Raw genomic sequence first — 57276 nt, forward strand, 5'->3', positions numbered from 1 at the left:
CCGGGTGAGAGCGACATACAGCAGGCGCAGCTCCTCACCGGCCTCCTCGGTTTCACTGCGCAGCTTGCGTTCGGCATAGCCGGTGGCGTCCTGGCCGCCGACATCGAGCACGCGCGCGCCCGCGTCATCGTGATAAAGCAGGGTCGCCGGGTAGGGATTCTTCGCGTTGTCCCATGCGAACGGCAGGTAGACGATGGGGAATTCGAGGCCCTTGCTTGCGTGCACCGTGGCGATCTGCACCGCCGCCGCGTCTCGATCGAGCCTGCGGCTGCGGTCGGCAACGGAGCCGGATGCGGGATCGCGCACCCGGTCGGCCAGCCAGCGGGTCAGCGCCGTCAACCCGAGACCTTCGGTCAACGCCACCTGATCCAGCAGCTGCGCGATATGCCGTAAGTCGGTCAGCTGTCGCTCGCCGTTCTCGATCGTCAGCAGTCGCTGCGCCAGATTCGCTTCGGCGGAGATCTTTTCGAACACCGCCGCGAACCCGGTACGTGCGAAGAGCCGAGCCGACTCACGCAGCTGCGAACTGATCCGCCCAACCAGATCGGCTCCGCCACTGTCGATTTCGACAGCGGTAACCCCGAGCAGCGGCGTGCATGCGGCCAACCGCACCCGGTCGGACCGATGCGGCTGCTCGAGCGCGCGCAGCAACCAGAGCCAATCGGTGGCGCTACCGGTGCCGAACACACTGGTGCCACCCGCGAGGACCGAGGCGACACCGACACGGTCCAAAGCCGCTCGCACCACATCGATCTGAGACCTGGTCCGCACCAATACCGCGATGTCGCCCGGCCCGATCGGTCTCCGCACGACTCCCGACATGTCGCCCTTACCATCGGCAGCGTCGGCACGCGGTTCAGCTTTGCCATCGACAAGGACATCGGATTCGAGCAGGCCGACGATGTCGGCGGCCAAATCTTCGGCGACCTTCGCGCGCATGCGGCCGACGGCAGGGAAGCCGGATTTGTTCAGTGGCCCCGCGCCGGTGCGCGGCAGGCAGCGCAGCCGCAGCGGCGTGATGAGGTCGTCGGGTCCCGACAGTCGGGACCATGGGCGGGTAGCGGCCACGGGGTAGACGGCGATTTCCTTGTGGCCCAACGCCGCTCCGCCGTGCAGGTGATCGAGGGCGGCCAGCAGGCCCGCGTCGCTGCGCCAGTTGGTGGTGAGTTCCCTGCGGGTGTCGGCGTGCTCTACGGCGTCGAGATAGCTGAGCACCTCAGCGCCGCGGAAGGCGTAGATGGCCTGTTTGGGGTCACCGACCAGCACCAGGGTCGAATGGCCGTGGAAGGCGAGGCGCAGGATGTCCCATTGCAGTGGATCGGTGTCCTGGAACTCGTCGACGAGGGCGACTCGGTAACGATCGCGAATGCGGCGGCGGGCTCGCGGGCCGTGCTCCGGATCGTCGAGGACGTCGTGCAGCAGCACCAGCAGGTCGTCGAAGTCGCGCAGCCCGGCAAGACGCTTTCGGCGCTCGGTCTCGGCGCGGACCGCGGTCGCGAAGGCGACCCGCTCTCCCGCCGCGCCGTCACCCTTCGGGACGAGCGCCGCGTGCCGGTCACGCACAGCGGCCAGTGCCAGTACGTGCGCCTCCTTCAGGGAGAACGGCGGTCCGGTGCGGGCGTACCGGTTCAGGAAGAGATCGTCGGCGACGGTCCCCACGAGATCGTCGACTGTCTCCACCAGGCGCGAACCGGGATCGTGCTCACCAGCGAGACCGAGCTCGTCCAGCATGCGCTGACAGAAGCTGTGCGTAGTGGCGATGGTGCCCGCATCGAAATCCGAGAGCGCCGTGAGCAACCGACTACGGCGCTTGCGCACCTCATCCGAATCTGCCTGTGCCACAAGACGAATCAGCTCATCGGAGTGTGCGCGCGCGAGCGCCGGATCGGCAAGAGCCGCGGCGACCACGACGAACCGATCCCGGGTGCGTTCCCGAAGTTCCTGTGTCGCAGCCCGACTGAAAGTCACCAGCAGCAGCTGCGATACATCGATCCCGACCTCCGCCACATACCGCACCGCGAGCCCGACGATCGCGTGCGTCTTCCCCGTCCCCGCACTCGCCTCCAACACAGTGGTCCCGGTAGGCAACGCCCCATTCGGATCGAACCGATCCGCCGCGGCCACCTCGGGGATGGCGAACGCCGTGTCCTGAACGGTCACGCCCACCACCCACTTCCGCCATCCGACAACGACCCCGACGGCCGCCCTTCCGCACCCCGAGAACGGCCGACCTCACGCGACCACCCAGGATCCGCCACCATCGTCTCCCGCCTGCCGCCTGTCCACCGGCATGCCACGCCGACAACCCAGAAAACCCGCCTCACACCCGCAGCACCAACGACTGAACCCCCACCGCCGACCCACAACCCGGCACACCGCGAAATCCATCGGTCGTAGCTTTGGGAAGCCGACGCGCCACCCGCGCCCACCACCTCGCGGAGAGCACTGACGTTCACGGCTGGCCCTGGTTTTCGGCGGCGAGCAGCGGCGCCCACATGCGGCGGGCCAGCGCGCCGAATCGGGTGGTTTCGCCTGGCTCGCCGGAGGAGGCGGCGGCTTCGGTGAGGTGTTCGAGACGGGGGGCCGCGCCCCAGACATAGCGGAGGTGGCGGTCGGCGTGGTCACCGAAGGGGCCGGGACCGTTGGGGCCGCCGTTGAATTCGCGTTCGGCGGCGGCGACGGCTTCCTCGACGGTGGAGCCTCGGAAGCGGCGGTCGGCGTAGGCGGCGGTGGCGGTCGGGGCGATCGGCAGTGGTTCGGTGAGCCCGACGTCACGCAGTTTCACCAATTCCCGCAGGATCGTCAGCGCATTGGGAGCGTCGGGAGCGGTGAGTACCGAACGCCATGCGGGGCGACCGAATTGGCCACGGCCGGTGGTCACCGCGCGCCAGGAGCGGTCCTCGGTGACGGCCAGCGCGAGCAAGGACACCCATGCGGCGATCCGGTGTTTCGGTGCGAGCCGGGAGAACGTGGTGCGGACCAGGGTTTCGCCGTGCACCTCCGGCACGGTTCCGGTGAGCCTGCGGCCGCTACCGAGATCGATGGCGATGTCGACGGCGCGCGCGGGCCCTTCGTATTCGGGCAGCGATGCGCGGACCAGCTTGTCGACGGTGCTCTCGACCTCGTCCAGGACCGCCGATCCGAAACCGAACGGCGGCAGAGTCCCTCGCCGCCACTCCGCCGCGCGCAACCCGGCTGGGTCCGCGCCGGTGAGACGGGCGGCCAGCAGGCGTTCGCCCAGTTCCCATTTCGCCAGGCCGTCGAGTTCGATGGGCAGCCGGTCGGCGATGTCCTCGTCGTGCTCGGGCACTCGCAGGCCGAGGCGCTGCCACAGGAATGCGCGGATCGGATGTTCGACGAACGAAATCAGTTCGGCGAGTGCTACATCCGTGAACTCGCCAGCCGGTAGCGGTTCGGCCAGGAACTCCGGGCGCGGCTGTGCTGGACCATCGGCGGCCCGCGCACCTGCCAACGCGACCGTGTCGAAGCTGAAAGGCTTCTCGGCCGAGAAGTTCCGTCGATCGAATGCTTGCAACGGATGGCGGGTCACCACCGCGGACATACCGGCGGCGCCGACATGTGCCCGGATCGCGTCGAGCAGCTCGGCGAGCGGGATCGCGGGCGGGCGATGCGCGCCGGTGACCGGGTCGGCGCCAGTGTGAAATATCAAGAGTTGCTGCTGCGCGGCCATGATCGCGTCGAGCAACAGCTGCCGGTCCTCGCTGCGGGAATCTCGTTCGCCCAGTAGCGGATTACGGGCAAGCACATCGTCACCGTCGATGCCGCTGGTGCGCGGGAACACCTCATCGTCCAGGCCGAGCAACACCACCACCCGATGTGGCACCGACCGCATCGGCACCATCGTGCAGACCGTCAGCTCGCCGGTGCGGAAGTTGGCGCGGGTCGGCCGAGCCGCGAGCCGACCCGCCAGTAGCACGCCGATATCGGCGAGCCGCAACGGTACATCGCCCGCATGCTCGGTGGCGGCGGCCAGTTCTCGGCGGGCCTCGGTACGCACCCACGCCTGACTGCCGGGCACATCGGTGAGCAGGTCGAGTGACCGGGCGAGCACCGTTGCCCACTCGTGTGCGGGTCGGGGCCCACGCAGGTCACGAAGGCAGACCGCGAGCCGATCGATGAATTCCGCGAACCGGCCTGCCAGATCGACGTCGTTGCTGTCCACGTCGTCCAGTGGCAGCGCCAAATCCAGCCAGTCCTCCGATGATTCGTCGGCGGTGACGCCGAGCAGGATCCGGTCGACCGCACTGTTGAGAGTGTTCTGCGCGAAGTCGGCAAGCCCGAACGCCTGCCGCTGCCGCAGCCCGATCCCCCACCGCGCCCCGGATTCGGCCGCCCATTCGCGCAGCCGCTCGATATCGTCGTCGTCGAATCCACAACGCCGCCGGACAGTTTCGGAGGCGGCCAAATCCAGTACCTGGGTCACCGTCACCCGCCCATCGGCCAGCTCGAGCAGCACACCGATCACCGCGAGCAACGGATTGGTAACCCCACGCCCCCGATCGGCGAGCCGCACTCGCAGCCGGTGCGCGGGATGCGCCGAATCCGCAACCGCCTCACCGGAACTCCGCTGTCCGAACGCCGCGCGCACCAACGGCGCGTACGCCTCCACTTCGGGACACATGATCAGCACATCGCGCGGTTCCAAGGTGGGATCGTCCGCGAAAAGTCCGAGCAAACTCTCCCGCAACACCTCCACCTGACGCGCGGGCCCATGACACGCATGCACCTGGATGCTGCGGTCGCCCGCGATGTCGAGACCCGACGTCGGTGGCCACACGTCGTTTCGAATCCCGGCCTGCATCGTCTCCAGCAGTGTCCGCAATTCCGGCTGCCCGGCACCCGCCATGACGCCGGACGCCGCCCTACCCGGCGTATCTCCGCTGGACCCGTCCCCCGTAAACCTTTCCGACGCAACATGATCCCGTGCCACGCCGCCCGCATCAGGTTCGGCCGACATATCGCGCGCCGTAGTGCCGGACCCCGCACTATCCGCACCGGCGGCGGCCAGCACATCGCCTCCTTCGCCATCGGGCACAACACTGCCCGCACCAGCAACCGTCGCATGGTGGATATCAGTGGCGACAACATCGGCCAACCGCTGTTGCAGCTCACGCACATCGCGCGCGAGCCCGGACAGCAGCGGATGCCGGACGACAGTCGCACCGGCGTCGTCGGCTCGCGCGACAGCGATCGGCTGCCCGGCCAGTTCCGACCACATGGCCGGGCTCGGGTGCGCCAGCCACAAATGGATGTCGCGTCCGGCGGCCAGTGCCGACAGGACCGCGAGTTGATCGGTCGGCAGCCGCGTCACTCCGAACAGCGACAGCCGAACCGGCAGATCGACCAGGTCCGGCTGTGCACGCAACCGGTCGCAGGCGGCGGCAAGTCGCTCGGCCGGGCTCGGCGCACCGACTTCGGCCCGCAACCGACGCCACAGCGCGGGCTGCCACAGCAGGTCGTCGGGCACCGGGTCTCCAGCGCCATCGGTGTCGGCGCCCGCGGCCCACTCGGTGATGAGCGTCGGGCGTTGGGCGGCGTAACTATCGAACAGCGCGGCGAGGTGCGCGGCGGTCGCATAGCGGCGGCCGACCCGATGATCGCGTCCCACGGGATCGTGCGCACCGAGGTGCCTGGCAAGCACCGCCGACCACGGCTCGGACAGCGATGCATCGATCACCCGCAGCAATGTCCACACCACACGTTCGGACGCCCATGGGTCGCACTCGGGTCGCACGCCGCTGGCCTCGGCGAGCGCCTGGGCGATCAACGCGGCAGGCGAGGGGAATGCGATATTCGCCGCGACACCATCGGTCGAGTGTGCCGATTCGACGCCGAGCACCGTCGACAACCGCTGCGCCAGCCAGCGCTCCACTCCTTTGGCGGGCACCGCGACGACCTCCGCGGCGAACGGATCCGCCAGCGGCGTGACCAGCATCGCGGCCAGCGAATCCGCCAAGACGTCGGAGCGCTCGGCACGGTGGATGTGCAGCGGCATCTACGCCCTCTCGTCGGGTCCGGATTCTTCGTCGAAACGCCTCGGGCTTCGTGCACGTTTATACGCCCAGCGATCGGTACGCAACTTCAGCACCCCGCCGGTCGGATAGTGAAATGAGCCACACACGAACGATTTACTTCGCCGTGTCACCTCGGATCGGGCTCCCCCGTGTGCAACAGTGCTCAACCGGGGAGGAACGGGAGACTGCACGAAAGGCTGGTTCGCGTTTCATGGTTGCGATGGTGATTCCCCTTGTTCCGAGAGGCGGGTTCACAGTCCGCCGGGTCGGAGACCGATGGGAGCTGGTCAACTCGCGCTCATACGGCCGTACCTGCGTCCTACACTTCTGGCCTCGTGACAGTCACTCCGAGGCATTCGCGCACTGCTACCGGCTCAACGGTCGCACCGTCGAGGAATTGCGCGCGGCCTTCCGCTGAGCTGACCTGCGGCGAAAGACACTGCGAGGCAAGCGCACAACGTTCGCGCTTTAGCACAGTCTCCGGCCCAGCTCAAGACGTGCGTCCTGGACGTCGATGTGCGATCGTGTTCCCTCGTGCGTTACCCCTTGGCCGTCACCCGGTCCGTCCCCCGTGTGGCCGCATCAACCTGTGTCCTTGCCGCCGCGGCGATCTTGATCTCGAGCGCACCCGCGCTATTGCCGATCGCCGCGGCCGCGCCGCCCGCCCACATGCAGGGCTGCCTACCCGGCTTCGATTGCGATATGAGTAACCGGATCGCTTCTGTCGACTCGTATTTGAGCGGCAGGCCCGGCGTCACCGGCTACGTGGTGCGCGATCGGGTCAGCGGCGGCGTGTATGCGAGCGAGAATGCGGAGAACGCGGTCTGGACCGCCTCGACCATCAAACTCGCGATCGCCGCGGACCTGCTCAATCGCGCGCGGGTCGGCGCGATCGACCTCACCCCTGGCGATCGCGGAGTGATGGAGTCGATGCTGGCGACCTCGAACGACGCCGCGGCCGACTTCCTCTGGAACAAATACGCGGGCTTCGACCGCATGGCCTATAACAACGCCTTCCGCGCCAACGGCATGGTCACCCTCGTACCGCTGCCGACCAGTTCCGCGTTGTTCCCGGATTGGTCGTTCCAGAAGTGCACGGCCGCCGACCTGGACCGTCTGATGGACAACATCTTCACCCGTATGCACCCCGACGACCGCGCCTACCTTTTCGACAGGATGCGGTCGGTGGACATGAACCAGCACTGGGGTCTGTGGGGCGCGGGCCCGAAGATGCGCCCGGGGCTGAAGAACGGCTGGTCGGAAGAAGAGGGCGGCTGGGTGGTGAACTCGGTCGGCTTCGCGGGCCCCGGCGAGCGCTACACCCTGGCGATCATGAGTTCTCTCGGTGACCAGGGCGGCTATACCGAGGGCGCGGAGACCGATACCAAGGTCGCCGAGCTTCTCTTCTCAGGACGCTGACCACACGCCTCGCGCGCCACGGGAGCCGAACACCACTCCCGTGGCGCGACATCAGCGACGGCGGAGGTTGACGGGGGCGCCGTCCCTCGGGAACGGAATCGTCGAGAAACCCCACGGTATTCGATAGTCCTCGGGGATCGTCCACTCGTACTCACGCACCAGTGCGGCGATGACCGTCTTCACCTCGAAGGTTCCGAAGTGCATGCCGATGCATTTGTGGGCACCCGCGCCGAACGGCAGCCAGGCGAGCCGATGGGACTTGTCCTCACGACGGTGTTCGGCGAAGCGCTCGGGATCGAATTGCTCGGGCCTTGTCCACAGCTCCGGCAGCATGTGGTTGACGCTGTAGGCGAGGTCGCATGGCGTGCCCGCCGGAATGTAGTGCCCGGCGATCTCGGTGTCGCGCACGGCGCGGCGCACCAGACCGGGCACGGGCGGTATCAATCGCAGGCTTTCCTTGATCACCAGATCGAGGTCGTGCATCCAGTCGAGATCCGCGATCGTCGGTGCGGCACCAGCGGTTTCCGCATCGATGGCCAGCACCTCGGCCCGCACGCGCTGCTGCCAATGCGGATGCTTGCCCAGGTAGTACGCGACCGCGGTGGCGGTTGTCGTGGTGGTGTCGTGGGCGGCCATGATCAGGAAGATCATGTGGTTCACCACGTCCGCGTCGCTGAACTGCGCGCCATCCTCGCTGCGCGCGTGGCACAGGCCGGAGAAGAAGTCCGGTGATTCGATGCGCCTTTTCTGCGGCAGCATCGCGGTGAAATAGTCCTCGAGTACCTTGCGCCCGCGCAAGCCCGCGCGCCAGTTACCGCCGGGGATGGGATGGCGGATGATCGAGAGCCCCGCATGGGTGCAGTCGACAAACGCGTCGAGCAGCATCCGGCGCTGCGCGCCGACCTCGACGGCCATGAACGTCTCCGCCGCGATCTCGAGAGTCAGCTCTTTGATCGTCGGATACAACTCGACCGTCCGGCCGGTCGCGCCACCACGCGGCACCCAGCGCCCGACCGCCGCGCGCGCCACCGGCGTCAGTGCGGCCAGATGGGCCTCCAGCCGGTCCCTGGTGAAGGCCTGCTGCATGATCCTGCGGTGGAACATGTGCTCGTCGAATTCGAGCAGCAGCAGACCACGCCCGAAGAACGGGCCGATGAAGTAGTTCCAGCCTTGCCCGAAATCGCGGCGTCGCTTGCCGAGCACCTCGTCGATCGCCTCCGGACCGCAAACCAGCACCCGATCGATGCCGAGCGACGAGTTCAGCGACACCGGCCCGAATCGGCGGTAGCGGTCCATCATCTCCGCCGGACCCCAGCGCAGATAGTGCAGCCCACGTCCCAAATACGGCAGACCCGCATCGCCGCGCACCGCGATGGTCGTGCTGCCTCGCGGCGGGGTTGCCAGCACCCGAGGGCGCTCCGGGACACGCCGCAGCGCGCGGTCGATGAGGTGCCTGTCGGGGATATCGATCAACGAAATGTTCTCGGATTCATGCTGTGCGCTGGTCTTTCGTCCGACGACACGGTTCGCGGTAACCATGGCAAGCCTCCCTGAACGACAGCATCTATCGTATTCTCTTTCTCACATTCATTCGGTCGGTTCGCCCGTCGCGTGTTTCACCCGGCGGATCGGCGACGGCGTGTTATCGCTTCGCAGCACAGCAGGAACCGGGATCTCGCCGTGACGGCCAAGTCGGCGCCGACTACCGTAAGGCGGGTCAACAACGTTCGTGGGGCCAAGCCCAGGTCTGTCGAGGAGCAGGACGATGAGCACTGAGTCTGTCGAGAACCGTCGTCATCGGGTGGTGGTTATCGGCTCGGGCTTCGGCGGCTTGTTCGGAACCAAGCATCTCAAGCACGCCGATGTCGACGTGATACTGATCGCCAAGACTTCCACCCACCTCTTCCAGCCGCTGCTCTACCAGGTGGCCACCGGCATCCTGTCGGTCGGCGAGATCGCCCCTGCCACGCGCCTGGTGCTGCGCAAGCAGAAGAACGCCCAAGTGCTGCTCGGCGATGTCACCGATATCGACCTGCAAACCAAGACGGTGACCTCGCGGCTGCTCAACCAGAACACCGTCACCGAGTTCGACAGCCTGATCGTGGCGACCGGCGCTCAACAGTCGTACTTCGGCAACGACAAGTTCGCCACCTACGCCCCCGGCATGAAGACCATCGATGACGCGCTGGAGCTACGCGCGCGCATCCTGGGCGCGTTCGAAGGGGCCGAACTGGCCACCACGCAGGAAATGCGGGACCGGCTGCTCACCTTCGTGGTGGTCGGCGCCGGACCCACCGGCGTCGAATTGGCAGGCCAGATCGCCGAACTCGCCGATCGCACCCTCGAAGGCACCTTCCACAACATCGATCCACGCGACGCGCGCGTTGTGCTGCTCGAAGGCGCGGGCGCTGTGCTCGGCCCGATGGGCCCGAAGCTGGGCGGCAAGGCGCAGCGGCGGCTGGAGAAGATGGGCGTCGAGATCCAGCTCAACGCCATGGTGACCAATATCGACGCGCAGGGCGTCACGGTGAAGGACTCCGACGGCACCATCCGTCGTATCGAGTCCTCCTGCAAGGTGTGGTCGGCCGGTGTGCAGGGCAGCCCGCTCGGCAAGATACTCGCCGATCAGTCCGAAGGCACCCAGGTCGATCGGGCCGGGCGCGTCATCGTCGAACCCGATCTCACCATCAAGGGCTACCCGAACGTATTCGTCGTCGGCGACCTGATGTCGGTGCCGGACGTTCCCGGTATGGCGCAGGGGGCGATCCAGGGCTCGACCTACGCAGCCAAGCAGATCAAGGCCGGTCTGAAGGGCCAAGCGCCGCAGGAGCGCAAGCCGTTCAAGTACTTCAACAAGGGCAGCATGGCGACGGTGTCGCGGTTCAGCGCCGTGTGCCAGATCGGCAAGCTGGAGTTCGGCGGGTTCATCGCCTGGCTGGCCTGGCTCGCGCTGCACCTCTATTACCTGGTCGGCTACCGCAGTCGGATCATCACCGTCATCCAGTGGTTCGTGACCTTCCTCGGGCGCAGTCGCGGTCAGATGGCGGCGACCGAGCAGTGGGTGTTCGCGCGGCTCGCACTCGAAACCGTGAATGCCGACGAGGAAGATGCCGACGAGCTCGCGGCCGCACTCGGCGCCCCACCCGCGGAGAACGGCAAGTCCGTGGAGAAGGCCAAGGCCCTCGACAAGGCGGCGAAGGCAGCCGCCGATCGTAAGGCGGGCTAACCGCATTCTGTCCCGAATGTCGGGTACACACCCGCACATTCGGGACACAGGGTCACCTGGCTAGTATTTGGCCACATTCAAACCTTTGCGTTTCCTGAGAATCGACCAATCCGAGCGGGTCCACGAATCCGAATGTGGAACGTCGAACAAGGCATTTTCCGGAACGAGAAAGGTGATATATGGCCACGGGCAAGCACAGAGCTCCCAACCCGCAGCGACAGAAGGTCGGCTCGATGGTCGCGGCGGGTGCGGTACCGCTAGTCCTTGCGCTGGTGGGAACCGGCACTGCGAATGCCGAACCCGCACAGTCGAACACAGTGACCCTCCCCGAGCAGAAGGCGCAGTGGCCCGCGGCCGACGCACCCAATGCGACGCCGTACGAGGGGCTCGAGATCCCCGACGACATCCGCAGCTCGCTGCAGTGGTCACGGTCGGCACCGGAAAAGCGCTACCTCGCGCCGGTCGGCGTGCTCCACCCGCCCGTCGCGGTGGCGCCGGTGCCGCCGATCGCGCCGCCTGCCGGTCAGCTCCGCTTCGGTGACGTCACGGTGCCGGCGCCGGACTGGATCGACCAGGAACTGGCGATCCGGATCAACGATGCCTCCGCGACGACCGAGGCCGATCTGGCGACGTTCCTCGATTCGGTGGGGATGGAGCGAAGCAGGTCCGACCGGATCGCCGGACAGACCATCGGCACCGCTGCGATGGGTGCGGTGGCGGGTGCAGCCGCGTCGACCCCCATCGCACTGACCTCGGCGGCCGTAGGTGGCGTGGCCGGCTTGGTGGCCGGCCTTCCACTGCTGCCGATCGGCCTCGTGGCCGGTCCGATGCTGGGTGCCACCGTCGGGGCTGCGGTGATCGCGGTCCCCGCAGCCGTCGTCGGTGCGGCAGCGGGTGCGGCAGTCGGTGCGGTGAGCGCCTACAACGCCCCCTCGCGGGTCGTCAGCAACTGACCGAGCTCGAACGAGAAGGGTGAGAGCTCGACAACGCTGTCGAACTCCCACCCTTTTCTTATGTCCGTACCGAGCTCGAGCTAGCCGTACCGGCCGGACCTTTCTCGCACAGCTACCGGAGATTCGCGCTCGGGTTCAACAGTGCACTTGCCCGCACACCCACCCCTGAGCAGGTCGGCCCGCGCCGGGACACAATCCACCGCACTGAATCCAGTTCCGCGAGTGATCAACTGCCCAGGAGTAGCCCGGTGCGGGTGAACAACGTCCCGCCGCCCGCCAACGGCAGTCGGCTCGCGGACAGGCCGGTCGTTTCAACCGGCCGATCGTCGGGATAGACGAGCTCGCTGTCGAGTGCGCGGGGTCCGGCGAGTCGGTCATCAGCAGCGCCGCCCTTGCCCAGTTCCAGGCGGTGCCGAAGCAGCGGCAGGTCGCCGATGTCTGCGATCAGGTCACCACGCCAGCCGCCGTCGGCCTCGTCGACGCGGCCGATCTGTACTCGTTCCCGCAACCGCAACCGGGCATCGGCCGCCAAGAGAACCGAGGTGACGGCGTGATGGTGTGCGCCGCCAGCGACGATCGTCGGTTCGGGGTCGAAATCCAGCTCGCCTCCTGCCGCGACCTCGAAGCGCCAGTTGGCGCTCGACTGTGGTGTCGCGGCCCCTGGCAGCGCGATAGTCGCCGCCACCGAACGCACCACCAATCGCGCGCCGGGGCCGACGGTGATCGCGATATCGAGCTCGTCTCCGCCGAGTGGAGTGGCGGCGGTTCCGATCATGTGGACCATGTCGGGGCCGGTGCGGCGCGCCGAAAGCCCGCCGCTCGCATGGATCTCCGGCAACGTGCCGACGGCAGCGATGATGCGTAACTCAGTGCGCAACGGCCGATTCGGCGCCACGATCACGCTCGGCGATCGCGAGCAACTGTTCGCGAACCCACGCGAGCACCGCCGTCGCTGCCGGGTCCTCGGTCAGCGAGATCATCGCGGTCCTGCGACCCGCACGGACCTTCGCCGCGTCGCGCTCCATCACACCGAGGTCCGCGCCGACCAGCGGGGCGAGGTCGGTCTTGTTGATCACCAACAGGTCCGAGAAGGTGACGCCGGGACCACCCTTGCGCGGCACCTTGTCACCGCCTGCGACATCGACGACGAAGATCTGCACGTCGATCAGGCCGGAGGAAAAGGTCGCGGTGAGGTTGTCGCCGCCGGATTCCACCAGGATCAGATCCAGCGGCGGGTTGGCGGCGATCAGATCGTCGATGGCGTCCAGGTTCGCGGTGATGTCGTCGCGGATGGCGGTGTGCGGGCAGCCGCCGGTCTGCACGGCGGTGATCCGCTCGTCGGGCAGCACCGCGTGCCTGCGCAGGAAGTCCGCGTCCTCGGTGGTGTAGATGTCGTTGGTCAACACCGCGAGCGACAGCTCGTCACGCAGTTGCCTGCACAACGCGGCAACCAGTGCGGTTTTGCCGGAGCCGACCGGCCCGCCGATGCCGATGCGCAGCGCCTCCCCCGGTGTGCGTACACGCTTGGGCCGATCGTGGGTGTGATCGTGCGGTTCACCGTCGATCAGATGCGGGGGCATGAGTATCGATCTCCTTCTCTGGGTCTGTACAGCTCGGTCAGCTCGCGAACAGCGGTATCTCCCGTTGCATGTGGCGTTGCGCAAGCACGTCCTGCAGCGGATCCGAGAGCGCAGCGAGTCCGGTCGCGGCCTCGGCGGCGGTGCGATCACACAGCTCGGCGAGCCGAACCGTGCACGCGGCGATGGCGGCGGGGTCCAACGCGAGCAGTCGTTGAGCGGCCGTCGCCGCGCCGGTCAGCGTCGTATAGATGACAACACCCGCCGTCTGCACCGGCGTCACCTCACAGGCCGCACCGACCATGCCGAACACGGTGGACAGATACGGGCGCGGCCCGAGTACATCCCAATCATGCTGTGGCCATACCTGTTTGGCGAGACGCAAGAGCCCACGCCCCTGCGCCCGCGACGCCGCACGCGCACCAGGCGCGGGTGTCCTGGCATCGGCCTCCGCCTCGGCGCGCGTCGGCTCGATGGCACCGGAACACACCGCCGCCGCCAACGAGGCCGCAACAAGACCGGAAGTACGTATCCGACGACGCAGATACAACTCCACCGTTGCGACATCGTGCACAAGCCCGGAAGCAACAGCCTCCTCGACGCCACCGGAGTGCACATGCCCACCGATGGGCAGCCGCGAGTCGGCCAGCGTGAAGAGCATCGCCAGGCTCGTAGCTCGCTCGGCGGATCGTTGCATCCGTCGATCCTATGCCCCGGTGTGTCGCACCCAACCCCGGGCACTTTCAACACTGCATCGAACTCTGCAAACAGATATCACCGTTGTCATCTATGTGTTCTACTCCAGATAGCTGGTTGTATGCCGAATTGTTTGGCTACTAGAGGAGTAATCGTGCCGGTATGGGACGTATTCTGGCTCGTCATAATGAGCTTCGCGCTTCTCGCATATTTGATTCTGCTCTTCACTATCATCGGCGACCTCTTCCAGGATCCACACACCTCTGGCATAGCCAAGGCGGCCTGGGTGATTTTCCTGTTCATCCTGCCCTTGATCACCTCACTGGTGTACCTGATAACGCGCGGTAGCGACATGGCCGAGCGCAGAGCCGCCGAGGCCGACTTCGTTCGCGGGCGGCGGGAAGCGCGGGCCGAACGGGACGGCGGTTCCGGCGCGGCCGCCGAGATAGCGGAAGCGAAGAAGTTGCTGGATGCCGGAACCATCTCGGCCGAGGAATTCGAACGCTTGAAGTCCAAGGCGCTGGCCTGATTTCGTCCGCGGACATCGGTCAGTTATTATGCGGCGGTGAGGAATTCGATGATCACACGGTTGACTTCCTCGGGCCGTTCGAGATAGCCGTAGTGCCCGCACCGTTCGATCTCGACGTAGCGGGCACCGGGGATCGCGGCAGCGACCTCTTTGCCGAACATGGGTGGCGTCATCTGGTCATCGGCGAATCCGACGACCAAACTGGGTGCGGTAATTCGCCCGTAGTCGGGCAGACGGTTTCGGGAGCGGTCCATTCCGATCTGGGCCCGAACGCCCGGTGCTGTTTTACCCGTGGTGAACTCGAAGATATCCAGCCATTCCTGAGCCTTGGCTTCATCTTTCAGGGTGTACGGCGAAAGGTTCAGCATCGCCTTGATGGCCGCCGCGTACTGCGCGGGCAACTGAATTCCTTGGTCGTGCAGGGCTTGTTCGCCGGAATTGAGAGTGCGCGCCATCGGATGAGGCCGCCCGGCGGCACCGAGCATTATGGCCTTGCCGACCAGTTCGGGGCGGGCCAGCGCCAATTCCTGCACGACTCTTGCGCCCATCGAATGACCGACCACGTGAACACGGCCACCTCCGAGGTGCTCGATCAGCGCGGCGGTGTCGGCGGCCAGATCCTCGACACTGAAGCCCCCGGCGCATTCATCCGAAGGTGCGATTCCTCGGTTGTCCATGGTTGCCACCCGGAATCCGGCCTTGACCAGGGCAGGTACCTGATATGTTCGCCACACCCGACCCGGACTGCCGGTTCCCATGACCAGCACGACGAGCGGACCTGTTCCGGTGACGTCGTAGTTGATTCGGATCCCGTTGAGGGTGGCGATGGGCATGGGCCTTCTTCCGTGGAGGAGCGCGGTATGTGACGAATAGTGTTGTGGAGCCGGGTAGTCGCTGCACGATATGTCATCAGCCGCACAAGGTTGCCGCAGTCGAGGCTCGATGTCGGCGTGTGTCCGCGGTCAACGGCGGAAGCTGCGCTCCATGAAACGCTGTGCTCGACCGCGCGTGAGGTCCGACCACGCCTGAACTCCGGGCGACCACCACGGTGCGATTTCGCGGGGCTTGGCGGCAATGGCGTGGCAGACGAGGTCGGAAGCTTCGTCGACGGTGAGGCCGGGGACGCGGCTGAAGTCGGTGGGCGCGCTCATTCTGGTGTGGACGAGTGGCATATAGATCGAGGTGGTGGTGACCTTGTCGGCGGAGATTTCGGCGGCGACGCTGCGTAGCCAGACATCGAAAGCGGTTTTCGAGGCGCCGTAGGCGGCCCAGCGTGGTGCGGGCGGCATCATCACGCCCCAGGTGGAGATATTGACGATGTGCCCCTGTCGGCGTTCGCGCATGCTCGGCAACAACGTGAGCAGCAGCTTCACCGGGCCGAGGTAGTTCACGTCGATGGTGCGGGTGAAATCGTGGAAGCGGTCGTAGGATTCGTCGATCGAGCGGCGAATCGACTTGCCCGCGTTGTTCACCAGAATGTCGACGTGGCCGTGCTCGTCCAATAGTCCGCGACCCAGCCGCTCGACGGCGTCCATATCGGTCATGTCCGTCGGGTACACATGTGCGATACCACCCTCGGCGGCGATCCCAGCGGCAACCTGCTCGAGGTCCTCGCGCGAACGAGCCACCAGCACCACGATCCCGCCCGCGGCCGCCAGCTTGCGGGCACTGGCCTTCCCGATACCGTGCGACGCGCCGGTCACCAGCACTATCCGACCGGAGACCTCCGAACGCAAGGACTTCTCCCGCGGCCGCGAGGTGGGATAGAGCAGCCGGCTCGCGATCCGCTCGATGATCGGCCGCCCACTGCCATTGGCCGGTGTCTCATTCACACCTTCGACTGTATGGGCCGACCGGTCCTCGCGCATCGGTGATCCAGTCGGAGACCTGCTCGATCGGTGTCGCGATCGCGCGCCGCACGGGCAGGTCAGTGACTCTGCCTCGGAGCGAAATACGCCACGGCCGCCATCACGACCAGGACCACCGCCCCGACAGATGTCGCCACGTGCATGCCCGAGACGAACGACTCGCGAGCCGAGTCGATCAAGGCGGTATTTCCGCCGGAACGCTGAATGGTCTCACCGAGGGTTTCGGAGTAGTCGCCCCCCGACCGGAAGACCAGCGCCGCCACCGAACCCAGCAGCGCGAGCCCGAGCGCATTGCCCAGTTCGAAGCTGGTTTCGGAGATCCCGACGGCCGAGCCTGCCCGCTCCGGCGGTACCGAGGAGACCGCGACCTCCGAAACCATGGTGAAGGCGAGGCCGTAGCCGATGCCCGCGATCGTGGAGCCGACGAGGTACCACGCGAGGCCGCCGTCGACGCCGACCCCGAGCAGCAGCAGATTGCCGACCGCAGAGGCAAGCAGCGCGAACACGAAGGAACTGCGGACGCCGAAGCGCCGCGCGACCCTGGCGCCACCCATCGAGAACACGAACACCGCGACCGCCATCGGAATACCGAACATGGCCGCGGCCAAGGGGTCTCGCCCGGTGACCGATTGCAGGTAGACGCTGGTGAGGTAGCTCATCGCCGCCAGCGACATCATCCCGGTCAGACTGGAGCCGATGGCGACCGAGAACTGGACCCGACGGAACAGCCGCAGATCGAGCAGCGGCTCGGCGAGCTGCCGTTGCCGCCGCACGAAGATCGTCAGCAACGCCACACCCACCGCCCCGATGACGAGCGCCTCCACATCAAAGCCTTCGGCCGCGAGGTGTTTGACCGCGTACACCAATGGCAGGATGCCGCCGATCGACAGCACCACACTCGGTATGTCGAGCGGACCGAGCACGCTGGAGCGGTGCTCCGGCAGCACGAACGGGCCGAAGGCGAGCAGGATCAACAGCACCGGAATGTTGATGAGAAAGACCGAGCCCCACCAGAAATGGTGCAGCAGTAGCCCGCCGAGAATCGGGCCGACCGCCGAGCCGCCCGCGAAGAAAGCGGTCCACACTCCGATGGCGGCGGCACGTTCGCGGACGTTCGGGAAGAGACTGGAAATCAGGGCGAGGCTCGACGGCAGCAGCGTCGCGCCGCCGACGCCCATCAGTGCGCGCGCGGCAATCAGCACGCCAGCGCTCGGCGCGAACGCCGCGATGATCGACGCCACACCGAAGACGGCGGCCCCGACGAGCAAGATATTGCGCCGACCGATCCGGTCACCCAGATTGCCCATGGTGATCAGGAAGCCCGCGATCAGGAAGCCGTAGATGTCGAGAATCCACAGCTGCTGGGTCGCCGACGGGTCGAGATCGAGCGTGAGGGTCGGCATGGCGAGGAAGAGCACCGAAATGTCCATCGACACCAGCAGCACCGGCAGCACCAGCACCGCGAGACCAAGCCAGGCCCGGCGCGAACCGGCCTGTGACGGCGCCTCCGCAGGCTGCACAGCCTCCACCTCTGTCATTCCGATACCCTCTGTCCTTCGAATTCTCGCGTCGCGTACGCCGTACCATGGACCCGGGTACAGCGTACGCAACCCGGCCCGGAACTGGAAGCGAGTCGTAGGATGACTGAGCCGAAGCTCACCAAACCCGCCATTGTCGACACCGCCATCACCCTGGCCGACGCAGGCGGACTGGACGCACTGTCCATGCGGCATATCGCCGAACGACTGGGCGTCGGAGCGATGTCGCTGTATCGGCACGTCGCCAGTAAGGACGAACTGCTCGCCGCGATGACCGAGGAGATCTCACGCCGCAACCCGTACCCGTCAGCGGAAGGGCAGGACTGGACGTGGCGCGACCGGGTCCGCATCGCCGCCGAGATCGATTGGGCGCTCTACCAACAACATCCGTGGGTGCTGCTCACATTCGCCACGCCCCGCTACAGCTTCGGCCCGCAGAGCCTTGCCTGTCTGGCCTGGCTGGTCGAGGGGCTGCGCGAGCTGAATGTCTCGGCCAGAGAAGCGACGGCCATGGCGTTCACGGTGTGGAACCACATCTCCGGCGCGACCCTGCCGCAGATCAGCGGCGCCTTGTTCGCACCGGACGGGGTCGACCCCGAGGGGGACAACGGCCTGCGCGATTTACTGCAAGGAAAATCACAGCAGCCGGTTCCGCCCGCACTCGCCGAACTCGACGGCACCGGAGTCACCGATCTGACCTCGGAAGACCTGCTCTACCTCGGGTTGTCCGCACTGTGCGACGGGTTCGAGGCCCGCGCGAAGCGGTAGCCCCTCGATGGCTCGACAGGAGGTCGCGACCACCTGACGGCCGCACACCCTGACACCCATTTGACCTGAACCATGGTTGATATTGAAGAGTGGTCGGCGACCGCCCCACGAACAGGAGTCTCCGTGCACGCCATTCGACTTCACGCCTTCGGCCCGGCCGACAACCTGCGCTACGAGATCGTCCCGGACCCGGAACCCGGGCCCGGCCAAGTGCGCATTGCGGTGGCGGCGGCCGGGGTACACCTCATCGACACCGCGATCAGGAGCGGCGCGCCCGGTCCGGTCCCCCCGCCGGAGCTACCCACCATTGCCGGGCGTGAGGTCGCAGGCACCATCGACCAGATCGGCCCCGAGGTCGATGCCGCATGGCTCGGCAAAAAGGTCGTGGCGCATCTCGGAAACATGCCCGGCGGATACGCCGAGCTTGCCGTGACGGAAACCACTCGGTTGCAAGAGATTCCGGAGAATATCGACCCGGCCGAGGCGGTCGCCGTCATCGGCACCGGCCGCACCACTATGGGCATTCTGCAATTCACCGAACTCGGCCCGGACAGCGTCGCGGTGGTGACGGCCGCAGCGGGCGGCATCGGGACACTACTGGTCCAATACGCGAAGAACGCCGGAGCCACCGTGGTGGGACTCGCGGGCGGAACCACGAAAGTCGAACTGGTGCAACGCAATGGCGCGGATATCGCCGTCGATTATACCCAGCCGGACTTTGCCGACCAGGTCCGCACGCAACTCGGCGACCGCCGGGCCACTGTCCTGTTCGACTCGGTGGGCGGCGAAATCACCCGCGCGGCCATCGATCTGCTCGACAAGGGCGGTCAACACCTCGTCTACGGCTGGTCCAGTAGGAAGGCAGGCGACAAGCCGCAAACCTTCACCGAGGAGGAGCTGACCGAGCGCGGCATCACCTCACAGGTGGTCATCGGACCGCCGATGCTGCAACGGGTCGGCGGCAACATACGAATCCTCGAGGATCGCGCACTCGCCGAGGCTGCCGCGGGCCGCTTGCGCCCGGCCGTCCATCGTTTCGCCCTCGCCGATGCGGCGGACGCCCACCGCGCGCTCGAAACTCGCGCCACTGTCGGCAAAGTAGTCCTGATCCCCTGACCCTCGGACCGGTTGGGCGCAGCCCGGACCTGCTCCGCCCAACCGGGAGTTCAGCGGGTCAGTCAGCCGGTTGGGCGTTCACAACGGCGTAGACGAATCCGTCCCAGCCCTTCGAGCCCACAGTTTGCAGGACTGTCGAGTCCAGCTGCGGGTTGCTCGACAGTAGGTCGATAAGAGCGCGGCTGGCCTGCACTGCCTGGTCGGTGGATGCCGCGTCGGCCACCGCACCGTCGCGAACAACGTTGTCGACGATGATCACCGAGTCGGGGCGGGTCAGGCGCAGCGCCCACTGCACGTAGTTCGAATTGTTGACCTTGTCGGCGTCGATGAACACCAGATCGAACGGCTCCGTGCCCTCGGCTTCCAGCACCGGCAGGCTGTCGAGTGCCGCACCGACACGGATGTCGACCCGCTCGCCGACTCCAGCCCGATTCAGGTTTCCACGCGCCACCTCGGCGTGCCGTGGTTCGAATTCGAGGGTGACCACCGCCCCCTTCTCCCCCACCGCACGCGCCAACCAAATCGTGCTGTATCCACCGAGCGTGCCGATCTCGAGTACCCGCCGCGCCCCGATCGATCGCGCGATCAAGTGCAGAAATTTTCCTTGCGAGGGTGACACATCGATCGCGGGCAGATTCGCCGCCGCGTTGGCCGCCAACGCCGACGCCGTCGGGTCCATCTCGCCCACCAGTTTGTCCGTGAGGTAGCTGTCAACATCGGCCCAGTCGAATGTCGTCATCATCGCAGTCTGCCATCGCTACCCGGGCAGCACCGGTTCGATGGTCCCGGCCTGCGGCTTTCCCGGCGCAGCGTCTTGCGAGAGCCGTCGCGCTGCGAGTAATCTGCGTCACAACCGCGACCAGCGCGTCTCACTTTCTTGCCCCGTGGCCGGGATCGACAGAACGGGAGACGACCATGACAACCCGCCGGAACCGTTGGCGCGGCGCGGCAATCACCACCGGACTGCTCGCGCTCACCTCGGGATTACTCGCCCCTGCCGCCGCTGCACGCGCCGATGGTGGCGCGGAGTACGTGGCGCTCGGCGACTCCGGTGCGGCGACGACCGGCGTACAGAATTTCGACACCAGCGCCCCACTGCGGTGCGCCCGCTCCACCACCAATACCCCGAAACTCGTCGCCGAGGACCTCGGACTCCGGCTCGACGACCGGACCTGCAGCTCGGCCAAGATCACCGACCTCACCAGCTCCCAGGGCCCCGGCATCACACCACAATTCGAGGCCCTCGGCCCAGAAACCACACTGGTGACCGTCCACATCGGCGCCAACGACGCCAAGATGACCGAGCACGTCGTCGCCTGCCATCTGGCCGGCATCTCCGGCGGCGCCTGCGTCGATCCCCGGTGGGACGCGGACATCGACGCCATCGCCGCCTCCTATACCGTTGCCCTGCAACAGATCTCGACCCTCGCCCCGAAAGCCGCGATCTTCATAGATGGCTGGCCGCTCTACGTCCGCGATGGCGGCTGCCCCGAACTCCCCGGCCTGCGCCCCACCGACGCCTCCTACGTCCAAGCCGAATTCGACCGCCTCAACACCGTCGTCTCCCGCGCGGCCACCGTCCGATCCGCCACCTACATCGACACCAAGTCCCAATCCATCGGCCACGACATGTGCGCCCCTCCCGGCATCCGCTGGTTCGACCCCGTCCTGGCCACCGAAACCCTTATCCCCTACCACCCCACGGTCCAGGGCATGCGCGGCGTCGCCGACATCATCGTCGCTGCCATCCGCTCGTCGCGGTAACCCCGGCCGTACCGCCTGCGGAGCCCTACCTTCATCCGGTCGAAGTCGTTGTCGGGTCTGCGATTTCAGCCGGACCAGTCTCACTCCAGCCAGGATTTGCGCTGGTAGTACAGATCCTCTTCGCTCGGCTCGTCGGGGACGACGATGTCGTCGCGGTTGGGCTTGCGCGTGCCTGCGGGCGGTCGGCCGGGCACTGACCCGAACGACGGTGATGGCGGGGCAGCGTCATAGGTGGGCGATGGCGGCGCGGGCGGTGGGCTGTACAAGGGTGGAGCGTCGGCGGAGTCGGGGTCGGGAAACTGCTGGGCGTACTGGCCGATGATGGTCTGACCTGGGCCGTCATCGCCGACAGTGTTCTGGACGAGGTCGGTGACCTGGGCGCGCAGTTTCGCCTGGGCGCGGCGGGTGCAGGCCATGAGTTCCGTGGCGAGGGTGGCGGGGTCCATGCCCCGCGCATTCGCGGCGAGGTAGATGCCGGTGGTGACACCATTGGAGTCCACGGTGACGCTGATGCGCTTGTCCGTGGAGGTTTCCGTCACGCTGACCGCGGCGATCCTGCCCTGCAGGTCCTGATATTGCTGGGATTTGCGTTCTAGATTCTGGGCCCAGCGGGCCAGTTCGCCGGCCGCTCCGTTGAGATCACTGCTCGCCAATGTCGTCCCCCTTCACCATGCGCCGACAGCGCCGCTGGACGGGAACGAACCCGGAATGCCGCCCCCGATCTGGTCCGAGGAGACCTTACCGACGGGCGCGGGAGCTGCGCAACCGACCGGTTACCCCGCCCGGCTCAGAACAGGAAGTAGCGCTGGGCCATCGGCAGTTCGGTGGCGGGCTGTTCGGTCCATACCTCGCCATCGATCCGGACGGTGAAGGTGTCCGGATCGACCTCGATGCGTGGCATCGCGTCGTTATGCGGCATGTCGGTCTTGGTGCGCTTGCGAACGTTCTTGACGGGCACCAGCTTTCGGCGCACGTCCAGGCGGTCTGCGAGCCCGTCCTCGATGGCCTGTTCGGAGACGAAGTGCACGGAGGTCGCCGCCGCGACGGCGGGCGCGGCTCCGAACATCGGGCGCGGCAGAACTGGTTGCGGCGTGGGAATGGAGGCATTGGCGTCGCCCATCGCCGCCCAGGCGATCATGCCGCCCTTGAGTACCGCGTGCGGGCGGACGCCGAAGAAGGCCGGGTCCCACAGCACGAGGTCGGCGAGCTTGCCGACCTCCACGGAGCCGATCTCGTGCTCGAGGCCGTGGGCGATCGCGGGACAGATGGTGTACTTCGCGATGTAGCGCTGGACGCGGGCATTGTCGGCCGCGCCGTCGCCCGGCAGTGCGCCACGGCGGCGCTTCATCACATGTGCGGTCTGCCAGGTGCGCATGACCACTTCGCCGATGCGGCCCATGGCTTGCGAGTCGCTGCCGATCATGGAGATCGCGCCGAGGTCGTGCAGGAGGTCCTCCGCGGCGATGGTGGACGGGCGAATCCGGCTCTCCGCGAACGCGAGATCCTCCGGAATGGACGCGCTGAGGTGGTGGCACACCATCAGCATGTCCAGATGCTCGTCCAGAGTGTTGATCGTGTGCGGACGGGTCGGATTGGTCGAGCTCGGCAGCACGTTGAGATGCGAAGCGACAGTGATGATGTCGGGCGCATGGCCACCGCCCGCACCCTCGGTGTGATAGGCGTGAATGCCGCGGCCCGCGATGGCGGCGACGGTGTCCTCGACGAAGCCCGCCTCGTTCAACGTGTCCGAGTGCAAGGCGACCTGTACACCCGCCGCCTCGGCGACAGTGAGGCAGGCATCGATCGCTGCGGGGGTGGAGCCCCAGTCCTCGTGCAGCTTGAAACCCGATGCGCCGCCGCGCAATTGCTCCCACATCGACTCGGCGCTGACGGTATTGCCCTTACCGAGCAGCACGATGTTCATCGGCCAGCCGTCGGTGGCCTCCAGCATGCGCGCCAGATGCCAGGAGCCCGGCGTCACGGTGGTCGCCTTGCTGCCTTCGGCAGGGCCGGTGCCGCCGCCGATCAGGGTGGTGATGCCGCCGCCGAGCGCCTCGTCCATGAGCTGCGGGCAGATGAAGTGGACGTGGCAGTCGATAGCGCCCGCGGTGACGATCTTGCCGTTGCCCGCGATGATCTCGGTCGACGGGCCGACCACCAGGTCGGGATGCACCCCGGACATGGTATCCGGGTTGCCCGCCTTGCCGATGGCGCAGATCCGACCGTCGCGAATACCGATGTCGGCCTTGATGATTCCCCAGTGGTCGATGATGACCGCGCCGGTGACGACGGTGTCCGGCGCGCCCTCGGCGCGCGTCGCACGGGCCTGCCCCATGGATTCACGCAGTACCTTGCCACCGCCGAATACCGCCTCGTCGCCTGCCCGTCCCGGGCCGCCGCTGCGGTCGTCGGTGATCTCGATCAGCAGATCGGTGTCCGCGAGGCGAATTCGGTCGCCGGTGGTCGGTCCGAACAGCTCGGCATACCGCGCCCGGCTCAGTTCACTCATCGCGTTCTACCTCCCGGAATGCGGTGTCGCGCACAGCATTGCCCGCGCGCCCAATCGTCTGCGAATGCCCGCGGTGGCGAACCTTGTGCGGTGTCGGGCTAGTCATCGAGGCGGCCCGGCGGAGTCAGGCTGATGCCGTAGACCTCGCGCGCCCCGCCCAGCGGCACCAACCAGACACGCTGTCCGAGACCGGGTTCGAAGCGGACGGCGGTTCCGGCCGGTATATCCAGCCGACGTCCGTGCGCGGCGGTCCTGTCGAAACGCAGCGCGGCATTGGCCTGGGGGAAATGCACATGGCTGCCGATCTGGACCGGGCGGTCGCCGGTGTTGACGACATCGAGCTCGATCCGATCCGCGCCCGCGTTCAGCTCGATAGTGCCCTCGACGCAGAGGTATTCACCGGGAATCATGGCGTGTTCAGCCGATCGGGTGGTGGACGGTGACGAGCTTGGTGCCGTCCGGGAAGGTGGCCTCGACCTGCACATCGTGGATCATCTCCGGCACACCTTCCATGACGTCGGCGCGCGCGAGAACCGTCCGTCCCGAGGACATCAGCTCCGCGACCGAACGCCCGTCCCGCGCGCCCTCGAGCACATGGTCGGTGATCAACGCGATCGCCTCGGGATGGTTGAGCTTCAGCCCGCGCGCCTGCCGACGCCGGGCCAGCTCGGCCGCGTAGCTCAACAGCAGCCGTTCCTGCTCATGCGGCGAGAGACGCATGGGTGCTCCTCAGCTGGTCGGGTAGGTGACGGCCATTCTGGCACGGCCTTTACCGCCGTGCCCGTCCAGCGCCCCGTCAGTCCCGCGCGGGCAGATTCTGCAGCCGGACCTGTCCACGTGCCACCGTGCGACCCGAATCGTCGGTGAGCACCACCTGCCACAGCTGCTGCAACCGGCCGCGGTGCAGCGGTGTCGCCTCGCCGAAGACCTTGCCCTCGCGGACCGCGCGCAGGAAGTCGGTGTTGTTGTTCACCCCGACAACGGTCCCCTTGTTGCCCTGCGTGGCAAACCAGACACCGCCGCCGACGCTCGCGAGAGTTTCGACGATGGTGCAGTACACGCCACCGTTGATGATTCCCGCCAGCTGGAGCAGCTTGGGTCCCGCGGTCAGTTCGCCACGCACCACGTCCGGGCCGACCTCGGTGAACTCGAGGCCGATCAGGTCGGTGAAAGTGTTCTTGCTGAGCTCGGTCATGAGCTCGGGCGTGACATCGGCCAACGATTGCATCTCGGTCACATCTTGCTGCGTCATGGGTTCACCTTTACACCACACAAACGCGCCGTCCCGGCCGGGGCGTACGACGCCACTTCCAGCGCGGGCAGTCGAACGCCCGTACGGCGGCCGATTGCGCTCGGGAACGGCGTTCGACACCTGCCCAGTGCGGCGGATGTCCCGGTGATCATCCTCCGCCACAAGAGCCTCAGCCATCAAGCGCCGGTCATCCATACCAACAGGGTTGCCAAGTTAGGTAAGCCTGACCTATACTGACCTCGGCGTTCGGATCGAGTGAGCCCCGAGGGCTGCGGCGGCCCCGATCCTTTGCCGGCGGCGGGTTTCAGATGATTGACCACCTGAAACCCGCCGCCCTCTCTTCGGCCCCGGAGCCGTCCGAAACCGTTCAAGTCGCGAAGGACACTTCCGGCGTTCGAGCGATGAGCAGGCGCCGCACCTTGCCTTCCGCATCGAGCTTCGCGGTGGCATTGAAGGAGGCCTCGAACGCGCCGCCGCGCGTTGTCCGGCCGAGCACCAACTCGAAATCATCCACTACCGCACCGGTGTCGATGTGATGAACCAGCACGCTCTTCTCGCGCTGCGACAGGTATCCGACCAAACCCTCGCGGTCTCCCACGAATTCGGCGGACAGCCCCGCACCTTTGGAGAACTGCACCGACATCACGAAGTCGTCGGAGATCATGTCCAGTACGCGGTCGGGGTCGTCGGAATCCATGCATTCGAACCACCTGGCCAGCACGGGGGGTACCGCACTCGTCATCCTACTGCTCCCTCGACGCGGAAATCTATTGGTATCAGCGCGAATTCGGCGCTGAACGACACTTGGTAGCGGTCGATCAGCCCGTCGGCATCGATATGCATCGCGCCGACGAAGTAACCGGTTGTCGTCACGTCGTTCTCGATGACGGCGCCGTGCGCGAACTCCACGCCGTCGGCGGCGGCCGCGCGCAACAGCCGATGCTTGCGGTTCACCTTCGGCCGGCCCCGCAGGTATTCGAGCATGGCCGCGCGGCCGTGTCCGAGGTTCACTCCGGTGGGCAGGATCATCGCGAACTGGACGTCTTCGGCGAGTAACGCCACCGCGTCGTCCAGTCGCCCGCTGTCCAAGGTCGCGTAATAGCCCTCGATGGCCAAATTCATGAAATGAACTTAGTTCAGTATCACCCTTCTTGTCCAGGCTTCGGCACGATACTCTCAACCCACCAAACTGAACTCAATTTAGGTAGGTTAGATGTCCGCATCCGCGATAGAAGTGCCATGGCCCCACGCAGATCCACCTGCGCTGACACCCGGACCGGAGCAAACGGAGCTGCGCGCGGCCATCCGCGGCCTACTCGCCAAACACAGCGGTATCGAGCAGGTACGAACGGTCATTTCCACCGACCTCGGCTATTCACCGCAGCTATGGAGAACGCTGGTCGGTGATATGTCGGTGACCACGCTGGCGGTCCCCGAAGACCGCGGCGGCCTCGGCTACGGCATGGTCGAACTGGGGATCGCACTCGAGGAATGCGGCCGCGCGCTCGCATGCGAGCCGGTCTACACATCGGCAGTCCTCGGCGTCCACGCACTGCTGTCGGCGGATCCCGGCCAGGACGCGGACCTACTCGCCGGAGTTCTCGACGGAAGCCTGCTGGCCACGGTCAGCGCCTTGTCCGCCACCACTGATCACGTGCATGCGGAGTCGACGCCGACCGGGTGGCTATTGCATGGCACAGCGACCCACCTGGTGAGCGGCGGAAATGCCGATGTGGCCGTCGTTTCGGCACAATGCCCGGACGGCCGCCGCCTGTTCGCCACCCAGCCGGACGCGCAGCTCGCCCGAACCGAGCGTCGAGTACTCGACCCCACGCGCCGCCGAGCCGATCTCACCTTCGATCGGTGTCCAGCGATCGCGCTCACCGACGTCGATGCCACCGAGGCGACCGCCGCGCGGCTGGGCGAGCTGGCAACGCTGGCGCTGGCGTGTGAGAACACCGGCATCGTCGACCGCCTGCTCGAGATGACCGTGGACTACGCGCGAACGCGGCACCAGTTCGGTCGCCCCATCGGCTCGTTCCAGGCCGTCAAACATCGACTGGCCGACCTGCTGGTCACTCTCGAACGTGCCCGATCGGCCTCCCGCTATGCGGCGGCGATTTATGCACAGGACCCCGGATCGGCCTCGTTGGCCGTGGCGGTCGCCGGAGCCGTATGTACCGATGCGGCGGTGCACGCGGCAGCAGAAGCGATCCAGTTGCACGGTGGCGTCGGTTTCACCTGGGAACACCCCGCCCACTCGTACTTCCGCAGGGCAATGGGAAACGAAGCGCTACAGGGCGATTCACGTGCGCACAGAGCCCGAATCGCCACCCTGATCGGCATCTGAATCATCCAATGGCGCCAGCGCTCCAGTTGACGTGGAGCGGTTGCGTAGGTAAAACTGAATTGAATCCAGTTCAAGTTCGAGAAAGAGGTTCGAGATGGTGGACACCGACCACATCGTGTTGGAGAAGGACGGCGACGTCGCCCGTGTGTGGCTCAATCGCCCGCACAAGAAGAACGCCGTCACCACTGAGCTTCTGCACCGACTCGACGAAATCATCGTCGAGGTCGATAAAGACCCAGATCTCAAGGTCCTCGTGCTCCGCGGCCGCGGCAATACGTTCTGCTCGGGCTTCGACCTGGACGAACTGCTTGCCGACTACGTCGGCAGCACCAATGCGATGGATGTCGCGGTGCTCTCGGCCAAGGTGTGCGACCGCCTCTATTCGATGAACACGCCGTCCGTGGCGGTTCTCGAGGGTCATGTGACGGCGGGCGGATTCGAGCTGATGATCTCGTGTGACTTCGCTGTCGCTTCCGAGGACGCGCTGATCGGCGACTTCCACATTCGCCGTGCGCTTTTCGGTGGTGCGGGTCCGATCTACCGGTTGCCCCGAATGATCGGTATCCGTAAGACCAAGGAGCTGATGTTGACCGGAAAGTTGCTGTCCGGCAAGCAAGCCGTGGACTTCGATCTGATCAACGCTTCGGCGCCCGCGGCCGAACTCGACGACCTGGTCGCCGAATTCATCGCACCGATCGTCGACAAGAGCCCGTTTGCCATGAAACTCACGAAGATGACCATCGACCGCGGTCTGGATGCGGATATCCAATCACTGATGGTGATGGAGCATCTCGCGGTGGGCAACGCCCTGCAGTCCGAGGACGCGCGCGAGGGCGTGAACGCATTCCTCGAGAAGCGCGAACCGAAGTGGGTCGGTCGCTGAACAACGCCGCTGGCATACGACTCGAAGAGGAGATCGACATGGGCGAGCACGCGACATCGGTACTGGAAGGTAGCCGGTGCACGGTTTGTAACACCGTCGCATATCCGGCCACCACCATGTGCGCACGATGCGTCCAGCCGACGGCCACCGCGATGGAATTGAGCACGCGGGGAGTGGTGTGGGCCTATACCGTGCAACGGATCGCACCGAAGTCACCACCGTATATCCCTCCTGCCGAAGGCTTTTCCCCATTCGCGGTGGGCTATGTCGAGCTTCCGGAAGGTATTCGCATTCAAGCAATCCTCGAATGCGAGGACTTCACCGAGTTGAACCGGGCACCGGTGCAGCTCGTCGGCACCGCACCGGTGCCCCGGTTCGCGGTCATCCCGCAGCAAAGAGAAGCGCAGTGACACAAACAGTTTCGATCATCGGAGCCGGGCTGTCGAAGTTCGGCAGGCAGCCCGGCATCACCGGCCGTCAGATGGCCGTCAGCGCCATCGCCGCCGCGCTCGACGATGCCGGGCTGGCATGGCCCGACATCGAGATCGCCTTCGGCGGCAGCGACGGTTCGGGGCTCGCCGACACACTCGTCGCCGAACTCGGTTTCACCGGAATACCTTTCAGCAATGTGAAGAATGGTTGCGCCACCGGTGGCAGCGCATTGTTCTCGGCGGTCAATGCGGTCCGTTCCGGAACCGCCGAAGTCGCGCTTGCGGTCGGATTCGACAAACACCCACGCGGAGCCTTCGATCCGACCCCCGCCGAATGGGGGCTGGCCGAGGGTTACGGCGCGGCCGGGCTCATGGTCACCACGCAGTTCTTCGGAGCCAAGATCGGCCGATACATGCGCGAATACGGAATTTCCGGCACGACCTTGGCGAAGGTTGCCGAAAAGGCATACCGAAACGGCAGCCTGAACCCGAATGCCTGGCGACGTCAAGCGATCACGGCCGGCGAGATCGCCGCCGCCGATATGGTGAACGACCCGTTGACGCGATATATGTTCTGCTCCCCGGGCGAGGGCGGGGCCGCCGTCATCGTCGCCACCGAGGCCGCCGTCCGGCGACTCGGCGGTCGCCCGGTCCGGTTGCGCGCGATCAGCCACCGCACCCGCCGATTCGGCTCTTTCGAAGTATTCAGCCCGGCCGTCCAAGGCGGGGGCGAACCGACCAGCGTGAGCGCCGACGCGGCCGCGGCGGCCTTCGAACAGGCGGGCATCTCCCCCGCCGATGTCGACGTCGCGCAATTACAGGACACCGAGAGCGGTGCCGAGATCATGCATATGGCCGAATGCGGCTTTTGCGAGCACGGCGAGCAAGAATCGATGATCACGGCGGGCGACACCGAAATCGGAGGCCGACTGCCGGTCAATACCGACGGTGGGTGCATCGCCAACGGCGAACCCATCGGCGCATCCGGTCTACGCCAGGTACACGAGATCGTCACCCAGTTGCGCGGCGAGGCCGGGGATCGACAGGTACCCGGAACGCCGAGAGTCGGCTTCACGCACGTGTACGGGGCGCCCGGAATCAGTGCCTGCACCGTGCTTTCGGTGTGACGTGACAACACTTCGAGGTAAATCAGTGACCACACAGACACTTCCCGACCTCGTCCACTTCACCGATGAGGCCCGCGCCTGGTTGAGCGGTGTGGCAGCCCCCCGAGCGGAATCGGTCTGGGGTTCGGGTTCGGATTCGGTAGCCGTTTTCGAAAGCTGGAACGCCGAGGAGGAACGCGCGCACACCGACCGGATCCGCGAGTACGAATGCGCCAAATTCGACGCGGGCTGGGGAGCACTGAACTGGCCCGAGACCTACGGCGGCCGCGGTCTGCCGCTGTCGTACGTCCTGGCTTTCCGGCGCACCGAAGCGGACTTCGATGTGCCACGGCGCACCGAGATGTTCTCGGTGACACAACAACTGGTCGCTCCCACTATCGAGCAATGGGGCACCGACGAGCAGCGGTCACGCTATGTCCGGGCCATGCTGCGCACCGATATCATTGCCTGCCAGTTGTTCTCGGAGACCGAAGCCGGTTCCGATCTGGCGGCCGTGCGGACGCGTGCCGTCCGATCCGCCGATGGCACGTGGACCCTCGACGGCCACAAGGTGTGGACCTCGGGCGCGCGGGTGTCCGATATCGGCGTCGCGGTGTGCCGAACAGATACCGCCGCGGCGAAACACGCCGGCCTCACCGTCTTCCTGGTGCCGATGACCACACCCGGGGTGACCATTCGCCCAATCCGGCAGATGACCGGTGGCAGCTCGTTCAACGAGGTCTTCCTCGACGGTGTACGACTCGACGATAGCTACCGGCTCGGCCCCGTGGGACAGGGCTGGCCGGTAGCGCTCACCGTATTGGCCGCCGAACGCCTCGACGGCGGCAACCTCGGTCTGGCGAACGCGGATCAGGCGGTGGCGCTGGCCCGGCATCTCGGACGGGAGCTGACCGAGATCGAACGCGATAGGGTCGCCGACCTGGTGATACGCAGCTATCTACAGCGAATCGGCACGATGCGGGTGGCGGGCGCGGTCGTCGCGGGCCAAGACCCGGGACCTGAGGCCTCGATCGGGAAACTGCTGGCGACCGACACGATGGCTCGCACCTCCGAGGTGGCGCGCCTGCTACTCGAGCGTGACCTCACCGTTGACTCCGGTCGCTGGGGAACCTTCGCATGGGCCGAGCACATTCTCGGTGCGCCCGGCTATCGGATCGCCGGGGGCACCGACGAAATTCAGCACAACATCATCGCCGAGCGAGTTCTCGGACTACCGAGGGAGCCACGCCCATGAGTTCAGGTAGCGATTCCGTGGAGGGTGGCGGTCCGGCGACGGGTGGACCCACCGTGGAACAACGCGTCCGTACCCGGTTGCAGGCGGACCACGACGTGACGGTCACCGCGTTCGAGCCGCTGCTCGGCGGACATTCCGGCTTGACGTACCTGGTGCGAACGACCGGCGGTGACTTCGTGGTCAAGGCCGTACCCGAAGGACAGCAGGCCATCGGCCGACACGACATGCTGCGCCAGGCCCGGATCATGCAGGCATTGGCCCACACAGCTGTTCCCGTACCGCGCATCGTCGCGGTAGACGACGTCGAACCCGCCTGGTTCGCCATGGAATTCGTAGCCGGGGCGGCATTGGAACCGGTGCTGGACGATCCGGCCGTCGAAACCGGCCTGGCCGCGGCCCGGATGCGACGTGCCGCGGAAATTCTGCCGCGCCTGCACGCGATAGATCCGAGCACCGTGCCCGGCGTACAAGCGCCGCTCACGCCGGATGCCGAGCTCGCCCGTTGGGCACGTACCCTCGGCGCGGTCCCGCCCGACCTCGTCGCCGGTGGCGACCGGCTGCTCGAGCTGCTCGGCCGGACCACACCCGAACCGACGACACCGACGCTGGTGCACGGTGATTACCGCCTCGGAAACATCATTTCCGATGGCGTCGAACCCGTCGCATTGATCGATTGGGAGATCTGGAGCGCGGGCGACCCTCGCGTCGAATTGGGCTGGTTCCTCGTCTTTGCCGACGGCAGCAACTTTCCCGGCGTCGGCCGGGAGGTGCCCGGGCTGCCTTCGGCCCAAGAGCTGGTCGACCGGTACGTCGGCGACGGGCCTGCGCTCACCGATATGACCTGGTTCGACACGCTGGGCCGCCTCAAGATGGCCGCCATCATGGGCCACAACCTGCGCCGACACCGCGAGGGTCGGCACTACGACCCAGACCAGGAAAAACTGCCCGCCACCATCAACCGCCTGATCGAGACCGGGACCGCGCTACTCGCCGGTTGATATCGACCGCACCAGTTCAGGAGCCGCACAGTGGACTTCTCCTACTCCCCCCGCACGCAGGATCTGCTCGGCAAACTCGAATCCTTCATGGACGAGTACGTCTATCCCGCGGAGCGGGTGTTCGACGCCCAGATCGCGGCGAACGACAACCCGCACGAGCAGCCGCAGGTCATGCGAGATATGCAGGTCAAGGCCCGCGAATCAGGTCTGTGGAATCTGTTCATGACCCACGACGGCCTCGGCGCCGGACTCACCAACCTGGAGTACGCGCCACTGGCCGAGGTAGTCGGTCGGTCCATCATCGGTAACGAAGCCATCAACTGCTCGGCCCCCGACACCGGCAATATGGAAATTCTGGCCATGTACGGGACCGAGAAACAGCGCCAGCTTTGGCTGGAACCATTGTTGGACTGCACGATTCGCTCCGCATTCGCGATGACCGAACCGGCGGTTGCCAGCTCCGACGCCACCAACATCACCTCCACCATCGTTCGTGACGGCGACGAGTACGTCCTCAACGGCCGCAAGTGGTACACCTCCGGCATTCTCGACCCGGACTGCAAGCTCATCATCTTCATGGGCAAATCGGATCCGCAGGCACCGACATATCGCCAGCAGAGCATGATTCTGGTTCCCCGTGACACCCCGGGAATCGAAGTGCTGCGCGATCTTCCGATGTTCGGCTTCCGTGACCGGCTCGGCCACGGCGAGGTCCAGTTCACCGATGTCCGCGTCCCGGCCGAGAACATGCTCGGCGCCGAAGGTGATGGTTTCGCCATCGCCCAGGGCCGGTTGGGACCGGGCCGGATGCACTACGCGATGCGCGCCATCGGCATGGCCGAGCGCGCGCTGGACATGATGTGCCAACGCTCCTTGCAGCGCATCGCATTCGGCGGTCCGTTGGCCGATCGCGGGGTCGTACGCGAGTGGATTGCCCGCAGCCGCATCGAGATCGACCAGATCCGCCTGCTCGTCCTGAAGTCGGCCTGGCTCATCGACAACTACGGCAACGCGGCCGCTCGATCCGAAGTCGCCGCCATCAAGGTCGCGGCGATGGAAGTAGCGCACACCGTCGTCGACCGCGCGGTCCAGACCCACGGCGCCGCCGGCGTCAGCGACGACACCGTCCTGGCCCGCCTGTACGCCATCACCCGGGCACTGCAGATCGCCGACGGTCCCAACGAAGTACACCTGCGTACCATCGCCCGCCTCGAATTGAAGAAGCACAAATGAGCACAACGGAATTGACCGGAAAGGTCGCCTTGGTCACCGGTGCCAGCCGCGGCCTCGGACTGGCGATCGCGCGCGGACTGCGTGACGCGGGCTGCACGGTTATCGTGTCCAGCCGCAAACGCGACGCGTGCGAGCAGGCCGTCGCCGCACTCGGCGATGGCGATGGGCCCGGCAGCGCGCACCCGTTCGAACTGCATGTGGGCAAGTGGGACTCGATCGAGCCGGCCGTCGATCGGATCATTACCGATTTCGGCAGTCTCGATATTGTCGTGAACAACGCGGGTATCGCACCGCTGGCCGATAACCTGCTGTCGGTCTCGGAAGCACTGTGGGACAAGACCATCGAGGTCAATCTGAAGGGCCCGTTTCGCCTGATGGCGGTGGCCGGTGACCGGATGGCCGCCGCCGGTGGCGGGTCGATCATCAATATCTCGAGCATCGGGGCCGTCCGGCCGAGTCCGCCCGAGGCGATGTACGCGGCGGCCAAGAACGGGCTCAACGCATTGACCATGGCGTTCGCTCAGGAGTACGCGCCCACCGTGCGTGTCAACTGCGTGATGCCGGGCGGATTCGCGACGGATATGGCCGAGAACTGGGATGAGGAGTTCGTCGAGAAGATCATCGATCGCCTGCCCGCGGGCCGGCTGGGGCGGCCCGAGGAAATCGCCGGACTGGTCACCCATCTGGCGAGCGCCGCCGCCGGTTACACCACCGGTGCGATCATCCCGGTCGACGGCGGCCGGACCGCGGTGTACTGACATGCGAAACGATATGAGTGCCATTGGATCCGACACCGGAACGACGCTGGACAACCTATTCGGGTTGTCCGGCCGGGTCGCCGTCGTCACCGGCGCGTCGTCCGGTCTCGGGATGGGCTTCGCGAACGCTCTCGCCGATGCCGGAGCCACCGTGTACGCGGCGGCTCGCAGGCTCGACCGATTGGCGGCGCTGGCCGCGGATAACCCCCGGCTCGTTCCGGTTCGTTGTGATGTGACATCCGACGAGGACCGCCGAATGTTGGTCGACCGCTGCTATGAGCAGTCCGGACGGCTCGATGTACTGGTCAACAACGCGGGCAAGCCCGGTCCCCCGCACGCCGAAGACGAAACGGTAGCCGGGTTCGCATCGATCCTCGAGGTCAACCTGGCGGCGGGATTTCACCTCGCCACCTATGCCGCGACGCGACTGCCCGAGGGGGAACGCGCCTCGTATATCAATATTTCGTCGGTGATCGGGCTGGTCTCGACCGCACCGATCGGCGGCGCGAGCTACGCCGCATCCAAGGCCGGGACACTCGGACTCACCAGGGAACTCGCCGGGCAGTGGGGGCGCAAAGGGATCCGGGTGAACGCCGTGGTGCCGGGCTGGTTCGACACCGAGATGACCGATGGTCTGTTCGGCAACGAGAAGTCGGCGGGGTGGGTGCGCCGCAACACCATGCTCGGCCGTGGTGGCAATGCCGGTGAAATCGACGGCGCGGTCCTGTTTCTCGCCTCCGACGCGTCGACCTATATGACCGGCCAGACGCTCATTGTCGACGGTGGCTGGACGGCTCGCTGATGCTGGCCGTTCAACTGACCGAGTGGGGTTCCGAACCACAGCTGCGTGAGATCGCCGTTCCGGAGCCGCGTGGCGCGGAGCTCTTGTTGCAGGTCACCGCGGCCGGACTGTGTCGCTCCGATCTGCACGTCATGGATGCCACCGAATCGAGCTTCGACTACCCGCTACCGCTCACCCTCGGCCATGAAGTCGCGGGCACGGTGATCGATGCCGGTCCCGATGCGGATCATTCCTGGCTCGGCGAAGCCGTTGTGGTCCATGGCATCTGGGGCTGTGGCCGCTGCCGTAATTGTGCGCGTGGACGAGAGAACTACTGTCTGGCGCTGCGGCCTCGGGCCGACGGGAGACTGGCTCCGATCGGCAACGGCCTCGGCTTTCACGGTGGTCTGGCACAGGCCATGGTTGTTCCCTCGGCCCGATTCCTTGTTCGCACAGGCGATCTCGAACCCGCCATCGCCGCTCCCCTCGCGGACGCCGGGTCGACCGCCTACCACGCGGTACGCCAGCACGCCGATGTCATCGACGAATCCGCGATCTGTGTCGTGATCGGTGTCGGCGGCCTCGGTCACCTGGCAATTCAGATCCTGCGCCACTTCGGTGCTGGACGTGTTCTCGCCATCGACAACCGGCCGGAAAAACTCCCTGTCGCATTGCGGCTGGGCAGCGATGCGGCGTTTGCCGATCTCGCCTCGGCGATCCCGGCACTCGACGGCGGTGCCGACCTGATCCTCGATTTCGTCGGCGCCTCCGACACGATGGAGTCGGCCGCGCACGCGCTCGCACCAGGTGGCCGACTCGCGGTCGTCGGCAGTGCGGGTGGCCGACTGGCCGTTGGCAAACGTATCGGCCTCGCCGCCGGGTGGCAGGTGGACGCGCCGTTCTGGGGCGCCCGCTCGGATCTGGAGGCCGTGGTCGCGCTGACAATCGGCGGGGCACTGCAGGTCGAGGCCGTGACGCATCCTCTGACAGACGCGGTCGACATCTACCGACGCCTGCGCGCCGGGACGGTGACCGGGCGCGCGGTACTCGTGCCGCCGCCGTTGACGAGCCACGCGCCGCGGCACGCGGAAGCGAGTAGACAGATATCGAGCGTTGCGAGAGAGGTGAGGCGATGAAGACACTTGCGCAGGAAATGATCGAGCGGGCACAGCGCACGCCGGAGCAGATCGCGGTTGTGGACGAATTCGGTCGCCACACCCTCGGAAAGATCGTCGCGGCGGCCCGCGCGCTGGCCGAGCGGATCGAGTCCATCGATCCGGCCCCGCCCACCGCCCTCATCCAGGCCGACAACACCTGGCACACCGTTGCGGCCGCCGTGGCGGTCGGTCTGCGCGGTGGTGTCGTCGCGGTATTCGGCGCGCATGCCACCGAATCCGAGTTCGCGCTGGCTGTCGAGGATATCGCCCCGGATCTGGTGGTCGCGGCACCGGACGCGCTGCTGCGCTGGGGTGTGCGGGAGGATCGCTTCCCGATTCGGACGACCGCCTTCGACGCACGCGTGTTGCGCTCGCGAACGGGCCCGTTCGATTCGGTGGATCGATGGCACGCAGGCACGGCCATTGCGATGACCTCCGGTTCTACCGGACGTCCCAAATGTGTTGTGCAATCCGAAGAAGCCATCCGCTATGCCTGCCAGTGCACCATCGACACCGTTCGACTGGAGCCGGGTGAGGCAGTGGGAGCCTTCGTGCCACTGTCTTCGGTGGCCGCCTTCTGTTTCGGCATGTACCTACCCGCCTATCTCGGCGGCACGATGGTGTCGATCGGCAAATGGGAACCCGCCGCCGCCCTGACGGCCATGGCGCAGCACCGCGTCGCCTGGACGATGCTGGTTCCGACCATGGCGCTGCAACTGTCGGTGGCCGACGGCTCCGAAGGCATGTTGTCTGCCCTGCGGGCGATGACCGTCGGTGGCGGTCCGATGAACGAACGCGCGCTGCATGCGGCCGAGGAAAAGCTCGATACCACGTTCCTGCGGGTTTTCGGTATGTCCGAATGCCTCGGACACACCACGCCACAACTCGACGATCCGCCCGCCATCAGGCTCGGCCGGGACGGGCGGCCATTCCGTGGCACCGTCGTGCGGGCGGTCGACACAGCCGGGAACGTCGTGGCCGCCGGTGAGATCGGCGATGCGCAGGTACGGGGCCCTTCCTTGTTCGTCGGTTACGCCCGGGGCGGAGTCGCGATTCCCCCTGCGCTCACCGCGGACGGTTTCCTCCCGACCGGCGATCTGGTCGAGGTGGCAATCGACGGCTCGATCCGGGTGACCGGGCGCCAGAAGCAGATCATTATCCGCGGCGGGCGCAATATCGATATCAATGAACTCGAATCGGCCATCGCGAACGTGCCGGGCATCGTGCAGGTGTGTGTGGTCCCGGTGCCCGATGCCATGCTCGGCGAACGAGCGGCAGCACTGATTGTCACCGACAACGAACCGCTGACATTGGCCACTGTCACCGAGCAACTCGCCGCTGCGGACTTTCCCAAGTCGAAGTGGCCCGAGTACCTGTTCACGGTGCAAGACTTGCCGCAGAACACGGTTGGCAAGTTGTCCCGGCCCGACGCGGTGCGGTTGGCAACACAGCTGGTCACAACAGTTGACCCGAGTTCACCTCAGTTCCGGTAGAGTCATGTCGAATCCACACCATCGAATTCGGGGGTATAAGAGCTGATGACCGTTGACTCGGAGGTTCGCCGCGAAAGCGCACGCTCGAAGCGCAGCGGAATCCTCACCGCCGCCATCGAACAGTTCGGCAAAGTCGGTTACGAGCACACCAAATGGGCGTCGATCGCCGACGAGGTTGGTATCGGTCAGACCGCGCTGTACCACTATTTCGAGTCGAAGGCCCACTGCCTGCTGACGATCATGCGACTCGAACTGGCCGACTCGGCCGAAAGGTTCAACGCCGCGGTCGCCGATCAGGCCGACCCGGAGCAAGCGCTGCGCGCCGCGATCGCCGCGGCGCTGACTGCCTCGCCGACCGATGCCCTGCAGCGCCGCATCCTGCAGAACCATATGGATTTGCTTGCCGCCCCGCGTCAGTCGGCCAAGGAAGAGGCCGAACGTCTGCGGTCGCGCGAGCTCGTGCGACAGATCGAGCAGAATTGGACCGGGCTGATTTCGGACGGAATCGAGGCCGGCGTCTTCACTCCGGGCGATCCCCGCATGCTCGGTCGAATGGTCCTCGGCCTGCTCATCAGCGTCTGGCGCTGGTACCGGCCGAAGGGCAGCGCCACCCTCGAGCAGATCACCGAGTCCGTCACCGAAGCAGCAGTACGGATCGTGCGTAACTGAGATCCCACTTCCCACACGGTGGGATCTCTACGCCCGCCAGAACTGAACAGAATTCAGTTAGGAGTCGCATGTACAATCTGATCGTCCTCGCATCGCGTCCCAACGATTGGACCCACGAGCAGTTCATCGAATGGTGGCGGGGTGAACACGCGGAGGTGACCTACCCGCTGCCGGGCCTGCTGCGCTGGCAGCACACCGAACTCCTCGAATCCATCGACGAACGGTCCTCCGGCTGGGACGGTCTGTCGATTCTGAGTTTCGAATCCCGCGAGACGCTCGACGCGGCACTCGCGAGCCCGGAATGGCAGGCCGCCGTCGAAAACGTGGGCACCATGCGTGGACGTCGCATGATCTGGTACGGCGCGGAGCAGACGATGGTGCCGCTCGCCCCGGCCGTCGAATGAGCGCCGAATGGGCCGAACCCGGGTGTTATCCGATAGCCGAAGGGATTCACCGCATTCCGCTGCAGATGCCGCAGGACGGCCTGCGCGCGGTCAACGTCTACGTGCTGGAAACCGACGCCGGCCTCGTACTCATCGACGGCGGATGGCATCGACCCGACACCTACCGTGAGCTCTCCGACGCGCTGGCCCGAATCGGCCGGTCGGCAGCCGAAATTCACGATGTCTTCGTCACCCATATCCACCGCGACCACTACACCTTCGCCATCGAACTGCGTCGGCGGCACGGCTGTCGAGTTCATCTCGGCGCCGATGAAGCGGGCGGACTCAACGCCATCCATCAGCTCAACAGCAACATCCCCGACAGTTCGCTGCGGGAACTGCGACGGGCCGGCGCGGACGATATCGCGCAACGAGCTCACACGGCGGGCACCGCCGAACCGTTCGACCGCGACGACTGGGAACAGCCCGACCACTGGCTGCGCCCCGGTGCGCTGGCCATCACCGGGCTCGATCTGCACGCGGTGGCCACACCCGGACATACCAAGGGCCACATGATCTTTCAGGATCGCGACCGAGGCCTGATCTTCACCGGCGACCATGTGCTGCCAACGATCACCCCATCGATCGGTTTCGAGTTGGGCCCGTGGGAACTGCCATTGGACAACTTCCTACGGTCATTGGACTTGCTACAGCACGATGACGGGCAGAAGATGCTGCCCGCGCACGGTCCCACCGGAGGCGATGTCGGGCAACGCGCTCGTGAACTTCTCGCCCATCATGACCGCCGGTTCGAGCAAATCCGCACTGTCGTAGGCGATCTGGGACCGTGCACCGGCGTGGCGGTGGCCCGAGCGTTGACGTGGACGCGGCGCGACCGCGCGTTCAGCGCGCTCGATGACTTCAATCAGATGGTTGCCACGTGCGAGACGATGGCGCATCTGGATGTCCTGGTAGCCCGAAATGTGTTGTCCGCGAAGGACGCGGACGGCGTGGAGCACTTCGAGCAAGGCCATGGACGTGTCTGGGAACACTCGATATAGCCGTCGTCATCGGCTCGGCCCGCGACGCCCGTGGCGTCGCGGGCCGGGCGCGGATCAGGCGCAGGTCCAGCCGCCGTCGACATAGAGTTCGGTGCCGGTAATGAAGGTCGAATCGTCGCCCGCCAGGAATGCGACGGCGGCCGCGACCTCTTCGGCACGGCCCAATCTGCCCATCGGCGTATTCGCGACCATCGCCCGGTGTCGCTCGGTGCCATCGTATCGTTCGAGCAGTTGCGGCGTTTCGATGAAACCCGGGTGAATCGAGTTGACGCGCACTCCCCTTGTCGCCCAATGCAATGCGGCATTCTTCGTCATGCTGCGCACGGCGCCCTTCGCCGCCGCGTAAGCCAGACTGTTCCCCATGCCGCCGACAGTGCCGAGGATCGAGCAGATGTTGACTATCGATCCGCCGCCGGTCCGCTCGATCAACGCGCCCGCATGCTTCATACCCAGCCAGGTACCGGTCTGACTCACCTCGATCACCCGGTTGTATCGATCCAGATCCTCGTCGACCACCGACGCCAGACTGCCGATGGCGCCGTTGTTGACCATGGCATCCAGACCCGGGAAGCGTTCGGAGACCGCGGACACCACCTGCTGCCACTGAGACTCCCGCGCGATGTCCAACCCTAGAATCTGATGCCGCTCACCATGTTCGATGCCTGCGATCAGCTTCGCGCATGCCTCGACGTCGACGTCGGTCACCACAACCGACGCCCCCTCCTCGGCCAAGCGGCGCACGATTTCGACGCCGATTCCCCCGGTCGAACCGGTCACCAATACGACCTTGCCAGCTAGCCTTGCAACACCGAGAGTCATTGCTGTGCAGTCCTTTCGAGGTCGGAGCCGCGCTCCGGCGGTTAGAGCTTGCCGAGTACGTTGCGGCCGCCGACCAGCATGGCGAGTGCGACGCCGATCGTGGTGACCGCTGTCATGAGCAACGCCATTGCCGCGACCAATGGGTAGGAACCGTTCTGCCACATATCGAATAGCAGGGTCCCCATCACCTGGGTGGTCGACGCACGCACCAACAGCGAGGCCGCGAATTCGTGTGTCAGCAGGATGAACATCAGGGCGACCGCGCTGAGGATGGTGGGTCGCATCAACGGCAGCATGATCCTCATATTCGTCACAAAGGGTGATGCTCCGCTGGTCGCCGATGCCTCGGTATAGGTGTTACCGAGCGATAGCATCGCGGTCATCTGCATGCGCGTCGCGAAGGGCAACATCAGGACTATGTAGACGAGGATGATCACTGTTCGCGTGCCGTACAGAATCAGTGGCGGCTCGGTATAGGTGAGCAAGAAGCCGACGCCGAAGATCACCGCCGGGATGCCGAGCGGCAATGCCGTGATGAAATCCCCGATGAGGGACAGTATTTTGTAGCGCCGGCCCCGCACCAACAGGTTGGCCATCACGTAGCCGATGGGTACGCAGATCGCCACCGCACCAAGCGATGTCAGCACACTGGTGACCACCGATTCGACGATCGCGTCGGTCGCGGCCAACTCTCGGAAATTGTCGAGCGTGAACAGGCTCCACGACAGTGATCCTGACCAGTACCGCGTCGACGACACGATGATCAACCCGATCAATGGGATAACGAGTGCCAACAACGCGTAGCAAATGATCGTCACGGTGGCCCAGGTGGCGCGGCCGGTGGACGGCGCGAACGCTTTGCCGCCGTGCGTGACGAACCGAGTCTGGTTGCCCAGTACGGCCTTCTGGATCAGCACGAGCACGAGCCCGAAAATCACCAGCGGCGAACCCGCCGCAGCGGAGGCGGCGAAGTCGGATGGTGATTCCGACACTCGCCGATACATCTCGGTGGTGAGCACCTTGACACCACTGTTCTGGCCGAGCAGCAGTGGCCCGGTGAACTGGCCGAGACCGAGCAGCAACGCGATTCCGCCGCCGTAGATCAACGACGGGCGCAGTAGTGGGAGAACAACCCGGAAGAACACTCCGAGCGTGGACGACCCGCTGACCTGTGCGGCCTCGAGATGCTCCGAGCTGATGTTCTGCATGCCCGCACTGACGAACAGGTAGACGAACGACGTCAGCCCGAAGGCGGTGAGAATGATGATCCACGGAACGGTGTAGACATCGATCGGTCCGGTGTCGGATCCACTCCACCACGGCAACTTCCGGAGCACCAGGTTCAAGTAGCCGGGCCCAGGCGACAGCAGAAAGGCCCAACCGACGACGTTGGCGACCGCGGGCATCACAATCGGCAGAATCGGGATTATCCGCAGGAAGCCGAGTCGGTCCGGAAGTCGGCTTGCCGCGAATGCCAGCACCGTGCCGAGCACCATCGCGATCACCAGCGATCCGAGAGCAAGCGCGATGGTCGTGCCGATCGTCTCCGCGATATCGAAGCGCCCGTACTGGTTTCGATAACCCTGCGCGCCGTTCTCGAACGCCAGCGATTGCAGCCGGATCATCGGCAATACGACCAGATAGGCGAGAACCGCCAGCAACGCCAGGTATCCGATTCTGGCCCGCCAGTGCGCGGGTATCGCAAGGGACCTGGCACTCGCGGCAGTCAGCGTGGTCATCATGACTGTCCTCCCGCACCCGCCGTCGCCAACACCGGCATGTCGGCGTCGACGCCGCCCGCATGTGCGAACACGCGCAGGCTGGCGGGAGAGAAGCTGACGATCATGGGATCGCCTGGTCGGCTTCGGCGCAATGTCGCGCCATGGGTGGCCGCGTCGACCCGCACCGCGAGCTGTTCGCCACCGGTTCGGACGGTCACGTCGTAGTGGCGGCCGCCGTATTCGTATGTCACCAACTCGGCATGCAATGCCATATCGCCCTGTGGCACTTCGTCGATCGACGAATGCACTACGATATCGTCGGGGCGTAGCCGCGCGACCGCGGACGTACCTTCGTCGGCTCGTCCGCGCACCACCGCACGTGTCAGGTCGATATCGTCGCCGGCCGAGGTCATCCAGCCACCGGGACCGCGGCGCAACTCCAGCCGGTTGGCCATACCGATGAACGCGGCCACGTACTCCGACACCGGATGCTCGAATACCTGCTCGGGCGCATCGTACTGTTCGATTTTGCCTGCCTTCATGATGGCGACGCGGTCGCCAAGGGCGAATGCCTCGGCCTGATCATGGGTGACGAAAACCGCCGTGAATCCGAGACTTCGATGCAGTTGATGGATTTGTGTACGAACCTGATCCCGCAATCTGGCATCCAGGTTGCTCAATGGTTCATCGAAGAGCACCAGATCGGGCCGGGCCACCAAGCCACGGGCCACCGCGACGCGCTGCTGCTGCCCACCGCTGAGCTGCGCAGGGTACCGATCGAGCAACTCCGCGCAATCGACCATGGCAGCGGCACTTTCGACGGCTCCGCCGGAGATCTCCTTGCGCAATTTGCGTACCTGCAGGGGATACTGAATGTTCTTGCGCACGGTCATATGTGGCCACAGCGCGTACGACTGGAAAACCATTCCGATATTCCGTTTGTGGACAGGCACATTCAGCCTCGCCTCGGCGTCGAAGACGCGCCGCTCCTTGAAGGTGATCGAACCATCCTGGGGCGTCTCCAATCCGGCGAGGCAGCGCAACGTGGTTGTCTTGCCGCAGCCGCTCGGGCCCAGCAGTACGAGGAGTTCGCCATCCTCGATCGCAAGGTCGAGCTGGTCGACGACAACGTTCGAACCGTAGGTCTTGGTGAGACCGGAAACTGTGAACTGCGAGCTCATTTCATGCCTTCTAGGTCTGCTTCTCGGGTGTGCGGACTCCGGCAGCGGTGCCCCCGTCGACCAGCAGGTCGATCCCGGTGACATAGCTGCTGTCGTCACCGGCAAGGAACAAGATCGCCTTCGCGACTTCCATGGGGCTGCCACGTCGCTTCATCGGGATGCTCTGCACATAGGCTTCGACATCGTCCGCGGCGAAGTCGGAACTCGCAGTGATCTCGGTGTCGATGCTTCCCGGACATACCGTGTTGACTCGGATGCCACGATCGGCCAGTTCCAGTGCCGCGACCTTACTCAGGGCGCGGACACCGAACTTCGACGCGCCGTAGGCACCGAGTCCGGCGGTCGCGAGCACGCCCCGCAACGACGAAATGTTGATCACGGCCCCGCCGTTGACCATCGCCGCGGCGGCCGCCCGCAGTCCGAGGAACGTCCCGACCAGATTGAGGTCGATCATCCCGCGGAACTGCTGCAGCGTGGTCTGCGTCAGTGGCGCTTTCATCGCCGCTCCGGCGCTGTTCACCAGCACCCGGACGGGGTGTCCCGCACGATCCATATCGGAAGTTACTGCCTGCCAATCGGATTCGGCAGTCACATCGAGCCGACGGTAATGCACGGTCGGCCCCAGTTCGTGTGCGCGGCGCTCCCCCGCCGCGTCGTCGATATCGGTGATGTACACCGTCGCGCCCTTACTCGCGAACAGCTCGGCGGTCGCGCCACCGATCCCCCCGGACGCTCCGGTGACCAACACGTTGACTTCGCGCATCAATGCAGTACTCCCGTCCACTGTCAGCTCTGGAAAAGTTGTGACCACTGCTGGGAGTACTTCTCGATGTTCTCAGGAGTCAGATCACTGATGTCGGGTGACGCGACGTCCTCAACTCGGGCTACCGCGCCGGGGATGTCGGGTAACGCCGCCGCGTATCCCCTGTTGAGCGCTGCCTGTCCTTCGCGGGTAACCATGAAATCCGCCAGTACCTGAGCGGCGTTGGGATGCGGCGCCACACTAGTCACCTGGCTGTACCAAGGAGTCCCCCACGGCGACGGCGGCAGGGTCCAATCGACCGGCGCACCCGCGGCCACCTCGGTCACCAGCGGCTGAACTGCCGGCGTCACGACTATTTCACCGGAAGTCAGGGCCTGGGCAACGCCGAGAGCGCTCGGATAGATCCGCGGCTTCAGGGCGGCAAGTTGCTTCCAGTAGTCCTCGCCGTAGGTGCGCGCGTAATACCGGTACAGATCGACGTAGGAGGCGATACCGGCTGGATTGACGATTCCGATCTTGCCTCGATAGGCAGGATTCACCACGTCCTGGGGAGATTTCAGGCCGTTCGGGACCGCACCGGTGTTCCAGCCCAGCGCGAAAACGGCCGCGCTCGTCAGGAAGAACCGGTTGTTTTGCACGCTCTTGTCCGGGTGATACTCGGGAGCCTTCAGATCCGGCCCGACCAGCTCGGTGGAATACGCCCCCGTTTTCGCGGCATTGGTAATCCACGCCGCATCGGTCAGCATGTGCACATCGGCTGTGCCCTTCCCGGTCTTCTTCTCGGTCTCCACCCGCGGGTTGATATCGGCGTCGGTGCCGCGCACGAAGTCCAGCTTGATCCGCGGATACTTGGCCTGGAATGCGGTCTTCAGTGCTTCGAGGTTGGCCGGCTTCTGGCTCGAGTAGAGCATCACCGCGCCCTCCCCGTTGGCCGCGGCGACAACGTCCTCCCAGCTCCCATCGACGGGCTTCGAGGCCGACGGATTCCCACCGCAGGCGGCCAGGCCGAATGTGGAGGTGACAATCGCGAGTGCCGCGACCGCCCTGGTCAGCGATTTGATCACGGAATCTGTTTCCTTACCTGTTCGAGAAAGCGGCCGACTCGGCGGAACCATCGGCATCGTAAGAAGCCATCGAAACTTTCAAACTGAACTGACCTCAGTTTGAGAATCTATCCGTAGGCCCTTGTGGTGTCAATCACACGGAGGCAAACTTGTGAAGTGAATCCAGTTCAAGACAACCCTATGCCCACCCGCCGGGCATCCCGGCAGCTACGGATCGGCACGGTACAGCTGCGGAATCGTCTGGTCGCCACCGCACACGGATCCGGGGTGGTCGGCGGCGGCCTGGCACAGCCCGGTGACGCGGAATACTGGCGACGCTGCGCCGCCGGGGGCGCGGCGATGGTGATCGCGGGCGGCACCGTCGTGAGTCCGGAATCGGCGAATCGAATCGGCAATATCACCGAGGCATGGCGGCCAGAAGCGATCAGCGGGCTGCGGGCGCGCGCGACCGCGATCAGTAGCGAGGGCGCGATTCCGGTATGCCAGCTCGTGCACCTCGGACGCGAAACACTCGGTGCCGAGATCTGGGAGCATCCGATCGCGCCGTCGAGCATCAGATCGCCGCGAGAGCCGGTACTCGCCAGGACAATGACCGAAGGCGACGTCGATCGAATGATCGCGAGCTTTGTCGTCAGTTCTCGCCACGCTGTCGAAGCGGGGTTCCCCGCGATCGAACTACATGCGGCCCACGGCTATTTACTGGCTCAGTTCCTTTCGCCCCGCTCCAACGTCCGAGCGGAGTCGGTCACGGTCGCGGGGCGAGTGCGGGTTCTGCACCGGCTGCACGCCGAAATCACCGCGTCTTGTCCGGACGTGGTACTCGGGGTGCGCGTTTCGATCGATGGCGTGCAAGAGGCCGGTCTAGACCTCGACGGGCTGTGCGAGCTGATGCCGTCGCTCGACATGTTCGACTATGTGAATGTGACCGCCGGAGTGCGGACGACATATGTGCGCGATATGGCGACGTCGGAGCCGCCGCTGCTCGCGCATGTGCGGCGGCTGCGCGCGGCAACGGCACGGCCGTTGCTGGTGTCGCAGGCGTTTCGCTCCGGCCAGGACATCGAATCCGCATTGGCGGCCGGCGCCGATCTGATCGGGATGGCTCGGCCGCTCATCGCCGATCCACAGCTGCCGCAAAAGTTACTGAGGGGTAATGACTCTCAGATCCGTCCGTGCGTGTCGTGCAATGAGGACTGCCGCACATTCACTCCGGTCCTACTCTGCTCGGTGAATCCAACCCTCGCCCCGCCCGGCCACGATGCCCGCCCGGCGTCGCCGCTCCAGTTCGGACTGCCACCGGCAGCGTCGCGGCGAGTGGCGGTGGTGGGTGCCGGACCGGCAGGCCTGGAGGCCACGCTCCAACTCACCGCCACGCACGATGTGACGCTATTCGAGGCGCACGAGCGGATCGGTGGGCAGTTGACCGTGGCGGCACAGGCGCCGAACCGGGCGGGCTGGTCGAAGTTGCTGCGGTTCTACACAGACAATCTCGGGAATGCCGATGTGCGACTCGGCCACCGCGTAACACCGCGTGAACTAGGCGATTTCGACGAGGTCATCGTCGCGACCGGCGCTACCGAGCTACTCACGCCCGGTGCGATGTCCTCGACAGGTCTTATCGCCGATCGGCATGCGATATCGCCGGGAGATCGGGTGGTCATCGCCTGCGACGGCTTCGGCTCATGGCTTACCGTCAGCGCGATCGAAACCGCCTCGGCGGCAGGAGCCGCTCAGGTGACCGTCGTGGTCCCGGGACCCACATTCGCGGCCACCATCCCACCGGAGAGCCGAGTCCAACTGATGCAACGGCTCGCCGGGAACCCGGTGGAGTTCGTCGTCGGCGCGGCCGTGACGGAAATACGAACCGACAGCGCAGGCTCTGTAGTGTGCTGCCGCCATCTCCTGTCGGGCAGGACATTCGAGCTCGCGTGCGAACACGCTGTCGGCGTCGGAGAAAGGGTCGCCGCCGACTGGCAGGATTTCGCGCAGCTTCCATTGGCCCGAGTACAGGTGATCGGAGATGCGGTGGTGCCACGCCGCGTTTCGCACTCGGTGGCGGAGGGATACGCTGCGGCACAGGCGATCACGGACATGACTGTCCGATCGGGTTAGTTCGCGGCGCTCATCGCGCGGGTGACCGCACACGGTGGCCGTAAACCAACTCACGCCCCGCTCGGATGGAGATCCGAGCGGGGCGTGAACTCGACGTTGCTTGCCGTCGCACTCGGCGAGTTACTTCGGGGCGGGCATCGGCTGATTGATGGTGGTGAAGTACTGGATCGCCGCACCGATCGCGACCGGCGCGGTCACGAAGATCTGACCGGCCAGGGTCCCGAGCGCGCCGATCGCGATGATGCCGCCAATACAGCCGACGGCGGCGGCCGGAATGAACGGACCGAACAAACCGATGATGGTGGCCGCGGCGACGGTGGCTCCGGCGATGCCGCCGAGCACGCAACCGGCCGCACCGCCGACCAGACCGCCGACCAGCGTGCCGATCGTGACACCCGCACTGATGGTGCTGGTCATGCGGGTCCAGGCGGCCTGCTCACGGTCATACTGGGTCTTCCAGGGGGCCTGATCCTCGTACGGCAACGCGACCGGCTTGTAGGTCGCGTGTGCCATGTCGAACTGCGGGGTCAGCGTCGCGGTGCGGGCGTTGATCTCCGTCGCGATCGGGAACTCGAAATCATCGACACGGAACCGCAATTCGGTACCGGCCAGGGTGATCCCATCGCCTGCCTTGATCTTGAATACACCATCCTCGACAACCAACGATCCGGCGCTGGTAGTGATGATCGTGGACCGGTCGGTCGCCGACGTGGTGAAATCGACGTCACCGTGGCTGGGAGTTGGCGCGGCTTGGACGGTCCCCGCGGTGATACCGAGTCCGGTGGTCACCACTGCGGCCGTTACCGCGAACTTCTTGAATTTCATTGTTAGAATCCTCATCGGTTCTTCATTTGTAGAAACAAGTTGGCATTACTGCTGATTCTGGAATCAGGCGGTAATGCCCGGACCGCGTCCGGCCGATACGCCGGACACGACTTCTTCGGGGAGTTCGAGGCCGGGGTCGATGGAGATCGTCTTCTGCAACAGGTATTCCTGCACCGCGCCGACGCCGTGCTCGCGCCCGAGTCCGGACTCTTTGTAACCACCGAAAGGAGAGCCGAGATCTGCGGCGAATGTGTTCACCGAGAACGTTCCCGTTCGAATTCTCCGTGCGACGTCGAAACCATGTGCCGAGTCGGCCGTGAAGACTGATCCGGCAAGACCATAGCGACTCTGATTGGCGATCCGGACGGCATCCTCTTCACCGTTGTGCGCGATCAAAACCGCCACCGGCCCGAATATCTCGTTCTGCGCGATATCCATATCATTCGTGACGCCGGTGACCAATGTCGGTTCGATGTACCAGCCTTCCGAGAGATGCGCAGGTCGTCGACCACCGGTGCGTATCGTCGCTCCTTGTTCGGTGGCCCGGGCCAGGTGCGTTTCGATGCGCTCGAGATGCGACCGACTGATCACCGGTCCCACTACTGTGTCGGCGTCGCGTGGATCGCCCACCTTCAGCGCCTCGAACGCCTGCGTAAACGCATCGGCGTAGAACTCGTACTGCTCCTCGGGTACCAGGAATCGGGTCTGCGCGACGCAACTCTGACCGGAATTGGTTGCGACACTTGCTCCGACGAGAGTGGGAACGACCTTCTCCGGATCGGCATCCGACAGGACAATCGCCGCTGACTTTCCGCCGAGTTCCAGGACCACCGGTCGAATCAGTTCGCCACACGTCGCACCGATCTTCTTGCCGACCTCGGTGGATCCGGTGAAACTCACCATGTCGACACCGGGATGCCCGACGAGATACTCGGACACACCTGCTCGCGCAGCCACGATATTGATGACTCCAGGAGGAAAACCTATCTCTTGCAACAGATTTCCCAGGTTGAAGATCGCCAGCGGGTTCGGCTCCGTCGCCTTCACAACGACCGTGCATCCGGCGACCAAGGCTGGCCCGATCTTTTGTGCCACGGCGGGAAGAGCGAAGTTATAGGCAGGAAATACCGCGACAACGCCCACCGGCTCCTTGACGATCAGGCTCTTGCCTGCCATCGGAATGACGCCGACCGCATCCCCCGATCTCGCGAACGGGGTCAGGTCGCTGACGCGGAGCTCACTGGTCTGCAGCGACTTCGCCACTTCGGCGACGTAATTTAGGCTCATCACCGGCGCGACGGCCTGGTACACCTTGGAGAGCAGATGACTGCAACCCAGTTCGTCGGTGATGAGCTCGGCGAATTCCGCCTCGTATGTAGCGATCGCCGTTGCCAGGCGGACCAGATGCGCACCGCGCTGCACTAGCGTGAGTTTCGGCCAATCGGACCCGTCGAAAGCCTCTCGGGCGGCGGCAACGGCTGCGTCGATATCCGCTTCGGTAGCCGCGGGCACCGAACCGATCGACTTGCCGTTCGCCGGCGAAATCACCTCGAATCGGCCATCGGAGGACGTCTTTCGCCAAGATCCTCCGATAAAGAATCCAGTGAATTCGCGATCGATCACGCGAAGCTCCTCTCGAAGGCACAGTTTCTGTCGTCGGCACGCTCTCGCCGAACCAAACTGAGTTGAACTCGATTCAGGTAATACGGTACATGCGTCATGATCCAAATCACAAGCAAATCCACACTTAAATTCACTTCAGTTTCAGAGTTCGGGCTGATCTACACGCCCTGATCGTCCCGGTTCACCCCTGACGTAATGCCCGCAGGCCGGCGGCCATGAACTCCGGTGTCGCCTCGGCCGCGGCGGCCGCACCGTTGCCTGCGTCGGCACCTTGCCGAGCTCGGTGGGTGATTCCCTCACCGATGACCGCGAGCTTGAAGTTGGCGAGGGCGAGATAGAAGTTCCACTCGCCCAAGTCTGTGCCGGATGCATCGACATACCGCTGCGCCAGCGCATCCGCACCAGGAAACCGCGGGCTCGTCCACGCTGCTTCGGCTCCGAGGATGTGATCGAATGCCGGGGACCGATAGACGCACATGAGCGCGACGTCGGTGAGCGGATCGCCGATCGTCGAGAGCTCCCAGTCCACCACTGCACGGACGATCTCCGGTCCGTCCAGATCGAGAATGGTGTTGTCGATCCTGAAGTCCCCGTGCACAATTGCGGCACCCGACGCCTTCGGGACACGTTCCACGAGGGCTCGAGACAGCGTCGTCGCGTCGCTGAGTTCGCGCGTTCGCACCCTTTCCCATTGGCTTGCCCACAACGTCACTTGACGGGTGAGGAAACCTTCGGGCCGACCGAATGATTCGAGCCCGACGGCACGGTAATCGACAGCGTGGAGTTCGACCAGCGCCGCTATCAACGCCGAGGTACTCATTTCCACCTGTGTGTCGGTCAAAACGGCGAGATCGTGCCGATCCCGCACCACTTGGCCCGCAACGAATTCCACGACGGTCATGGGTACGCCGAGTGCGGTGCCCGCCGCATCGAACGCCACGGTCGCGGCGATCGGCACCCGAGTGCCCTGCAACGCTTGCGCAACGGTGTACTCGCGGGCCATATCGTGTGCCGATGGTGTCAACCCACTGACCGGCGGGCGACGGACCACCCAGGTCGACTCGTCGTCACAAACCTTGTAGGTCAGATTCGAACGGCCGCCGCTGATCGGTTCGACCACCAGCTCACCATGCACCTCGACCCCGCTGGCCATCAGGAACCGGTGTAGCGCGTCGGAATCCATGTCCGGCAGCGTCATGCGGACTCCTCACGAATCGCGCGTTTGGCGGCACCGACGCTGCGTTTGGCGATAGCCCAGCGATGGACCTCGGAGGGACCGTCGTACACCCGAAACGGTCGCACCTCACGAGCCAGCCGCGCCAGCGGCAGATCCTCGGCCACGCCGAGGCCACCGCACATCTGCGCCGAGCGGTCGACGATTCGGAATATCGCCTCTGCGGCAAAGGTTTTCGCAATCGATGTGGAATTGGACGCAATATCACCGCGATCGAGTTCCCAGCATGCCCGGACGAGTAGCGATCGGGTAGCGGCGATATCTATCTCGTTGTCGGCGACCATTTGCTGAATCATGCCGAGATCACCGAGCTTGGCGCCGAATGCCTCGCGTCGCGCGACATGGCGCACGGCCAGATCGTGACCGCGCCGCGCCGCGCCGAGCCAGCGCATGACGTGCGTCATCCGGGCCGGTCCGAGCCGAACTTGCGCATACTCGAAGCCTCGATCGACCGCACCGAGCACCGCGGAATCGGACACAACCAGATCCTCGAAGGTGACCTCACAGTGACCACCGAGCATCGAGCGGTCCGCTGTCGGGATGTGCCGCCCGACCCGCAGTCCTGGTGTGCCGGCCGGAGCCAGGAACATCGTTGCGCCGCCGCGCTGTCCCGGCGTACCCGACGTGCGCGCCATGATGATGAAGAACCCGGCGCCGTCGGCTCCGGTGATGAACCACTTGCGTCCGTTGATGCGCCACCCCGCCGGTGTCCGCTCGGCTCGGGTCGTCAGCGCCGACGGATCCGAGCCCGCGCCCGGAGCGGGCTCGGTCATCGCGAACGCCGACCTGACCTCACCGGTCGCCAACGGCGCAAGGTACCGCGACTTCTGCTCCGGGCTCGCGACATGCGCGAGCAGGTGGACGTTTCCTTCATCCGGCGCCGCGATGTTCAACGCCATCGGACCGAAGAGTGAATACCCGGCCTCCTCGAAGACCGGCGCCCTATCCGACATCGACAATCCCAGCCCGCCGTACTCGACCGGCGCATGCGGGGCAAATATGCCCGCGTTCCGGGCGGCGGCCTGTAGATCCTTGCGCACGATATCGCCACCGGCGGCGGTGATATCGCCACCATGCCGGTCCTCGATCGGAAGGACGACCTCGCGGGTGAACACCCGGGTCTGTTCGACCAATGCCGCGATCTCGGCCGAATACTCCAAGTCGATCACCATCTACCTACCCGCCTGATCAGTAATGCCTTGATCTATTCGAGCGAAGTCGCTGTGCATCACCGGACATCCGCCCAGGTCTCGATCGGGCGTCTCGGAAGGGCTTGTGGTCTGCGTCATGGCGACGTCTCCTCGGTCGGTTCGAGCCAATATACTGAACTGATTTCAGTTTGACTAGGAACCCGACAACTCCGCGACGTTTGTGGCCGACACTCGCCACATCTGGCGCACCCCTGAAGCGATGCCCGTTCAGCTGTCGATCAACGCTCGCCGACGTCCGCCGGCAGCGCAGGCGCGCGAACTTCCGAACATCTCATCTCTGTCGCACCGAGCGGTCGGACGCTCGAGGTGCGACGGCAGCGCCACGATCGATTCGGTACCTGGCGACGAATCGACGCAATATCTCGACAGGTACGGTGACGTCTTCTCGGTGACCTGATGCGGCAAGGTATTCCGCCTCTTCCGGGTCGAAATAACCTGCGTGCCGATAGATTTCGATACGCAGTGCGAGTCCGTTGCCGTCGAGTTCGGGGTGGAACTGGGTCGCGTAAACATGGTGCCCGACTCGAATCATCTGCACAGGGCAGTCGACCGACCCGGCCAGCAGCACCGCGTTCGGCGGAACTTCCTGGCATGCCTCCTTGTGCCCGACGAATGCCCGGAAAGACTGAGGAATTCCTCGGAGGAGGGGATCTTCGGGTGCGCAGTCGGCCAATTCGATGGTCTGGGCGCCGACAACCTCGCCATATCGTTCGTCGCTCACCTTGCCGCCCAACACATCCGCCAGGATGCTCAACCCGTAGCAGGCGCCCAGATACGGGAAGTCGCGACTGACGACCTCGGAGAGCAGTGTCTTCAATCCGGGTTCGAAACGCCGCTGATAGTCGTACTTCTCCTCCTCGGGACTGCCGACATTACTCGGCCCACCACCTACGATGACCGCCGAAAAATGATCGAGCTCGACCTCAGGAAGGCCGCTGTCCATCTGCACTCGCACCATGTCGGCGGCGTCGAGCTGCGCGGCCCGCAGGATGGCGTGGTACTCGTCATCCGCGGCGGAGCGCTCGGGCCGCAGCTGGAGCAGAAGGCAAGGCTTGGGCATTCACCGATTCTGCAAGATCGACACCATTAGCGAGGGAGGCACACCAATCAATGGCGTGTTCAGGACGCGGGCGTCGGCAGACAGGGCGCGAGTTGTGAACTCGACGGGCTCTCCACCGCCGTGGTCGCGGCGGTGGTCCGCACGGCACCGGCGCTACTGACCAGCCTGCAAGATCGCACACACGCCCGAGGCAACTCGGTTAGCACCGGTCAGTCCAACACCGCCTTGGGTCGCACCACGCGGCGCTCTTCACTACTGTCCAGCATCCGCATGCTCTCCATCATTGCCGCGCCGATGCCGAATTCGTCGGACCACCATTTGGCCGACCGGATCGGCAGGCCGCGTGGCCGGTACTTCTTCATGATCTCGACGTGGTAGGGCAAGCCCATGAATTTGGCCAATCCCCTGTCGTCCGCCCAGATCGACAGTGACCCCACCTGGCGGCGGGCCGGGCGAATGTATGTCAGCACGCCGACCGCGCCGTCAATCTGTGCCAACTGATCGCCCAGACGCTCCGACGCACGCCAGATGGCCGGGATGTCGGTCACCTGGCTGGTCGTGTACTGGGTCATGCTGATCATGAACGGGCCGTTGGCCTGTGCCGCAGGTCCGGGTTTCCACGCGCTGTTGACTACCAGGTCGGCCAGTGGCGAACCGGGCGCGCGGTGCCGACGCCAGGTCTGCCATGGCAGCCGACGGGAGTCGAGTAGGTCTCTCCACGCAGATCGTGTCAGTTCCATACATAGTCGGGGCCCGACATCCGCGGTGCGGACCCGTTGCCCCATCCTCCTTCTGCGCTCGGGCCGGAATCTCCTGTTGGAGCGCGCAGAAATAATCTGCGCATGCTTACGATATGTATGCGCTTATCATCTGTCAACGAGGCGGGGCAGCGACCTACACCGCTTGCGGACATAATTACCCAGACATGGCGGCGACATGAGGAGGCTGGTATGCGACTGAGTCCGGACGAGGCGCGGAAGCGGTTCGCGGCCAGCCCCGTCGCACGGCTGGCGACCGCCTCGGCGTCCGGTCAGCCGCACATCGTCCCGATCGTCTTCATTCTGGTCGGCGATACCCTCTATACCAGCGTCGATGCGAAGCCCAAAACAACCATGGCGCTGCGACGGCTGGCCAACATCGCCGCCAACCCTGCGGTCACCGTGCTCGCCGACCACTACAGCGACGACTGGACGCGGCTCTGGTGGGCGCGCGCCGATGGCAAAGCCCGTATCGCCGGCTCCGAGGAAGATCGAATGGCCAAGCGCGAGTTGACCGCACGCTATTGCGACTACACGAAACAGCCGCCGCCCGGACCAGTGATTGCCGTCGATATCACGCGCTGGTCGGGATGGAGCTCGAGCTGACCGAACGTCAGCACAATCCGATCGGATTCCCGGGCTCGACGGATCGACGATGCGGGTGGCCGCAGAGTTCGTCGAGGGCGGCGGGCAGAGCTGCCGTGACCTATCGGACCGAGCACCCTGCTGTCCGGCGCACCGGCAGACCGCGCTCTTCCAACGCGATGAGCAGTCCCTGCCCACGCCGCGCGCCGAGCAGCGCGTCGGTGCGGGCGAGCTCGGGAACGTAGGTTGCCGCACCGACGATGGATTCGCCGACCAGCAACCAGAAGCGGCGGGCGCTCAGGCCAGAGCAGCGGGCGAGGCTGTAGTGGATCATCGTGAGCGAGGGCTCGCAGCGGTGTGCGAGCCAGACGTACATCGCCCGCTCGCACGGCAGCGTCGCCACGCCGGGCTCACCCTCCAACCGGTCGCCCTCCAGGACCCGAATGGTGGTGTCCACCAAGCCCGCCCAGTCGATTCCGCCGTCGTTGTCCGCATGTATCCAGAGGTTCTCCAAGCCCGGATCCCATGCCATACCCTCGGCAACCAGCAAGGCGACTACTCGACCGATCACCGCGTGGATCAGCGCGGTCGCCACCACTTCGGCGGCCGTGTCCGCACTGATCATCTCGGCCGCGTGGCGTCGATACATGAGTTCGATTCGCCCCTCGCGCAACCCATCGGACAGCCGCCACCATCGACGTCTGCCCTGATCGGCCATCGCGGCTACCGCGTAGACACGTGGATGTTCCGGTTGTAGGGCGCGAAGCCGATTACACGCGCGTCCGAACGCCACGTTGACGTGGCGGGCCGGGTAGGTCATCACTGGCTCGGGCATCGAACCTCCTCGGGGTCGGCTCCGTCATGAGTTCTCAGCGAAAGATAGGTTAGGCTTACCAGACTTCGCAACCCGTGAAGAACATCGAGTCAGGAGTAGCTTCGTCGCCGTGACGGCATCAGGCACTGCCGCGCAAAAGGCGCGACGATCGAACAGCGCGCGGCAGGCGCGACCGAAGAGCACCGCACGACGCCGACGGCTGGGGCTGCTCCTACTCACCACATTGCTACTGCTGGCCGTGCTCGCCAGCATCGCGATCGGCTCCCGTTCCCTCTCCCCCGGCACCGTCTATACCGCGCTGCACGACGCGCTCACCTGTCCTGGCGGCCCCTTCCGATGCCAAGCCGGATCGACCGCCGAGGAGATCGTGCGCGGACTTCGGTTGCCCCGCACCGCCCTTGCGCTCGTCTGCGGGCTGGCGCTCGGCATCACGGGCGCGCTGATCCAGGGCTACACCCGCAACCCACTCGCCGACGCGGGCCTGCTCGGCCTCAATGCCGGTGCCGCATTTCTCGCGGCGCTGAGCATCTACCTGTTCACCTTCACCGCACCGGAGCAGTACATCTGGTTCGCTTTCGCCGGGGCATCGATCGCCGGGATCGTGGTCTTCACGGTGTCCTCCCTCGGTGGCGGGAAGGCCAGCCCGCTGAGCCTGGTACTTGCCGGCGCCGCGGTGACCGCCTTCCTCCAGGCAATGACGAATGCCGTTGTGCTGCTGGACTCCGCGGCGCTGGACACCTACCGGTTCTGGGTCGTCGGCACCGTGAACGGGCGCGACGCCGATGTGTTCTGGCAGGTCTTGCCTTTTCTGACGATCGGCGTCGTACTCGCGGTTGCGGCCTCGCCAGGATTGAACCTGCTCAGTCTCGGTGACGAGGTCGCCCGCGGACTCGGGGTCCATATCGGACGAAGTCGCGCGCTCGGACTGGCCGCGATCGTCATGTTGTGCGGAGCCGCGACTGCCGCGGTCGGCCCCATCGCCTTCCTCGGACTGGTGGTGCCGCACCTGGCACGGGTTTTCACCGGTCCCGACTATCGCTGGTTGATCCCGTACTCCGGATTGTTCGGCGCGCTTCTGCTGCTGATTGCCGATATCGTCGGACGTGTCGTGGCAAGGCCCGGCGAACTCCAGGTCGGTGTCACCCTGGCCGCGATCGGTGCGCCTTTCTTCATACTGCTCGTGCGGCGGCGAAAGCTGGTGAACCTGTGACGCTTTCGACGGCCGACAGGTCCGGGCTCACCCGGGTCCGACCGGCATTGCGCCTCGGGCCACTATCGCTGGTACTCCGACCGACGATGCTGCTCATCGTAATATTGCTCGCCGCAGTACTTTTCGCTTTGTTCTGCCTCGACATCACCACCGGCGCGGCGCACCTTCCGCTCGGCCGGGTCCTGGATGTACTCACCGGCGGCGGCACCCGCTCCCAGCGCTTCATCGTGCTGGATTCCCGCCTGCCCCGCGCGCTCACCGCCCTTGTGGTCGGCGCCGCGCTCGGCCTCGCCGGCGCGATCACCCAGTCGATCCTGCACAATCCGCTCGCCGCACCGGATATTCTCGGCATCACCGCGGGTGCGAGCCTCGGCGCCGTGGCGGTCATCGTCGGAACCGGCGGCGCCGCAACAGGCTTCGCCGCCTCGGTCGGCGCGCCACTGGCCGCATTGACGGGCGGGCTGCTC

General features: G+C 65.5%; 54 protein-coding genes (2 of these 54 cut by a window edge). 25 read left to right on the forward strand and 29 right to left on the reverse strand.

The features are described from left to right. Window positions 1-2160, reverse strand: partial view of a UvrD-helicase domain-containing protein gene (locus tag ACLMAJ_RS04915; RefSeq protein WP_412012267.1) — the 5' portion only. Its footprint begins 1239 nt before the window's first position; the window shows 2160 of its 3399 coding nt (coding positions 1-2160); it begins with the start codon at window positions 2158-2160; its stop codon lies beyond the left edge, outside the window. 292 nt (window positions 2161-2452) lie between these two features. After that, window positions 2453-6016, reverse strand: a complete 3564-nt coding sequence (recC, locus tag ACLMAJ_RS04920) for an exodeoxyribonuclease V subunit gamma (RefSeq protein ID WP_412012268.1) — start codon at window positions 6014-6016, stop codon at window positions 2453-2455. A 592-nt stretch (window positions 6017-6608) separates the two neighbouring features. On the opposite strand from recC, the gene ACLMAJ_RS04925 reads away from it, so the two are divergent. Beyond that, window positions 6609-7454 (forward strand): serine hydrolase, encoded by an 846-nt coding sequence (locus ACLMAJ_RS04925; protein ID WP_412012269.1) that lies wholly within the window; start codon window positions 6609-6611, stop codon window positions 7452-7454. Window positions 7455-7505: 51 nt separating this feature from the next. Here ACLMAJ_RS04925 and ACLMAJ_RS04930 read toward each other — a convergent pair whose 3' ends face one another. After that, window positions 7506-8993 carry a cytochrome P450 gene (locus ACLMAJ_RS04930; protein ID WP_412012270.1) on the reverse strand — a complete coding sequence of 496 codons (1488 nt, stop codon included), beginning with the start codon at window positions 8991-8993 and terminating at the stop codon, window positions 7506-7508. A gap of 226 nt (window positions 8994-9219) precedes the next feature. Here ACLMAJ_RS04930 and ACLMAJ_RS04935 point away from each other — a divergent pair, with 226 nt between their 5' ends. Both ACLMAJ_RS04935 and ACLMAJ_RS04940 read left to right on the forward strand, forming a co-directional pair. Next, entirely contained in the window at window positions 9220-10680 is a 1461-nt protein-coding gene (locus ACLMAJ_RS04935) for an NAD(P)/FAD-dependent oxidoreductase (protein WP_412012271.1), read from the forward strand. A gap of 179 nt (window positions 10681-10859) precedes the next feature. Beyond that, window positions 10860-11633 carry a hypothetical protein gene (locus tag ACLMAJ_RS04940; RefSeq protein ID WP_412012272.1) on the forward strand — a complete coding sequence of 258 codons (774 nt, stop codon included), beginning with the start codon at window positions 10860-10862 and terminating at the stop codon, window positions 11631-11633. A gap of 226 nt (window positions 11634-11859) precedes the next feature. Here the strand turns inward: ACLMAJ_RS04940 and ACLMAJ_RS04945 are convergent, their stop codons facing one another. From ACLMAJ_RS04945 to ACLMAJ_RS04955, 3 genes are read right to left on the reverse strand one after another with little or no spacing between them, the layout of a single operon-like run. After that, window positions 11860-12510 carry an urease accessory protein UreD gene (locus ACLMAJ_RS04945; RefSeq protein ID WP_412012273.1) on the reverse strand — a complete coding sequence of 217 codons (651 nt, stop codon included), beginning with the start codon at window positions 12508-12510 and terminating at the stop codon, window positions 11860-11862. Further along, window positions 12500-13213: an urease accessory protein UreG gene (gene ureG, locus ACLMAJ_RS04950; RefSeq protein ID WP_412012274.1), complete on the reverse strand. Its 714-nt coding sequence runs from the start codon at window positions 13211-13213 to the stop codon at window positions 12500-12502. The genes ACLMAJ_RS04945 and ureG overlap by 11 nt, the downstream gene beginning before the upstream one ends. A gap of 37 nt (window positions 13214-13250) precedes the next feature. After that, complete coding sequence (locus ACLMAJ_RS04955; protein ID WP_412012275.1) at window positions 13251-13907, reverse strand: urease accessory protein UreF; 657 nt, start codon at window positions 13905-13907, stop codon at window positions 13251-13253. Window positions 13908-14027: 120 nt separating this feature from the next. Here ACLMAJ_RS04955 and ACLMAJ_RS04960 point away from each other — a divergent pair, with 120 nt between their 5' ends. Then, entirely contained in the window at window positions 14028-14435 is a 408-nt protein-coding gene (locus tag ACLMAJ_RS04960) for an SHOCT domain-containing protein (protein WP_412012276.1), read from the forward strand. 26 nt (window positions 14436-14461) lie between these two features. Here the strand turns inward: ACLMAJ_RS04960 and ACLMAJ_RS04965 are convergent, their stop codons facing one another. From ACLMAJ_RS04965 to ACLMAJ_RS04975, 3 genes are all read right to left on the reverse strand, one after another. Then, window positions 14462-15268 (reverse strand): alpha/beta fold hydrolase, encoded by an 807-nt coding sequence (locus ACLMAJ_RS04965; protein ID WP_412012277.1) that lies wholly within the window; start codon window positions 15266-15268, stop codon window positions 14462-14464. Between the two features lie 129 nt (window positions 15269-15397). Continuing rightward, window positions 15398-16267, reverse strand: a complete 870-nt coding sequence (locus ACLMAJ_RS04970) for an SDR family NAD(P)-dependent oxidoreductase (RefSeq protein WP_412012278.1) — start codon at window positions 16265-16267, stop codon at window positions 15398-15400. A 95-nt stretch (window positions 16268-16362) separates the two neighbouring features. Beyond that, complete coding sequence (locus ACLMAJ_RS04975) at window positions 16363-17841, reverse strand: MFS transporter (RefSeq protein WP_412012279.1); 1479 nt, start codon at window positions 17839-17841, stop codon at window positions 16363-16365. Window positions 17842-17943: 102 nt separating this feature from the next. Between ACLMAJ_RS04975 and ACLMAJ_RS04980 the strand changes: the two genes are divergently transcribed. Together ACLMAJ_RS04980 and ACLMAJ_RS04985 are read left to right on the forward strand one after the other, a co-directional pair. Next, a complete protein-coding gene (locus ACLMAJ_RS04980) occupies window positions 17944-18609 on the forward strand; it encodes a TetR/AcrR family transcriptional regulator (protein WP_412012280.1) in 666 nt (221 codons plus the stop codon). 123 nt (window positions 18610-18732) lie between these two features. Then, window positions 18733-19725: a zinc-binding dehydrogenase gene (locus tag ACLMAJ_RS04985; RefSeq protein WP_412012281.1), complete on the forward strand. Its 993-nt coding sequence runs from the start codon at window positions 18733-18735 to the stop codon at window positions 19723-19725. Between the two features lie 58 nt (window positions 19726-19783). On the opposite strand, the gene ACLMAJ_RS04990 is transcribed toward ACLMAJ_RS04985, so the two are convergent. Then, on the reverse strand, window positions 19784-20464 hold the full coding sequence (locus ACLMAJ_RS04990) for an O-methyltransferase (RefSeq protein ID WP_412012282.1): 681 nt from the start codon (window positions 20462-20464) through the stop codon (window positions 19784-19786). A 176-nt stretch (window positions 20465-20640) separates the two neighbouring features. Here ACLMAJ_RS04990 and ACLMAJ_RS04995 point away from each other — a divergent pair, with 176 nt between their 5' ends. Beyond that, window positions 20641-21489 carry an SGNH/GDSL hydrolase family protein gene (locus ACLMAJ_RS04995; RefSeq protein ID WP_412012283.1) on the forward strand — a complete coding sequence of 283 codons (849 nt, stop codon included), beginning with the start codon at window positions 20641-20643 and terminating at the stop codon, window positions 21487-21489. Window positions 21490-21569: 80 nt separating this feature from the next. On the opposite strand, the gene ACLMAJ_RS05000 is transcribed toward ACLMAJ_RS04995, so the two are convergent. The 7 genes from ACLMAJ_RS05000 to ACLMAJ_RS05030 all read right to left on the reverse strand — a co-directional run bounded on the left by ACLMAJ_RS05000 (window position 21570) and on the right by ACLMAJ_RS05030 (window position 26372). Beyond that, a complete protein-coding gene (locus ACLMAJ_RS05000; RefSeq protein ID WP_412012284.1) occupies window positions 21570-22142 on the reverse strand; it encodes a YbaB/EbfC family nucleoid-associated protein in 573 nt (190 codons plus the stop codon). Between the two features lie 134 nt (window positions 22143-22276). After that, entirely contained in the window at window positions 22277-23998 is a 1722-nt protein-coding gene (locus ACLMAJ_RS05005; RefSeq protein WP_412012285.1) for an urease subunit alpha, read from the reverse strand. A 98-nt stretch (window positions 23999-24096) separates the two neighbouring features. Next, entirely contained in the window at window positions 24097-24408 is a 312-nt protein-coding gene (locus tag ACLMAJ_RS05010) for an urease subunit beta (RefSeq protein WP_412012286.1), read from the reverse strand. 7 nt (window positions 24409-24415) lie between these two features. Then, window positions 24416-24718 carry an urease subunit gamma gene (locus ACLMAJ_RS05015; RefSeq protein ID WP_328400170.1) on the reverse strand — a complete coding sequence of 101 codons (303 nt, stop codon included), beginning with the start codon at window positions 24716-24718 and terminating at the stop codon, window positions 24416-24418. 76 nt (window positions 24719-24794) lie between these two features. After that, on the reverse strand, window positions 24795-25193 hold the full coding sequence (locus tag ACLMAJ_RS05020) for a PaaI family thioesterase (RefSeq protein ID WP_412012510.1): 399 nt from the start codon (window positions 25191-25193) through the stop codon (window positions 24795-24797). Window positions 25194-25617: 424 nt separating this feature from the next. Further along, window positions 25618-25992 (reverse strand): hypothetical protein, encoded by a 375-nt coding sequence (locus ACLMAJ_RS05025; RefSeq protein ID WP_412012287.1) that lies wholly within the window; start codon window positions 25990-25992, stop codon window positions 25618-25620. Next, window positions 25989-26372: a nuclear transport factor 2 family protein gene (locus tag ACLMAJ_RS05030; protein ID WP_412012288.1), complete on the reverse strand. Its 384-nt coding sequence runs from the start codon at window positions 26370-26372 to the stop codon at window positions 25989-25991. The genes ACLMAJ_RS05025 and ACLMAJ_RS05030 overlap by 4 nt, the downstream gene beginning before the upstream one ends. Before the next feature lie 91 nt (window positions 26373-26463). Between ACLMAJ_RS05030 and ACLMAJ_RS05035 the strand changes: the two genes are divergently transcribed. The 14 genes from ACLMAJ_RS05035 to ACLMAJ_RS05100 all read left to right on the forward strand — a co-directional run bounded on the left by ACLMAJ_RS05035 (window position 26464) and on the right by ACLMAJ_RS05100 (window position 39808). Then, window positions 26464-27600, forward strand: coding sequence for an acyl-CoA dehydrogenase family protein (locus tag ACLMAJ_RS05035; protein WP_412012289.1), 1137 nt, complete (start codon window positions 26464-26466; stop codon window positions 27598-27600). 94 nt (window positions 27601-27694) lie between these two features. Continuing rightward, window positions 27695-28483 (forward strand): enoyl-CoA hydratase/isomerase family protein, encoded by a 789-nt coding sequence (locus ACLMAJ_RS05040; protein WP_412012290.1) that lies wholly within the window; start codon window positions 27695-27697, stop codon window positions 28481-28483. A 38-nt stretch (window positions 28484-28521) separates the two neighbouring features. Then, complete coding sequence (locus ACLMAJ_RS05045; RefSeq protein ID WP_412012291.1) at window positions 28522-28893, forward strand: Zn-ribbon domain-containing OB-fold protein; 372 nt, start codon at window positions 28522-28524, stop codon at window positions 28891-28893. After that, window positions 28890-30041 carry a thiolase family protein gene (locus ACLMAJ_RS05050; RefSeq protein ID WP_412012292.1) on the forward strand — a complete coding sequence of 384 codons (1152 nt, stop codon included), beginning with the start codon at window positions 28890-28892 and terminating at the stop codon, window positions 30039-30041. Before ACLMAJ_RS05045 ends, ACLMAJ_RS05050 begins: the two co-directional genes overlap by 4 nt. A 25-nt stretch (window positions 30042-30066) precedes the next feature. Further along, entirely contained in the window at window positions 30067-31275 is a 1209-nt protein-coding gene (locus ACLMAJ_RS05055; RefSeq protein ID WP_412012293.1) for an acyl-CoA dehydrogenase family protein, read from the forward strand. Then, a complete protein-coding gene (locus ACLMAJ_RS05060) occupies window positions 31272-32273 on the forward strand; it encodes a phosphotransferase family protein (protein ID WP_412012294.1) in 1002 nt (333 codons plus the stop codon). Before ACLMAJ_RS05055 ends, ACLMAJ_RS05060 begins: the two co-directional genes overlap by 4 nt. Before the next feature lie 30 nt (window positions 32274-32303). Then, window positions 32304-33506, forward strand: a complete 1203-nt coding sequence (locus tag ACLMAJ_RS05065) for an acyl-CoA dehydrogenase family protein (RefSeq protein WP_412012295.1) — start codon at window positions 32304-32306, stop codon at window positions 33504-33506. Beyond that, a complete protein-coding gene (locus ACLMAJ_RS05070; RefSeq protein WP_412012296.1) occupies window positions 33503-34264 on the forward strand; it encodes an SDR family NAD(P)-dependent oxidoreductase in 762 nt (253 codons plus the stop codon). The genes ACLMAJ_RS05065 and ACLMAJ_RS05070 overlap by 4 nt, the downstream gene beginning before the upstream one ends. A gap of 13 nt (window positions 34265-34277) precedes the next feature. After that, on the forward strand, window positions 34278-35066 hold the full coding sequence (locus ACLMAJ_RS05075) for an SDR family NAD(P)-dependent oxidoreductase (RefSeq protein ID WP_412012297.1): 789 nt from the start codon (window positions 34278-34280) through the stop codon (window positions 35064-35066). After that, window positions 35066-36181: an NAD(P)-dependent alcohol dehydrogenase gene (locus ACLMAJ_RS05080; RefSeq protein WP_412012298.1), complete on the forward strand. Its 1116-nt coding sequence runs from the start codon at window positions 35066-35068 to the stop codon at window positions 36179-36181. The genes ACLMAJ_RS05075 and ACLMAJ_RS05080 overlap by 1 nt, the downstream gene beginning before the upstream one ends. Further along, window positions 36178-37695 carry a class I adenylate-forming enzyme family protein gene (locus ACLMAJ_RS05085; protein WP_412012299.1) on the forward strand — a complete coding sequence of 506 codons (1518 nt, stop codon included), beginning with the start codon at window positions 36178-36180 and terminating at the stop codon, window positions 37693-37695. The genes ACLMAJ_RS05080 and ACLMAJ_RS05085 overlap by 4 nt, the downstream gene beginning before the upstream one ends. Window positions 37696-37740: 45 nt before the next feature. Next, on the forward strand, window positions 37741-38364 hold the full coding sequence (locus tag ACLMAJ_RS05090) for a TetR/AcrR family transcriptional regulator (protein WP_412012300.1): 624 nt from the start codon (window positions 37741-37743) through the stop codon (window positions 38362-38364). A 68-nt stretch (window positions 38365-38432) separates the two neighbouring features. Beyond that, entirely contained in the window at window positions 38433-38768 is a 336-nt protein-coding gene (locus tag ACLMAJ_RS05095) for an EthD domain-containing protein (protein ID WP_412012301.1), read from the forward strand. Beyond that, complete coding sequence (locus ACLMAJ_RS05100; RefSeq protein WP_412012302.1) at window positions 38765-39808, forward strand: MBL fold metallo-hydrolase; 1044 nt, start codon at window positions 38765-38767, stop codon at window positions 39806-39808. The genes ACLMAJ_RS05095 and ACLMAJ_RS05100 overlap by 4 nt, the downstream gene beginning before the upstream one ends. A 54-nt stretch (window positions 39809-39862) precedes the next feature. Here the strand turns inward: ACLMAJ_RS05100 and ACLMAJ_RS05105 are convergent, their stop codons facing one another. Genes ACLMAJ_RS05105 through ACLMAJ_RS05125 form a run of 5 tightly spaced genes read right to left on the reverse strand, consistent with a single transcriptional unit; the run spans window position 39863 to window position 45353 of the window. Then, entirely contained in the window at window positions 39863-40627 is a 765-nt protein-coding gene (locus ACLMAJ_RS05105; RefSeq protein WP_412012303.1) for an SDR family NAD(P)-dependent oxidoreductase, read from the reverse strand. 41 nt (window positions 40628-40668) lie between these two features. After that, entirely contained in the window at window positions 40669-42366 is a 1698-nt protein-coding gene (locus ACLMAJ_RS05110) for an ABC transporter permease (protein WP_412012304.1), read from the reverse strand. Then, window positions 42366-43529, reverse strand: coding sequence for an ABC transporter ATP-binding protein (locus ACLMAJ_RS05115; protein ID WP_412012305.1), 1164 nt, complete (start codon window positions 43527-43529; stop codon window positions 42366-42368). Before ACLMAJ_RS05115 ends, ACLMAJ_RS05110 begins: the two co-directional genes overlap by 1 nt. Window positions 43530-43539: 10 nt before the next feature. Continuing rightward, the gene (locus ACLMAJ_RS05120; RefSeq protein ID WP_412012306.1) at window positions 43540-44292 is read right to left on the reverse strand and encodes an SDR family NAD(P)-dependent oxidoreductase; all 753 of its coding nucleotides are present in this window, start codon (window positions 44290-44292) and stop codon (window positions 43540-43542) included. 23 nt (window positions 44293-44315) lie between these two features. Beyond that, window positions 44316-45353, reverse strand: a complete 1038-nt coding sequence (locus ACLMAJ_RS05125; RefSeq protein ID WP_412012511.1) for an extracellular solute-binding protein — start codon at window positions 45351-45353, stop codon at window positions 44316-44318. 183 nt (window positions 45354-45536) lie between these two features. Between ACLMAJ_RS05125 and ACLMAJ_RS05130 the strand changes: the two genes are divergently transcribed. Then, entirely contained in the window at window positions 45537-47468 is a 1932-nt protein-coding gene (locus ACLMAJ_RS05130) for an oxidoreductase (protein WP_412012512.1), read from the forward strand. A 120-nt stretch (window positions 47469-47588) separates the two neighbouring features. Here the strand turns inward: ACLMAJ_RS05130 and ACLMAJ_RS05135 are convergent, their stop codons facing one another. The 6 genes from ACLMAJ_RS05135 to ACLMAJ_RS05160 form a co-directional block, all read right to left on the reverse strand. Continuing rightward, a complete protein-coding gene (locus ACLMAJ_RS05135) occupies window positions 47589-48293 on the reverse strand; it encodes a DUF8020 domain-containing protein (protein WP_412012307.1) in 705 nt (234 codons plus the stop codon). Between the two features lie 63 nt (window positions 48294-48356). Continuing rightward, window positions 48357-49916, reverse strand: coding sequence for an aldehyde dehydrogenase family protein (locus tag ACLMAJ_RS05140; RefSeq protein WP_412012308.1), 1560 nt, complete (start codon window positions 49914-49916; stop codon window positions 48357-48359). 181 nt (window positions 49917-50097) lie between these two features. Beyond that, the gene (locus ACLMAJ_RS05145) at window positions 50098-51114 is read right to left on the reverse strand and encodes a phosphotransferase family protein (RefSeq protein ID WP_412012309.1); all 1017 of its coding nucleotides are present in this window, start codon (window positions 51112-51114) and stop codon (window positions 50098-50100) included. Continuing rightward, on the reverse strand, window positions 51111-52322 hold the full coding sequence (locus ACLMAJ_RS05150) for an acyl-CoA dehydrogenase family protein (RefSeq protein ID WP_412012310.1): 1212 nt from the start codon (window positions 52320-52322) through the stop codon (window positions 51111-51113). Before ACLMAJ_RS05150 ends, ACLMAJ_RS05145 begins: the two co-directional genes overlap by 4 nt. A gap of 310 nt (window positions 52323-52632) precedes the next feature. Further along, entirely contained in the window at window positions 52633-53421 is a 789-nt protein-coding gene (locus tag ACLMAJ_RS05155) for a glutamine amidotransferase (RefSeq protein WP_412012311.1), read from the reverse strand. Window positions 53422-53630: 209 nt separating this feature from the next. Beyond that, entirely contained in the window at window positions 53631-54002 is a 372-nt protein-coding gene (locus tag ACLMAJ_RS05160) for a hypothetical protein (protein ID WP_412012312.1), read from the reverse strand. Between the two features lie 375 nt (window positions 54003-54377). Between ACLMAJ_RS05160 and ACLMAJ_RS05165 the strand changes: the two genes are divergently transcribed. Then, window positions 54378-54785 (forward strand): TIGR03668 family PPOX class F420-dependent oxidoreductase, encoded by a 408-nt coding sequence (locus ACLMAJ_RS05165; protein WP_412012513.1) that lies wholly within the window; start codon window positions 54378-54380, stop codon window positions 54783-54785. A 100-nt stretch (window positions 54786-54885) separates the two neighbouring features. Here the strand turns inward: ACLMAJ_RS05165 and ACLMAJ_RS05170 are convergent, their stop codons facing one another. Continuing rightward, the gene (locus ACLMAJ_RS05170) at window positions 54886-55599 is read right to left on the reverse strand and encodes a hypothetical protein (RefSeq protein ID WP_412012313.1); all 714 of its coding nucleotides are present in this window, start codon (window positions 55597-55599) and stop codon (window positions 54886-54888) included. A 109-nt stretch (window positions 55600-55708) separates the two neighbouring features. Between ACLMAJ_RS05170 and ACLMAJ_RS05175 the strand changes: the two genes are divergently transcribed. Both ACLMAJ_RS05175 and ACLMAJ_RS05180 read left to right on the forward strand, forming a co-directional pair. Beyond that, a complete protein-coding gene (locus ACLMAJ_RS05175) occupies window positions 55709-56809 on the forward strand; it encodes a FecCD family ABC transporter permease (protein WP_479725025.1) in 1101 nt (366 codons plus the stop codon). Next, window positions 56806-57276: the beginning of a FecCD family ABC transporter permease gene (locus ACLMAJ_RS05180; RefSeq protein WP_412012314.1), read on the forward strand. The gene runs 633 nt beyond the window's last position; only the first 471 of its 1104 coding nucleotides appear in the window; its start codon is at window positions 56806-56808; the stop codon falls past the right edge of the window. Before ACLMAJ_RS05175 ends, ACLMAJ_RS05180 begins: the two co-directional genes overlap by 4 nt.

It is taken from the genome of Nocardia arseniciresistens (assembly GCF_046764875.1).
Classification (GTDB): Bacteria; Actinomycetota; Actinomycetes; order Mycobacteriales; family Mycobacteriaceae; genus Nocardia; species Nocardia arseniciresistens.

Bases quoted from the DNA above. Each gene is read 5' to 3' on its own strand.
- recC (WP_412012268.1), bottom strand. From the start codon at position 6,016: ATGCCGCTGCACATCCACCGTGCCGAGCGCTCCGACGTCTTGGCGGAT.
- ACLMAJ_RS04930 (WP_412012270.1), bottom strand. From the start codon at position 8,993: ATGGTTACCGCGAACCGTGTCGTCGGACGAAAGACCAGCGCACAGCAT.
- ACLMAJ_RS04935 (WP_412012271.1), top strand. From the start codon at position 9,220: ATGAGCACTGAGTCTGTCGAGAACCGTCGTCATCGGGTGGTGGTTATC.
- ACLMAJ_RS04940 (WP_412012272.1), top strand. From the start codon at position 10,860: ATGGCCACGGGCAAGCACAGAGCTCCCAACCCGCAGCGACAGAAGGTC.
- ureG (WP_412012274.1), bottom strand. From the start codon at position 13,213: ATGCCCCCGCATCTGATCGACGGTGAACCGCACGATCACACCCACGAT.
- ACLMAJ_RS04955 (WP_412012275.1), bottom strand. From the start codon at position 13,907: ATGCAACGATCCGCCGAGCGAGCTACGAGCCTGGCGATGCTCTTCACG.
- ACLMAJ_RS04960 (WP_412012276.1), top strand. From the start codon at position 14,028: ATGCCGAATTGTTTGGCTACTAGAGGAGTAATCGTGCCGGTATGGGAC.
- ACLMAJ_RS04965 (WP_412012277.1), bottom strand. From the start codon at position 15,268: ATGCCCATCGCCACCCTCAACGGGATCCGAATCAACTACGACGTCACC.
- ACLMAJ_RS04975 (WP_412012279.1), bottom strand. From the start codon at position 17,841: ATGACAGAGGTGGAGGCTGTGCAGCCTGCGGAGGCGCCGTCACAGGCC.
- ACLMAJ_RS04980 (WP_412012280.1), top strand. From the start codon at position 17,944: ATGACTGAGCCGAAGCTCACCAAACCCGCCATTGTCGACACCGCCATC.
- ACLMAJ_RS04990 (WP_412012282.1), bottom strand. From the start codon at position 20,464: ATGACGACATTCGACTGGGCCGATGTTGACAGCTACCTCACGGACAAA.
- ACLMAJ_RS04995 (WP_412012283.1), top strand. From the start codon at position 20,641: ATGACAACCCGCCGGAACCGTTGGCGCGGCGCGGCAATCACCACCGGA.
- ACLMAJ_RS05005 (WP_412012285.1), bottom strand. From the start codon at position 23,998: ATGAGTGAACTGAGCCGGGCGCGGTATGCCGAGCTGTTCGGACCGACC.
- ACLMAJ_RS05010 (WP_412012286.1), bottom strand. From the start codon at position 24,408: ATGATTCCCGGTGAATACCTCTGCGTCGAGGGCACTATCGAGCTGAAC.
- ACLMAJ_RS05015 (WP_328400170.1), bottom strand. From the start codon at position 24,718: ATGCGTCTCTCGCCGCATGAGCAGGAACGGCTGCTGTTGAGCTACGCG.
- ACLMAJ_RS05020 (WP_412012510.1), bottom strand. From the start codon at position 25,193: ATGACCGAGCTCAGCAAGAACACTTTCACCGACCTGATCGGCCTCGAG.
- ACLMAJ_RS05025 (WP_412012287.1), bottom strand. From the start codon at position 25,992: ATGACGAGTGCGGTACCCCCCGTGCTGGCCAGGTGGTTCGAATGCATG.
- ACLMAJ_RS05030 (WP_412012288.1), bottom strand. From the start codon at position 26,372: ATGAATTTGGCCATCGAGGGCTATTACGCGACCTTGGACAGCGGGCGA.
- ACLMAJ_RS05035 (WP_412012289.1), top strand. From the start codon at position 26,464: ATGTCCGCATCCGCGATAGAAGTGCCATGGCCCCACGCAGATCCACCT.
- ACLMAJ_RS05040 (WP_412012290.1), top strand. From the start codon at position 27,695: ATGGTGGACACCGACCACATCGTGTTGGAGAAGGACGGCGACGTCGCC.
- ACLMAJ_RS05045 (WP_412012291.1), top strand. From the start codon at position 28,522: ATGGGCGAGCACGCGACATCGGTACTGGAAGGTAGCCGGTGCACGGTT.
- ACLMAJ_RS05060 (WP_412012294.1), top strand. From the start codon at position 31,272: ATGAGTTCAGGTAGCGATTCCGTGGAGGGTGGCGGTCCGGCGACGGGT.
- ACLMAJ_RS05070 (WP_412012296.1), top strand. From the start codon at position 33,503: ATGAGCACAACGGAATTGACCGGAAAGGTCGCCTTGGTCACCGGTGCC.
- ACLMAJ_RS05075 (WP_412012297.1), top strand. From the start codon at position 34,278: ATGAGTGCCATTGGATCCGACACCGGAACGACGCTGGACAACCTATTC.
- ACLMAJ_RS05080 (WP_412012298.1), top strand. From the start codon at position 35,066: ATGCTGGCCGTTCAACTGACCGAGTGGGGTTCCGAACCACAGCTGCGT.
- ACLMAJ_RS05085 (WP_412012299.1), top strand. From the start codon at position 36,178: ATGAAGACACTTGCGCAGGAAATGATCGAGCGGGCACAGCGCACGCCG.
- ACLMAJ_RS05090 (WP_412012300.1), top strand. From the start codon at position 37,741: ATGACCGTTGACTCGGAGGTTCGCCGCGAAAGCGCACGCTCGAAGCGC.
- ACLMAJ_RS05095 (WP_412012301.1), top strand. From the start codon at position 38,433: ATGTACAATCTGATCGTCCTCGCATCGCGTCCCAACGATTGGACCCAC.
- ACLMAJ_RS05100 (WP_412012302.1), top strand. From the start codon at position 38,765: ATGAGCGCCGAATGGGCCGAACCCGGGTGTTATCCGATAGCCGAAGGG.
- ACLMAJ_RS05105 (WP_412012303.1), bottom strand. From the start codon at position 40,627: ATGACTCTCGGTGTTGCAAGGCTAGCTGGCAAGGTCGTATTGGTGACC.
- ACLMAJ_RS05110 (WP_412012304.1), bottom strand. From the start codon at position 42,366: ATGACCACGCTGACTGCCGCGAGTGCCAGGTCCCTTGCGATACCCGCG.
- ACLMAJ_RS05115 (WP_412012305.1), bottom strand. From the start codon at position 43,529: ATGAGCTCGCAGTTCACAGTTTCCGGTCTCACCAAGACCTACGGTTCG.
- ACLMAJ_RS05120 (WP_412012306.1), bottom strand. From the start codon at position 44,292: ATGCGCGAAGTCAACGTGTTGGTCACCGGAGCGTCCGGGGGGATCGGT.
- ACLMAJ_RS05130 (WP_412012512.1), top strand. From the start codon at position 45,537: ATGCCCACCCGCCGGGCATCCCGGCAGCTACGGATCGGCACGGTACAG.
- ACLMAJ_RS05135 (WP_412012307.1), bottom strand. From the start codon at position 48,293: ATGAAATTCAAGAAGTTCGCGGTAACGGCCGCAGTGGTGACCACCGGA.
- ACLMAJ_RS05145 (WP_412012309.1), bottom strand. From the start codon at position 51,114: ATGACGCTGCCGGACATGGATTCCGACGCGCTACACCGGTTCCTGATG.
- ACLMAJ_RS05150 (WP_412012310.1), bottom strand. From the start codon at position 52,322: ATGGTGATCGACTTGGAGTATTCGGCCGAGATCGCGGCATTGGTCGAA.
- ACLMAJ_RS05155 (WP_412012311.1), bottom strand. From the start codon at position 53,421: ATGCCCAAGCCTTGCCTTCTGCTCCAGCTGCGGCCCGAGCGCTCCGCC.
- ACLMAJ_RS05160 (WP_412012312.1), bottom strand. From the start codon at position 54,002: ATGATCAGCATGACCCAGTACACGACCAGCCAGGTGACCGACATCCCG.
- ACLMAJ_RS05170 (WP_412012313.1), bottom strand. From the start codon at position 55,599: ATGCCCGAGCCAGTGATGACCTACCCGGCCCGCCACGTCAACGTGGCG.